At 61.1% G+C, this 56,306-nt stretch carries 50 protein-coding genes and 3 tRNA genes (1 of these 53 running past the window's edge); 27 read left to right on the top strand and 26 right to left on the bottom strand.

From position 1 onward, the window contains the following. Positions 1-166 precede the first annotated feature (166 nt). The gene (locus LG30_RS0113180; protein WP_033131164.1) at positions 167-538 is read left to right on the top strand and encodes a YfiM family lipoprotein; all 372 of its coding nucleotides are present in this window, start codon (positions 167-169) and stop codon (positions 536-538) included. Positions 539-613: 75 nt separating this feature from the next. Here the strand turns inward: LG30_RS0113180 and LG30_RS0113185 are convergent, their stop codons facing one another. The 4 genes from LG30_RS0113185 to LG30_RS0113195 all read right to left on the bottom strand — a co-directional run bounded on the left by LG30_RS0113185 (position 614) and on the right by LG30_RS0113195 (position 3,418). Continuing rightward, positions 614-1,357, bottom strand: coding sequence for an amino acid ABC transporter ATP-binding protein (locus LG30_RS0113185; RefSeq protein WP_033131165.1), 744 nt, complete (start codon positions 1,355-1,357; stop codon positions 614-616). Between the two features lie 89 nt (positions 1,358-1,446). Continuing rightward, a complete protein-coding gene (locus tag LG30_RS22405) occupies positions 1,447-1,608 on the bottom strand; it encodes a hypothetical protein (RefSeq protein ID WP_161785832.1) in 162 nt (53 codons plus the stop codon). Continuing rightward, the gene (locus tag LG30_RS0113190; protein WP_033131166.1) at positions 1,592-2,536 is read right to left on the bottom strand and encodes an amino acid ABC transporter permease; all 945 of its coding nucleotides are present in this window, start codon (positions 2,534-2,536) and stop codon (positions 1,592-1,594) included. The genes LG30_RS22405 and LG30_RS0113190 overlap by 17 nt, the downstream gene beginning before the upstream one ends. 93 nt (positions 2,537-2,629) lie before the next feature. Continuing rightward, complete coding sequence (locus tag LG30_RS0113195; protein WP_033131167.1) at positions 2,630-3,418, bottom strand: transporter substrate-binding domain-containing protein; 789 nt, start codon at positions 3,416-3,418, stop codon at positions 2,630-2,632. Between the two features lie 490 nt (positions 3,419-3,908). Here LG30_RS0113195 and LG30_RS0113200 point away from each other — a divergent pair, with 490 nt between their 5' ends. Continuing rightward, entirely contained in the window at positions 3,909-5,036 is a 1,128-nt protein-coding gene (locus LG30_RS0113200) for a GGDEF domain-containing protein (RefSeq protein WP_033131225.1), read from the top strand. 109 nt (positions 5,037-5,145) lie between these two features. Here LG30_RS0113200 and uhpC read toward each other — a convergent pair whose 3' ends face one another. The 8 genes from uhpC to LG30_RS0113240 all read right to left on the bottom strand — a co-directional run bounded on the left by uhpC (position 5,146) and on the right by LG30_RS0113240 (position 13,777). After that, a complete protein-coding gene (gene uhpC, locus LG30_RS0113205; RefSeq protein WP_033131168.1) occupies positions 5,146-6,480 on the bottom strand; it encodes an MFS transporter in 1,335 nt (444 codons plus the stop codon). A 27-nt stretch (positions 6,481-6,507) separates the two neighbouring features. Beyond that, complete coding sequence (gene uhpB / locus LG30_RS0113210) at positions 6,508-8,025, bottom strand: signal transduction histidine-protein kinase/phosphatase UhpB (protein ID WP_033131169.1); 1,518 nt, start codon at positions 8,023-8,025, stop codon at positions 6,508-6,510. Beyond that, complete coding sequence (uhpA, locus tag LG30_RS0113215; RefSeq protein WP_033131170.1) at positions 8,022-8,612, bottom strand: response regulator transcription factor UhpA; 591 nt, start codon at positions 8,610-8,612, stop codon at positions 8,022-8,024. Before uhpA ends, uhpB begins: the two co-directional genes overlap by 4 nt. A gap of 201 nt (positions 8,613-8,813) precedes the next feature. Then, a complete protein-coding gene (gene rnk, locus LG30_RS0113220) occupies positions 8,814-9,209 on the bottom strand; it encodes a nucleoside diphosphate kinase regulator (RefSeq protein WP_033131171.1) in 396 nt (131 codons plus the stop codon). A 230-nt stretch (positions 9,210-9,439) separates the two neighbouring features. After that, complete coding sequence (locus tag LG30_RS0113225; RefSeq protein WP_152599263.1) at positions 9,440-10,174, bottom strand: substrate-binding periplasmic protein; 735 nt, start codon at positions 10,172-10,174, stop codon at positions 9,440-9,442. Between the two features lie 80 nt (positions 10,175-10,254). After that, a complete protein-coding gene (locus tag LG30_RS0113230; RefSeq protein WP_033131226.1) occupies positions 10,255-10,938 on the bottom strand; it encodes a hypothetical protein in 684 nt (227 codons plus the stop codon). Between the two features lie 45 nt (positions 10,939-10,983). After that, positions 10,984-12,375, bottom strand: a complete 1,392-nt coding sequence (locus LG30_RS0113235; RefSeq protein ID WP_033131173.1) for an alkaline phosphatase — start codon at positions 12,373-12,375, stop codon at positions 10,984-10,986. 10 nt (positions 12,376-12,385) lie between these two features. Then, positions 12,386-13,777: an alkaline phosphatase gene (locus LG30_RS0113240; RefSeq protein ID WP_033131174.1), complete on the bottom strand. Its 1,392-nt coding sequence runs from the start codon at positions 13,775-13,777 to the stop codon at positions 12,386-12,388. Positions 13,778-14,086: 309 nt separating this feature from the next. Between LG30_RS0113240 and ylqF the strand changes: the two genes are divergently transcribed. Then, positions 14,087-15,037, top strand: a complete 951-nt coding sequence (gene ylqF / locus LG30_RS0113245; RefSeq protein WP_033131175.1) for a ribosome biogenesis GTPase YlqF — start codon at positions 14,087-14,089, stop codon at positions 15,035-15,037. A 169-nt stretch (positions 15,038-15,206) separates the two neighbouring features. Further along, positions 15,207-16,355 (top strand): MFS transporter, encoded by a 1,149-nt coding sequence (locus LG30_RS0113250; RefSeq protein WP_033131176.1) that lies wholly within the window; start codon positions 15,207-15,209, stop codon positions 16,353-16,355. A gap of 174 nt (positions 16,356-16,529) precedes the next feature. On the opposite strand, the gene LG30_RS0113255 is transcribed toward LG30_RS0113250, so the two are convergent. The 3 genes from LG30_RS0113255 to dinG form a co-directional block, all read right to left on the bottom strand. Then, positions 16,530-17,426, bottom strand: coding sequence for a histone deacetylase family protein (locus tag LG30_RS0113255; RefSeq protein ID WP_033131177.1), 897 nt, complete (start codon positions 17,424-17,426; stop codon positions 16,530-16,532). 69 nt (positions 17,427-17,495) lie between these two features. Beyond that, entirely contained in the window at positions 17,496-18,155 is a 660-nt protein-coding gene (locus LG30_RS0113260; RefSeq protein WP_033131178.1) for a YccT family protein, read from the bottom strand. A gap of 156 nt (positions 18,156-18,311) precedes the next feature. Beyond that, the gene (dinG, locus tag LG30_RS0113265) at positions 18,312-20,384 is read right to left on the bottom strand and encodes an ATP-dependent DNA helicase DinG (protein WP_033131179.1); all 2,073 of its coding nucleotides are present in this window, start codon (positions 20,382-20,384) and stop codon (positions 18,312-18,314) included. Between the two features lie 385 nt (positions 20,385-20,769). Between dinG and LG30_RS0113270 the strand changes: the two genes are divergently transcribed. The 3 genes from LG30_RS0113270 to LG30_RS0113280 all read left to right on the top strand — a co-directional run bounded on the left by LG30_RS0113270 (position 20,770) and on the right by LG30_RS0113280 (position 24,320). After that, positions 20,770-21,804 (top strand): porin, encoded by a 1,035-nt coding sequence (locus LG30_RS0113270; protein ID WP_033131180.1) that lies wholly within the window; start codon positions 20,770-20,772, stop codon positions 21,802-21,804. Between the two features lie 210 nt (positions 21,805-22,014). Continuing rightward, the gene (locus LG30_RS0113275; protein ID WP_033131181.1) at positions 22,015-22,956 is read left to right on the top strand and encodes a hypothetical protein; all 942 of its coding nucleotides are present in this window, start codon (positions 22,015-22,017) and stop codon (positions 22,954-22,956) included. 173 nt (positions 22,957-23,129) lie between these two features. Next, positions 23,130-24,320 (top strand): amino acid aminotransferase, encoded by a 1,191-nt coding sequence (locus tag LG30_RS0113280; RefSeq protein ID WP_033131182.1) that lies wholly within the window; start codon positions 23,130-23,132, stop codon positions 24,318-24,320. A gap of 168 nt (positions 24,321-24,488) precedes the next feature. On the opposite strand, the gene LG30_RS0113285 is transcribed toward LG30_RS0113280, so the two are convergent. The 3 genes from LG30_RS0113285 to LG30_RS0113295 all read right to left on the bottom strand — a co-directional run bounded on the left by LG30_RS0113285 (position 24,489) and on the right by LG30_RS0113295 (position 27,177). After that, positions 24,489-26,018, bottom strand: coding sequence for a helicase HerA-like domain-containing protein (locus tag LG30_RS0113285; RefSeq protein WP_033131183.1), 1,530 nt, complete (start codon positions 26,016-26,018; stop codon positions 24,489-24,491). A gap of 149 nt (positions 26,019-26,167) precedes the next feature. Beyond that, on the bottom strand, positions 26,168-26,665 hold the full coding sequence (locus LG30_RS0113290) for a DUF2062 domain-containing protein (RefSeq protein ID WP_033131184.1): 498 nt from the start codon (positions 26,663-26,665) through the stop codon (positions 26,168-26,170). Then, complete coding sequence (locus tag LG30_RS0113295) at positions 26,662-27,177, bottom strand: DUF2062 domain-containing protein (protein ID WP_033131185.1); 516 nt, start codon at positions 27,175-27,177, stop codon at positions 26,662-26,664. The genes LG30_RS0113290 and LG30_RS0113295 overlap by 4 nt, the downstream gene beginning before the upstream one ends. Before the next feature lie 28 nt (positions 27,178-27,205). Between LG30_RS0113295 and LG30_RS0113300 the strand changes: the two genes are divergently transcribed. The 5 genes from LG30_RS0113300 to kdsB all read left to right on the top strand — a co-directional run bounded on the left by LG30_RS0113300 (position 27,206) and on the right by kdsB (position 33,690). After that, positions 27,206-29,419, top strand: coding sequence for a DNA internalization-related competence protein ComEC/Rec2 (locus LG30_RS0113300; protein WP_081966179.1), 2,214 nt, complete (start codon positions 27,206-27,208; stop codon positions 29,417-29,419). Between the two features lie 285 nt (positions 29,420-29,704). Next, positions 29,705-31,480, top strand: a complete 1,776-nt coding sequence (gene msbA / locus LG30_RS0113305; protein WP_033131186.1) for a lipid A ABC transporter ATP-binding protein/permease MsbA — start codon at positions 29,705-29,707, stop codon at positions 31,478-31,480. Further along, positions 31,480-32,466: a tetraacyldisaccharide 4'-kinase gene (gene lpxK / locus LG30_RS0113310; protein WP_033131187.1), complete on the top strand. Its 987-nt coding sequence runs from the start codon at positions 31,480-31,482 to the stop codon at positions 32,464-32,466. Before msbA ends, lpxK begins: the two co-directional genes overlap by 1 nt. A 265-nt stretch (positions 32,467-32,731) precedes the next feature. Further along, a complete protein-coding gene (locus LG30_RS0113315; protein ID WP_033131188.1) occupies positions 32,732-32,932 on the top strand; it encodes a Trm112 family protein in 201 nt (66 codons plus the stop codon). Continuing rightward, entirely contained in the window at positions 32,929-33,690 is a 762-nt protein-coding gene (gene kdsB, locus LG30_RS0113320) for a 3-deoxy-manno-octulosonate cytidylyltransferase (protein ID WP_033131189.1), read from the top strand. The genes LG30_RS0113315 and kdsB overlap by 4 nt, the downstream gene beginning before the upstream one ends. A 58-nt stretch (positions 33,691-33,748) precedes the next feature. Here the strand turns inward: kdsB and LG30_RS0113325 are convergent, their stop codons facing one another. After that, positions 33,749-34,399 (bottom strand): response regulator transcription factor, encoded by a 651-nt coding sequence (locus LG30_RS0113325; protein WP_052101055.1) that lies wholly within the window; start codon positions 34,397-34,399, stop codon positions 33,749-33,751. Beyond that, positions 34,396-36,222: a sensor histidine kinase gene (locus LG30_RS0113330; RefSeq protein ID WP_052101063.1), complete on the bottom strand. Its 1,827-nt coding sequence runs from the start codon at positions 36,220-36,222 to the stop codon at positions 34,396-34,398. The genes LG30_RS0113325 and LG30_RS0113330 overlap by 4 nt, the downstream gene beginning before the upstream one ends. A 163-nt stretch (positions 36,223-36,385) precedes the next feature. Between LG30_RS0113330 and LG30_RS0113335 the strand changes: the two genes are divergently transcribed. The 12 genes from LG30_RS0113335 to LG30_RS0113390 all read left to right on the top strand — a co-directional run bounded on the left by LG30_RS0113335 (position 36,386) and on the right by LG30_RS0113390 (position 46,574). Further along, complete coding sequence (locus tag LG30_RS0113335) at positions 36,386-38,002, top strand: FAD-dependent oxidoreductase (RefSeq protein WP_161785833.1); 1,617 nt, start codon at positions 36,386-36,388, stop codon at positions 38,000-38,002. Between the two features lie 11 nt (positions 38,003-38,013). Then, entirely contained in the window at positions 38,014-38,430 is a 417-nt protein-coding gene (locus LG30_RS0113340; RefSeq protein ID WP_033131190.1) for a cytochrome c3 family protein, read from the top strand. Positions 38,431-38,441: 11 nt separating this feature from the next. Continuing rightward, a complete protein-coding gene (locus LG30_RS0113345) occupies positions 38,442-39,047 on the top strand; it encodes a cytochrome c3 family protein (RefSeq protein ID WP_081966183.1) in 606 nt (201 codons plus the stop codon). A gap of 248 nt (positions 39,048-39,295) precedes the next feature. Next, positions 39,296-39,940: a UvrY/SirA/GacA family response regulator transcription factor gene (gene uvrY / locus LG30_RS0113350; RefSeq protein WP_011706579.1), complete on the top strand. Its 645-nt coding sequence runs from the start codon at positions 39,296-39,298 to the stop codon at positions 39,938-39,940. Between the two features lie 337 nt (positions 39,941-40,277). Continuing rightward, positions 40,278-42,128 (top strand): excinuclease ABC subunit UvrC, encoded by a 1,851-nt coding sequence (uvrC, locus tag LG30_RS0113355; protein ID WP_033131192.1) that lies wholly within the window; start codon positions 40,278-40,280, stop codon positions 42,126-42,128. A 289-nt stretch (positions 42,129-42,417) separates the two neighbouring features. Further along, complete coding sequence (pgsA, locus tag LG30_RS0113360; RefSeq protein ID WP_033131193.1) at positions 42,418-42,972, top strand: CDP-diacylglycerol--glycerol-3-phosphate 3-phosphatidyltransferase; 555 nt, start codon at positions 42,418-42,420, stop codon at positions 42,970-42,972. A gap of 181 nt (positions 42,973-43,153) precedes the next feature. Further along, a tRNA-Gly gene (locus tag LG30_RS0113365) sits at positions 43,154-43,229 on the top strand. A gap of 35 nt (positions 43,230-43,264) precedes the next feature. Next, positions 43,265-43,338: transfer RNA gene (locus LG30_RS0113370), tRNA-Cys, on the top strand. A 41-nt stretch (positions 43,339-43,379) separates the two neighbouring features. After that, positions 43,380-43,466 (top strand) — tRNA-Leu (locus LG30_RS0113375). Between the two features lie 163 nt (positions 43,467-43,629). Continuing rightward, positions 43,630-44,253 (top strand): glutathione S-transferase family protein, encoded by a 624-nt coding sequence (locus LG30_RS0113380; RefSeq protein ID WP_033131194.1) that lies wholly within the window; start codon positions 43,630-43,632, stop codon positions 44,251-44,253. A gap of 1,053 nt (positions 44,254-45,306) precedes the next feature. Then, entirely contained in the window at positions 45,307-46,014 is a 708-nt protein-coding gene (locus LG30_RS0113385; protein ID WP_033131195.1) for an Ig-like domain-containing protein, read from the top strand. A 272-nt stretch (positions 46,015-46,286) separates the two neighbouring features. Continuing rightward, on the top strand, positions 46,287-46,574 hold the full coding sequence (locus tag LG30_RS0113390; protein WP_033131196.1) for a putative quinol monooxygenase: 288 nt from the start codon (positions 46,287-46,289) through the stop codon (positions 46,572-46,574). 121 nt (positions 46,575-46,695) lie between these two features. Here LG30_RS0113390 and LG30_RS0113395 read toward each other — a convergent pair whose 3' ends face one another. The 4 genes from LG30_RS0113395 to LG30_RS0113410 form a co-directional block, all read right to left on the bottom strand. After that, positions 46,696-46,944, bottom strand: a complete 249-nt coding sequence (locus tag LG30_RS0113395) for a GlsB/YeaQ/YmgE family stress response membrane protein (protein ID WP_033131197.1) — start codon at positions 46,942-46,944, stop codon at positions 46,696-46,698. A gap of 124 nt (positions 46,945-47,068) precedes the next feature. Continuing rightward, entirely contained in the window at positions 47,069-47,794 is a 726-nt protein-coding gene (gene lpxH, locus LG30_RS0113400; RefSeq protein WP_033131198.1) for a UDP-2,3-diacylglucosamine diphosphatase, read from the bottom strand. Continuing rightward, entirely contained in the window at positions 47,791-48,489 is a 699-nt protein-coding gene (locus tag LG30_RS0113405; RefSeq protein ID WP_052101068.1) for a DUF4269 domain-containing protein, read from the bottom strand. The genes lpxH and LG30_RS0113405 overlap by 4 nt, the downstream gene beginning before the upstream one ends. Continuing rightward, positions 48,479-48,976, bottom strand: coding sequence for a peptidylprolyl isomerase (locus LG30_RS0113410; RefSeq protein ID WP_033131199.1), 498 nt, complete (start codon positions 48,974-48,976; stop codon positions 48,479-48,481). The genes LG30_RS0113405 and LG30_RS0113410 overlap by 11 nt, the downstream gene beginning before the upstream one ends. Before the next feature lie 213 nt (positions 48,977-49,189). On the opposite strand from LG30_RS0113410, the gene cysS reads away from it, so the two are divergent. Then, positions 49,190-50,566 carry a cysteine--tRNA ligase gene (gene cysS / locus LG30_RS0113415; RefSeq protein ID WP_033131200.1) on the top strand — a complete coding sequence of 459 codons (1,377 nt, stop codon included), beginning with the start codon at positions 49,190-49,192 and terminating at the stop codon, positions 50,564-50,566. A gap of 633 nt (positions 50,567-51,199) precedes the next feature. Here cysS and LG30_RS0113420 read toward each other — a convergent pair. Together LG30_RS0113420 and LG30_RS0113425 are read right to left on the bottom strand one after the other, a co-directional pair. Continuing rightward, on the bottom strand, positions 51,200-52,729 hold the full coding sequence (locus LG30_RS0113420) for an HD domain-containing protein (RefSeq protein WP_033131201.1): 1,530 nt from the start codon (positions 52,727-52,729) through the stop codon (positions 51,200-51,202). A gap of 191 nt (positions 52,730-52,920) precedes the next feature. After that, complete coding sequence (locus LG30_RS0113425) at positions 52,921-53,541, bottom strand: hypothetical protein (RefSeq protein WP_033131202.1); 621 nt, start codon at positions 53,539-53,541, stop codon at positions 52,921-52,923. Between the two features lie 1,363 nt (positions 53,542-54,904). On the opposite strand from LG30_RS0113425, the gene LG30_RS0113430 reads away from it, so the two are divergent. Together LG30_RS0113430 and LG30_RS0113435 are read left to right on the top strand one after the other, a co-directional pair. After that, positions 54,905-55,921, top strand: coding sequence for a sensor domain-containing diguanylate cyclase (locus tag LG30_RS0113430; RefSeq protein ID WP_033131232.1), 1,017 nt, complete (start codon positions 54,905-54,907; stop codon positions 55,919-55,921). A 121-nt stretch (positions 55,922-56,042) separates the two neighbouring features. Continuing rightward, positions 56,043-56,306 carry the 5' portion of a hypothetical protein gene (locus LG30_RS0113435; RefSeq protein ID WP_033131203.1) on the top strand. The gene runs 24 nt beyond the window's last position, so the window shows 264 of its 288 coding nt (coding positions 1-264); the start codon lies at positions 56,043-56,045; its stop codon lies beyond the right edge, outside the window.

The following is a 56,306-nucleotide window of genomic DNA, read 5'->3' on the forward strand; positions in this document are numbered from 1 at the left end:
TTGGCTCCCAGCATACCGAATGGATTTAAAAATTCATTAACATTCCATGACCAAGGTGGCGGCGAGCCCACTGTCCTCTCCCGACGGGATCCTCACATACACTGGAAGAGAAGGCGCGCGAGTGGGATGCGCCAAAAGCGGCATGATGTCAGCTGAGGAGGAGAGGATGAGAGCAAACCATGTTTGCGTCATGCTCAGCCTGTTGACCGCGAGTGCAGGGGCCAATGACAGTTTCAACAGCGAGTTGAGTCATTTTGCCGGCGGCGCGGCCATGGGGGCGGGCTTTACGGCCATCGCGGATCACTATGGCTATCGGGAGCACAGGGGTTGGATAGGGTTTGGCGTCTCCACCGGCATCGGCATCGCCGGAGAACTCATCGAGCGGGCAACGGGTCGCGGTGACTTCTCGGCCCTGGATGCGGGTGCCAATGCGCTGGGCGCGGCGGTGGGGGCCTACAGCACGGATCGCTGGCTATTGGCGCCGGTCGTGTTGCCAGAGGCCCACTATGTGGGGCTGATGAGCCGCTACCGCTTCTGATGGCAAGGTGGCCTGGAGCCGTCTGAATGAGAGGAGGGAGCCTGAGCTCCCTCTTTTGTTAGTTGATTCGCAGGATTACAGCACCTGACTCAGGAACTGGCGCAGCCGCGGGGAGGGGGGATTGTCGAAGAAGTCGCTGGGTTTCTCATCCACCAGCAGCTCGCCGCTCTCCATAAACAGCACTCTGTCCGCCACTTCCCGGGCGAAGCCCATCTCGTGGGTCACCACCACCATGGTCATGCCCTCGCGGGCCAGCCCCTTCATCACGTCCAGCACCTCGCCCACCATCTCGGGATCCAGCGCGCTGGTGGGCTCGTCAAACAGCATGATGCGCGGCTGCATGGCGAGCGCCCTGGCGATGGCCACCCGTTGCTGCTGGCCGCCGGAGAGCTGGGACGGGTAGCTCGCGGCCTTGTTTGACAGCCCGACCTTGAGCAGCAGCGCCTTGGATCTGTCCTCGGCCTCCTTGCGGGAGAGTCCCCGCACCTTCTGGGGGGCGAGGCTGATGTTCTCCAGCACGTTGAGGTGGGGGAAGAGGTTGAAGGACTGGAACACCATGCCCACCTCTTCACGCAGCTTGTTGACGTCGCCGGGCTCGGTCAGGCAGATGCCATCGACCCAGATGTCGCCGTCGTTGATGGTCTCGAGCTGATTGAGGGTGCGCAGGAAGGTGGACTTGCCAGAGCCGCTCGGCCCGACGATCACCACCACTTCCCCCTCCGCTACCTGGGTGCTGACGTTCTTGAGGGCGTGCACTTCGCTGCCGTAGAACTTCTCGACCGCCGTCGCCTTGATGATGGGATCAGTGGCTTTTCGCATGTTTCACCTCCAGCTGATGGACCAGGCAGGCGCGGGGCGTGCCGGTCACAGCAGAACTTCTCGACTCCTGTCGGGCTTTGATGATGGGGTTAGTTGCCTTTCGCATGTTTCACCTCCAGCTGATGGATCAGGAAGGCGCGGGGCGTGCCGGTCGCAGCAGGATGTCTCGACTCCTGCAGGGCGTGCCGGTCGTAGCAGAATGATTCGATTCCTGCCGAGCTCGGATAATGGGGGTTAGTTGCTTTTCGCATATTTCACCTCGAGACGGCGTACCAGGAAGGAGAGGGTGCCTGTGAGCACCAGGTAGAGCAGGGCCACGGTGAACCATACCTCGAACGGGCTGAAGGTGGAGCTGACCACCTCACGCCCGGCCTTGGTGAGATCCGTGATGGAGATGACCGAGACCAGTGAAGAGTCCTTGATCAGGTTGATGAACTGGCCCGCCAGGGGGGGCAAGACCCGCTTGAACGCCTGGGGCAGGATAACGTAGCGCATGGTCTGGGCCGAGGTCATGCCAAGGCTGCGGCCCGCCTCCATCTGCCCCTTGTGGATGGAGCTGATGCCGGCGCGCACGATTTCGGCCACGTAGGCGCCGGTGAAGACGGCCAGCGCCGCGACCCCGGCGGTGAAGCGGTCAAGATTGAGCACCGTGCCGATAAAGAAGTAGACGATGAAGATCTGCACCAGCAGCGGGGTGCCGCGGATGAGCTCCACATAGGTAACCGCCAGGTTGCGCAGGGCGGGATTGGGGGAGAGGCGGGCGAGGCCGGCCAGGGTGCCGAGCAGGATGGCGAAGACGCCGGCGACCAGGGAGAGCTTGACCGTGACCCAGACGCCCCAGGCGATGGGACCGGCGGTCCAGCTGAGTTGAGTGTCGAGGGTATCACCGAGGAAGACGGTATCCCCTTCGGCCACCTGGGCGCCCTTGGCGGCGATGGCCTGACGGTGCTTGGCATCGAGATCGTCTTGCAGGAACAGCTGTCCCTTCTCTGCGACCACGGTGCCGTCGAACTCGGCATAATTTTTCTGTTCGGCCTGGTAGGCGATGTACTGGGGGATACGCTCCCAGCGCCAGGTGTAATCCACGGCCTGCACGGCCTTGTAGATGCCGAAGACGGCGACCAGCAGCATCAGCAGGAAGACGCCGTGCCAGAGCAGCCGGTTGGGTTGTTTTTCCATCTGTCTTGTTGGGTTGTGCACTGTCGCAACCTCTTTGTAGTTATTGTGTGGGGATCATCTGCGTGAAGGGGCGGCAAGCCGCCCCTTGAGAGGTTATTTCAGCTGGTTGAGCCAGGTGTTGGACTCAAACCATTTCTTGTAGAGACGGTCGTAGCTGCCGTCGCCCTTGATTTGGCGCAGGTAGTTGTTCAGCCAGTTGAGGGTGTCCTGATCACCCTTGCGGATGGCCCAGGCCAGGGGTTCGAAGGTGAACGGCTTGTCCAGGTGCACCACGGCGCCCTTGTTCTGGGACGCGAAGATGGCGTTGTAGGGCAGGTCGTAGATGAAGGCATCCACCTTGCCGTTGATCACTTCCAGCTTGGCGTCGTCTTGGGTTTCAAACTGCAGCAGGGTGGCTTTCGGGATCATGCGCTTGACCGCTTGCTCGCCGGTGGTGCCGAGTTTGACCGCGATCTTGTACTTGGGATCGTTCAGATCGCTGAAGGACTTGATCTCGCCCGCCTTGTCCTTGCGCAGCACTATGGTCTGACCAACGACGATGTAGGGGTCGGCGAAGTTGACGCGCAGGTTGCGTTGGGGGGTGACCGTCATGCCACCCATGATGACGTCGAACTTGTCGGTCAAGAGGGCCGGGATGATGCCATCCCAGGCGGTGTTGACGAATTCCACCTTGACCCCCATCTCCTTGGCGACCATTTTGGCAAGATCCACGTCAAAGCCGATGTATTGGCCCTGCTTGTTGGTCATCTCGAAGGGTTGATAGCCGGCATCGAAGCCGACCCGCAGCACACCGCGCTCCAGCACGGCATCCAGGGTAGAGCTGGGAGCGGCGTTGGCCAGCCCGCACAGCAGCAGGGTAGAGAGAATGAGTTTTTTGATCATAAGTGACGTCTCTGTCGAAAAGTGTGTTCGGCCTTGAACCTGCTCCCGTGCGACTCCATGGCACAAGAGACTGCTGCATCCGGCAACAGGCAAGACAGGATTATTGTCTTGGGTCGGGCAAAAGCCCCATATGAGATTCTATGAATGGTCGGCTGAGTGAAAAATGTACCAAAAGTTGATTGTGCCAGAAGACTCAATAAGTTAGTGGGACTTTTTCCTCGCGGCTTGGCTCATAAAACCACATGAAAACAACATATCTATCTAATGGCGTGGGTTCAAGTGCAAAAGTTTGCGCGGGGCACTTTGCGCCCTTTTCCCCGACAAACGGGAATCAAATGGACTCGCTTATCGCCACCCGTCGTTGAATTTCTCTCCCTCTTTCCCCTGGCGGTGGAGACCCGGAAAATTATTTCATCGGGAAGGATGGCTCCCTCTGTGTCTTGTCATGGGCTTCCAATATACTCAGCCATCCTCATCGGAAGGCCTGGGTATGGACGCCTCAATACTGCTCAAACTGGATGTGTTCACCCTGATGCTGATGGCCCTCGGGGGCTACGCCCTGGGTTTCATCACCCTCTCCATCATCTGGCTGACCCACAGGGAGATCCCGGGCCTCGGGCTCTGGTGGTGGTCCAGCCTGTGCGCCCTGGCGGCCCAGTCCCTGTTCTTCCTGCAAGCCTTCATGCCCAACATGACGGGGATCTGGCTCGCCAATCTGCTGATCACCCTTTGCATCGCCCTGATGCCGCTGGCCTTGCAGCGCTTCTTTGACAAGGCGCCGAGCTGGCGGGCATTCGCGGCGTTCATGGTGGTCTATGTGCTGTTGTTGAGCTGGAGCGTGCTGTTCAACGACGAGATGGCGCCCAGGGTGCTGCTGGCCTGTTTGAGCTACATGGTGCTGGGGGCGGTGATCGTCCTGCTCATCTGGCGCCACGGCTATCCGGCCTACCTGCCCGCGGTGCTGGTGTTTACCGTGGTCAACATACTGCTATATGGCTTCAACCTGGTGCGCATGGGGGCCCTGCTCAGCGGCGAGGTGCGGGTGCTGATGGATCAGCATGCGGTCAACGTGCTGCCCTTCCTCTCCATGCTGATGGGCAACTATCTCTCCACCTTCGGGGTGTTGTTGCTCTGTACCCAGTACCGGGCCCTGGCACTGCGCCAGCAGGCCAGCCAGGATCCCCTGACCGGCCTGCTCAATCGGCGGGGCTTCATGGCGCGCTGCGCCAAGGCATCCAGACGCGGCGCACTGGTGGTGCTGGATCTGGACGACTTCAAGCAGATCAACGATCGCCACGGCCATGAGGCGGGAGACAGAGTGCTGGCGGCGGTGGGGACTTATCTGGCGGGCCAGCGGGATCTGGTGGCGAGCCGCTTCGGTGGCGAGGAGTTTGTGTTGCTGCTGCCACAGGTCGAGGCGACTGCCCAACAGGCCCGTTGCGAGCAGATCCGGCAGGGGGTGGCGACACTGGCGCTGGATGGCATAGGCGTGACCGCCAGCCTGGGGCTGGCGCCTTGCACCCAGGGCTGGCACTTCGACACCCTGTTCAGTCAGGCCGATCGGGCGCTCTATCAGGCCAAGCGCAGCGGCAAGAACCGGGTCTGCCAGAACGCCTGACTCGGGTCGTTATTCACATTCGCTCGGTAGCCAGGGCACGCTGGGCCTTGAGTTTGAAGAAGTGCAGCCGCCACGGGGTCGGGCTCCCGGCCGCCCCGTCCAGCTCAGCTCAGTCCGGCGCGGCGACGAGGGTGCGTGGCGCTTGGGCTTTGAGGAAGGGCAGCAGCAACAGGGCTGAGACCCCGGCCGCCACCGAGATCACCACGAAGAAGCCGTTCCAGTGCCAGATCTCCATCACCTTGGCCAGGGGATAGCCCGCCAGCGCCGCCCCCATGTAGGCGAACAGGCCGACGAAGCCGGTGGCGGCCCCGGCGCAATCCTTGTGGGAGCACTCGGCGGCGGCCATGCCGATCAGCATCTGCGGGCCGAACACGAAGAAGCCGATGGTGAAGAAGCAGGCCGCCTGCATCACGTAGCTGAAGAAGGGCATCAGCCAGAGCGATCCCACCGCCAGCAGTATCCCCACCGCGAAGATGAGGTTCATCGGTCCCCGGTTGCCGTTGAACAGCTTGTCCGATCCCCAGCCCGCCACCAGGGCGCCGATAAAGCCCCCCACCTCGAACATGGAGATGGCGGAGTTGGCGCTCATCAGGTTGAAGCCGCGCTGCTCCGTCATGTAGAGGTTGCCCCAGTCGTTGATGGCGGTGCGCACCACGTAGACCAGCACGTAGCAGCAGGCCAGCAGCCAGATGTAGGGGTTGCCGAGCACGTATTTGCGCAGGATCTGGCGCGGCGTCAGATCGGCATCCTGGGTCTGCTGGGCTATCTCCAGCGCATCGCTTCGCCACTCGCCGACCGTGGGCAGCCCCAGGGTGCTCGGGGTATCCCGCAGTCGCCAGCACAGGATCAGCCCGACCAGTATGGCGATGAGCCCCGGCACTATCATGCCGTAGCGCCAGCCATGCTGCAGGGCTATGGTGCTGACGATGAGCGGGATCAGGGCGCCGCCCACGTTGTGGGCCGTGTTCCAGGCCGACCACCAGAAGCCGCGCTCGGTGCGCGAATACCAGCTGGTCAGCAGCTTGGAGCAGGGGGGCCAGCCCCAGCCCTGGAAGAAGGCGTTGGCGACCCAGAGTGCCGCGAACAGCCAGAGCGACGAGGAGAGGCCGAACAGTATGTTGATGACCCCGGTCGCCATCAGCCCCAGCCCCATAAAGTAACGGGGGTTGGCCCTGTCGCTGATGATGCCGGAGAAGAACTTGGAGCAGCCGTAGGTGAGGTAGAACAGGGTCCACAGCATGCCGATGTCGGCCTTGTCCAGGATGCCGCTCGCCAGCATGTCCGGCATGGCGAAGTTGAAGCTCTTGCGGGTGAAGTAGAACACCGCGTAGCCCAGATACATGGTCAGCAAGATGTGCAGGCGCCAGTGGCGATAACTGGCATCGATCTCGCGCTGATCCCGCACCAGGGGGGCGGCCGGGCGGCTCTTCATAAAGTTCAGCATGGTACTGGGCTCGTCCGGAGTGGGTCGTTACGCATGGGGCTCGTCTCGCTTGCGGCTGGGCAGGCTCAGGGTCAGCTGGGTGCCGTGCAGGCAGGAGAGCTGCAGGTTGCCCCCCAGCGCCTGCACCCGCTCGCGGATGCCGAGCAGGCCGTAGCCCTGGGCCGTCTGCTCGGGCAGGCCGCAGCCATCGTCTTCCAGCAGCAGCTGCAACCGCTCCCCCTGCTGCTGGGCCCTAATACGGACAGAGCTGGCGTTGGCGTGCTTCACCACGTTGTTGAGCCCCTCCTGGCAGACCCGGAACAGGGTGGCCCGCTGGGCATCGGAGAGATCCTCGTCCGCCAGCCGCCATTCGAGCCGGGTGACTATGCCGTGGCGTTCCAGCTCCAGCTCCCGCAGCAGGCTCTGCACCGCCTGCTCCAGGCTCATGTCGTCGAGCTGGCGTGGACGCAGCCGGCCGAGCAGGCCGCGCACGGCGTCATAGATGCCGAGCGACAACGTATCGATGAGGGCGCTGCTCTGGCCGACCCCAGGGTTGTCCGGCGCCAGCCGGCGCACTATCCCCGCCTGGGTGCGGATGGCGGTGATGGTCTGGCCTATGTCGTCGTGCAGCTCGCGGGCCACCTCCTTGCGGATGCTCTCCTCTGTCTCCAGCAGCCGCTCGGTGAGCTGGCGGTTGTGGGCGAGCTGGCGGGTCAGCGCCTGGTTCAGCTCGCGCTGGCGCTGGATGCCGGCGCCGAGCAGCAGGCCGGTCAGGCTCTGGGCCAGCAGGGAGAGCAGCAGGTCCAGCGGGTGATCGTGCCAGGCCTGGCCCGCCATCAGCGCCACCGTGTTCATCAGGGTGGCGAGCAGGGCCCCCTGCCAGCCGTAGCGCCAGGCCATGGCCATGATGGGGATGGCGAGGCAGAAGGGGGTGAAGCGCACCAGGGAGTCCGGCAGGCCGAGCTGCAGCCAGAGGCTGAGCACGAACAGCAGCAGGTACCAGATCAGGTGGCGAAAGCGCCAGTCCACCGGTTGATCGATCAGCGCCGGACCGAGTGGCACCCAGGTGGCACGGGTGAGGTAGTGCCAGATCAGCATGCAGGTGGAGGTGAGGGTCAGGCCGCCGGTCAGGGTCAGCAGCAGGGCGGTGAGGCCATCCTCCCCGGCCAGGTGCCAGAGCAGGGACTGCAGCAGCGCCGCCGCGGTGACGGTGGCCAGCAGCACCAGCAGCTGCTGCCAGTCGTTGCGCACCCGCTGGCGGCGGGCGATGAGCAGCGGCAGCAGGGTGAGCAGGGTGCCGGCCTGGATCAGCGGCCAGGCTGGCAGGCCTATCTCGCCGTCGAGCCAATAGAGCAGCAGGGTTTCACACAGCAGCAAGGGCGGCCAGTAGGCGAGGGGGCTCTGCAGCAGCAAGCCGAGCCGCAGCCCGAACGGGAACAGCAGCACCGCCAGCACCGGGCCGCCCGCCAGGTGCAGGCCGATGCTCCACAGGCAGAACCAGCCGGCGGCGAAGATGAAGCAGGCCGCCAGCGAGATGGCGACATAGCTGGCAAGGCGGTGGATCACCAGCTGTCCAGCATGCGGTGGGCCAGCTCCACGTTGTTGCTGACCTGGAGTTTGTCCATCAGGTTGGCGCGGTGGACGTGCACCGTCTTGGGGGAGAGGCCGAGCTGCTCGGCGATGGCCTTCACCTCCAGCCCGCGGGCCAGTAGCTGCGCTACTTCCCGCTCCCGGTTGGTGAGGGGATCCCGGCTGTGGCTGGCGAGCTTGTGGGCGATGTCCGGGGTCAGGTAGCAGCCGCCGTGGGCGGCGGTGCGCACCGCGGCGATCAGCTCCTCCGGGCTGCAGCGCTTGGAGAGAAAGCCCTTGGCCCCCGCCTGCAGCGCCTGCTCGATCAGCGCCGGGCTGTCGTGCACCGACAGCATCACCACGGCGAGGCCGGCGGGCAGGCGCTTGAGCAGCTCCAGCCCGGACTGATCCGGCATGGAGATGTCGCACACGCACAGCTGGACGCCGCTGCCGGGCAGGCCCGCCAGCGCCTCGGCGGCGCTGCCGAATTCGGCAACGACCCGCAGATCGGGTTCGAGATTGAGCAGTTGGGCGAAGCCGGAGCGGACGATCTGGTGATCGTCGATGAGGGCAATTTTTATCATGATGTCAGCCTGAAATCTGCGGCCAGGGTGCTGGCGCGGCCAACAAGATACCCGTGGCCGAGGTCAGGCTCAAGGGGGAGGGCAAAGAGTGACCAAGATAAGTGGCGGCGTGCACCCAAAGCTTGATCGGGATCAGGAGGACAGGCGCCTGGCCGCTCAGCAAGGGACGCGCCGCCCGAGGCTGACGCGCGTCCGCGGCGACTAGCGGTGCAGCTCGCCCGCCCGCTCCGGCTGGTAGACCACTTCCAGGATCTCGACCTGGATGGTGCGACCGGCGGGACCTGGCCAGGCGATGCTGTCACCCACCTTCAGGCCCAGCAGGGCGCTGCCGACCGGTGCCAGCACCGAGATCTTGGATTCGTCCCCTTGGGCATCCTTCGGATAGACCAGGGTCAGGCAGAACTCGGAGCCGCTGTTTTGCATCTTGAAGCGCACCGTGCTGTTCATGGTCACCACGTCCGGCGGCATGTCGGCGGGCTCGCGGATCTCGGCGCGATCCAGCTCCTCTTGCAGGGCCAGGTGCTGGGGATGGTTGCCGAGCAACTGTTCGATGCGATCCAGATCCAGGCTGGAGATCACGAGATGAGGTTGTTTCATAGGGCATTCCTTATCAATGGCGGACAGGACCAGGATGGCGGGCAGGCTGGTCGGTCGAAAAAGTCAGAAGTTGTAAAGAGATCGCACAGGCGGTGCCCCCGAACGACTCGCGGTCAGGGGCGAGGGCGGGGGCTCAATGGGGTGTGAGCAGACTTGAAAAAATCATGAGCGCTTTCATGTGGATACCATAACCATTCTGGACGGCTTTGGCAATTGCCCCGGCCGAGGGCTCAGGGCGCCTGATAATCGTACTGCTTGATGATGTTGGCCAGGCTGCCGTCCCGGCGCATGGCCTGGATCGCCTTGCGCCAGCGCGCTGCCTCCTTGGGCGGGAAGTCGGGGTGGGCGGCAAGGTAGATGGCCGTGCGCTGCAGGGTCTCGCCGCGCACCAGGCTGGTCAGCGGCAAGCCGGCCTGCTGCTGGGTATAGCGGGCGGTGTTCCAGGCCACGGCCCAGCCCTGGATGCGGCCCAGCGCCAGCTTGTTGGCGTTGTTGGCCTCCGCCGCCACCGGCTCCACCCTGGTCTCGGCGATGGACTGGATCAGGCTCTGGCCATAGGAGCCGCGCATCACCCCTATGGTCTGCGCGGGCAGATCCTCGATGGTGAGCGGGGCGGGATGATGCTGGCGGTGGCTGACCAGCACGAAGGCCTCGTCCAGCAGGGGGGTTATCCAGAGAAATTGAGACTCGCGCTGGGGGCTGCGCACCGGCGGCAACAGCAGCACGTCAGGCCGGTGGCGGGTCTGGATGAGGGCGCGGGCCATCGGCATCAACTCGAAGGTCAGGGGTTCATCCAGGCGGCGGGCCGCCTCCTCCAGCACCTCGATGGCCATGCCGCTCGGGGCGCCCTGGTAGGAGCGAATGACGAAGGGGGGCACCTCGGCCGCGATGATCACCACGGCGTGGGCTGACTCCGTGGTCAGCCAGAGGGCACAGAAGGCAAGCAGCAAGACGGAAATGCGCATAACGGACCGGGACAAGGATGAGTACGCGAAGTGTACCATCTCTGCCCGTAAAGTGAGCGCCTCCCGTGGCGGGGGCGCCCTCAGTCGAAGAAGTCGCGCAGGTCCAGGGTCTGGTAGCCGTCCAACTGCTGCCAGGGCAACTGCTTGGGCAGCGGCTTGAGGGTCAGCGTCATGCGGTAGCTGCGATAGCCGTCCAGGCTCGCGGACTCCACCACCAGGGGGATCTGCCATTGGTTTGACCAGAGGATGCGGGTGCGTTGCTTGCCCTCTCGCTTCTCGTACCAGCGCGCCTGATCGGGCGCCGCCTCATCGAGGGGGGTCATCCCCGCCAGCAGGGCCGGATCCACGAGATGGCGAATGCGCGTCCAGTCGGGCTTGAAGGCGACCTGGCCATACTCCTCGGCGGGCACCTCGACCAGCTGATTGTGCCAGGCATCCGCGTAGCGCAGCTGCAGCTCGCCATCCTTGGCGCGGCTGACCCAGCGGGCCGCCATCTGGTGGGTGAAGTGCTTGTGGCCGGGGTTGGCGTCGTGGCTGGCGTGGTAGGCGCGGGCCAGGGGCAGCGGGATCAGCCGCTGGCTCCACACCTGGTTGCCGACCCGCATCCACTTTTCCTGCCACTGGTTCGCTCGGGCTATGCCGTCGCTGCCGGTGACGCTGTCCTGATAACTGATGCGGGCGGCGAGATCCGGCGCCTCGTCGGCCCACGCCTGCGTAAAGAGGGTGCTGCCGAGTAGCAGCAAGGGGAGCAAGAGTCTTCTCATCATCTGTCGCTCGAAAGAGCAGGGGCCCGTGCGGGCCCCTGCCACTTACAGGCCGAGCGCCTCCCGCAGTTTGCCGAACACCTTGGTGTTGTCCAAGGTGCCCTTGAAGCGGTCGCTGCCCGCGCCATCGGCAAACAGCATCACATCGCCGCCGCCATGGGTCTCGGCGCCGAGCTTGACGCCGGTCTCCTGCAGGTAGTCGTCCGCCATCACCTGATCGCTGGTGAGGGTGGGGCGCACGTCGGCGCGGTTGGGACCGTTGCCGAATACCAGGGTGGTGAAGGGCTTGCCATCCACGTCGTTCTGGGTCGTGCCGTCGCCGTTCTTGACCAGATCCAGCACCTTGTTGCCCTTGGCGGAGTAGCCGTTGATGGTCATGGTGTGGTCGTGATCGGCGGTGACCACGATCAGGGTATCGCTCAGGTCCACCTTGCCTAGCGCCGTCTTGACCGCCTCGTCCAGCGCCACCGCATCGGTGAGGGAGCGCTTGGCGTTGGTGGCGTGCAGGGCGTGGTCGATGCGACCCCCCTCCACCATCAGGAAGTAGCCCTGGCTGTTCTGGCTCAACAGATCGATCGCCTTGGCGGTCATCTCGGACAGGGACGGCTGGGTATTGGCGGCGCCCTTGGCGACGCGGTCCAACTCGTAGTCGAGGTGGGACTTGGCGCTGAACAGGCCGAGCACCTTGCCGCTGCTGACCTTGGCCAGATCGCCCTGGGTGGTGACGTATTGATAGCCCTGGGCGCTCAGCTCGGCGGTCAGATCCCGGCCATCGGCCCGGCCGCCCTTGTTGCTGGCGCTGTAGGGCGTCCAGTGATTGGCACCGCCCCCCATCAGCACGTCGACCCCGTCCCCGAGCGCGGTGTTGAAGCCGGCACCGCCCGGTACCGCCTGCTCGGCGATGGCGTAGGCCGCGTCCCGGTGGCAGATGTGGGAGTAGGTGGCGGCCGGGGTGGCATGGGTCAGCTCTGTGGTGGTGACGGCACCGACCGATTTACCCGCCGCCTTGGCCAGCTCCAGTATGGTCGGCACCGGGGTGCCGTTGTCGCCGGTGCAGTTGTTGATGCCCTTGTTGCCGTTGATGTCCTTAGCCGGGGCAACGGCCTGGGTGTCGCTGCTCATGGCGATCACCTCGTTGTTCATCTTGACGCCGGTGGTGTAGGCCGCCATTGAGGGGGCCGAGTCCGTGGTCTGGGCGTCGTTGGAGAAGGTCTTGATGCGGGCGCTGCGGGGCAGCTTCATGATCTCCAGGTTGCCCTCTTCCCCCACCTTGAACAGCCGGGTGGCGGTGAGCACTGTGGGGCCCATGCCGTCACCGATAAACAGGATCACATTCTTGGCGTCGCTGGCCTGGGCCTGGGACAGGCCACCCAGGGCACCGAACAGGGCGGTGCACACCAGGGTCTTTTTCATGGTTGTTGTCATGCTTGTTCTCATGGAATGCTCCTTACAGCTTGGCCGCAGCTTTGACCTTGCCGAACACGGCGGTGTTATCGAGAGAGCCGTGGAAGCTGTCCGCTCCCTGGCCGATGGCGCCGAGGAAGACGTCGGTGCCGCCATGGGTTTCGTTGCCTATGTCACCCACCTTGACCACCACCTCCTGGTGATAGTCGTCGGCCGAGACGGTGGCATCGTCCAGCGCGGCCACGCTGCTGCGCGAGCCATCCACCCGGTTGTAGCCGTTGCCGAAGCCGATGATGGTGTAGGGCATGCCGTCGGCATCCTTGCTCGGTTCGCCGGTTTCGTAGTTCTTCACCAGCCCGAGCACGCCCGGGTTGTCGGCGGTGGTCTTGCCGGTGCGCTTGGCATAACCGTTGAGCACCAGCGTATGGTCATGGTCGGCGGTGACCACGATCAGGGTGTTCTTCAGCTCGGGGTCGGTCTTCTTCACCTCGTCGATGGCGGCCTTGATGGCGTCGTCGAAGGCAAGGGTATCCTGCAGGGCGCGCTTGGCGTTGGTGTCGTGCAGGGCGTGATCGATGCGGCCCCCTTCCACCATCAGGAAGTAACCCTTCTCCTTGTCCTTGAGCTGCTTGATGGCGGCCAGGGTCATCTGGGCAAGGGACGGCTCGCTGGCCGGTCTGTCCAGGTCGTATTTCATGTGGCTAGAGCCAAACAGTCCCAGTAGCGGCTTGCCGGCATCGGCCTGGTTCAGCTGATCCAGGGTGCTGGCAAACTGGTAGCCCTTGGCCTGCATCTCGTCGATGAGGTTGCGGCCATCCTCCCGCTTGCCCTTATCGGCCGCTGGCAGGAAGAAGCTGCTGCCACCCCCCAGCACCACGTCCAGCCCCTCTTTCAGGGCGCCGTTGTAGCCGGCACCGCCCGGCACCAGCTGGGCGGCGATGTCCGCCTCCAGATCCCGGTTGCAGATGTGGGCATAGGTGGCGGCCGGGGTGGCGTGAGTGACCCGGGTGCTGGTGACCACGCCGGTGCCGCGGCCGTCGGCCTTGGCCAGCTCCAGCAAGGTGGTGACCGGCTTGCCGGCGCTCTGGCTGCAGTCGCTCTCCTGGGTGGCATCACTGTCCATGCTGATGACGCCGTTGTTGCTCTTGACCCCGGTCATGTAGGCGGCCATGGAAGGGGCCGAGTCGGTGACCTGGGAGTCGTGGGAGAAGGTCTTGATGAAGGCCGTCTGGGGCAGGGTATCTATGGTGAGACTGCCCTCTTCACCGACGCCGTAGATGCGGGCCGCGGTCAACGTGTTGAGGCCCATGCCATCGCCGAGGAAGAAGATCACGTTCTTGGCGCTGGGCTCGGGGGTGGTGCTGTCATTTGTGGAGTTGCAGCCGGCGGCCAGGGCGGCGCCGATCATCAATGCAAGTCCTGCCATTTTTCTCATTGGGGTTCGCTCCTTGTAAAACCTGAGCGAAGCCTAGAGGGATCAGATGACACTTTTAGTGAATGTGGATGACAATACGGTGAAGGCGGGATTTAAATGTGATGTTGTATCAATCACTTAATTATGTGGGCACCCTGGCGGTCGACACCCCGGACCCGACCCGACCGCCGGCTTGGTGGTTCCCGTGCCACGGGCTAGAATGGCCTGTCAAATTGGGGCTCCAGCAGGTAAAATGCGCCCCCTTGCGACGCCCGACGTCCGCTCCAGCCGCCACAGCGCGCCCGCAGCCCCTTTTAGAGAGTAACGGATATGTCCATCAACTGGTTCCCCGGCCACATGCACAAGGCCCGCAAAGAGATTGCCGAGGTCATGCCCCAGGTCGATGTCATCATCGAGATGCTCGATGCCCGCATCCCTTTCTCCAGCGAAAACCCACTGGTGCCCGAGCTGCGTGGCGATACCCCGGTGATCAAGGTGCTGAACAAGGCGGATCTCGCCGATCCGGCGATCACCGAGCTGTGGGTGGCGCACATGGAGAAAGAGAAGGGGATCAAGGCGTTGCCCCTGACCCAGCAGGAGCCTGAGAAGATCAAGAACCTGCTGGCCCTGTGCCACGAGATGCTGCCGGAGCGTAACTTCGACCTGCGCGGCGTGCGGGCCATGATCATGGGCATCCCCAACGTGGGCAAGTCCACCCTGATCAACACCCTGGCCGGGCGCACCATAGCCCGCACCGGCAACGAGGCGGGGGTGACCAAGTCCCAGCAGCGGATCAAGCTCGACAACAACGTCATCCTGACCGATACCCCGGGCTTCCTGTGGCCCAAGCTGAACCCGCCCTCCTGCGGTTACCGGTTGGCGATCACCGCCGCCATCAAAGACACTGTGTTCGATTACGCCGACATCGCCATGTTCGCCGCCGATTACTTCATCAAGGCCTATCCGGAGCGCATCAAGGAGCGCTACCAGATTGCGGATCTGCCGGAGACCGAGATCGAGCTGCTGGAGATGATCGCCCGTCAGCGCGCCTTCGTGCGCAAAGGGGGCCTGGCCGATCTGCACAAGGCGTCCGAGATCCTGGTCAACGAGTTCCGCTCCGGCCTGCTCGGTCGCATCTCCCTGGAGACCCCGGAGATGGTGAGCGCCGAGATAGTTGCGGCAGCAGAAGAGGCTGAGGAGAAGGCCAAGGAGAAGGCCGAGCGGGAAGAGGAGCGCCAGGCGCGCGCCCGCCGCAAGTACGCCAAGAAGCGTCAGAAATAGCCGATATTGTGTCAGGTATGAAGAGGCGGCCCCAGGGTCGCCTCTTCTGTTATGACGCTAATGGCCGGGCCGGGGCAAAACCTGGCTGCCGCTCGTTCAGTGCCGATTGACAATGGATTTGGCAGTGGCATGATGCGCTCGCATTTTGACTCTCCTCAGGGTTTCACCCATGACCACATACTCCCGGCCAGTGCTGTTATTGCTCTGTGGCCTGCTGCTGTTGACCCTGGCCATCGCGGTGTTGAATACCCTGGTACCGCTCTGGCTTGCCCATGACAATCTGCCGACCTGGCAGGTGGGCATGGTCGGATCCTCCTATTTCAGCGGCAACCTGCTGGGGACCCTGCTGGCGGGGGCGCTGATCAAACGCGTCGGGTTTAATCGCAGCTACTACCTGGCGTCCCTGATATTTGCCGTCGGTTGTGTCGGGTTAGGCGTCACCTTTGGGTTCTGGAGCTGGCTTATCTGGCGATTCATCGCAGGCGTCGGCTGCGCCATGATCTGGGTGGTGGTTGAGAGTGCGCTGATGTGCAGCGGCAACGCGCGCAATCGGGGGCGCCTGCTCGCCGCCTACATGATGGTCTATTACGTGGGCACTGTGCTGGGGCAACTCTTGGTCAGCAAGCTGCCGACCGGTCTGATGGATGTGCTGCCCTGGGTGACTGGCCTGGTATTGGCCGCGATCCTGCCGCTGCTGTTCACTCACATCGTTCACGAACGTGGCGAACATCAGGCAACAACCTTGGTGTGGCCTATGCTGCGCCTGCGTCAGGCCCGTCTCGGTGTCAACGGCTGCATCATCTCCGGTATCGTACTGGGATCGCTGTATGGGTTGATGCCACTCTATCTGAACCATCAGGGAGTGAGTGATGCCGGCATTGGCTTCTGGATGGCGGTGATGGTGAGCGCTGGCATCCTGGGACAGTGGCCCATCGGTCGCCTGGCAGATCGCTTCGGGCGATTGCAGGTGCTGCGGGTACAGGTATCTGTCGTGATCCTGGGCTCTCTGGCGATGCTCGGCAACGCGGCCATGGGCCCGGCGCTCTTCATCCTTGGCGCCGCCGGCTTCACGCTCTATCCGGTTGCCATGGCCTGGGCCTGCGAGAAGGTCGAGCAGCATCAACTGGTGGCGATGAATCAGGCGCTGCTGCTGAGCTACACCATTGGCAGCTTGCTTGGCCCGACCTATACTGCACTGCTGATGCAGCATTACTCGGATAATCTGCTGTTTGTCATGATCGCCTGTGTGTCGTTTATCTATCTGCTGATGCTGCTGCGTAAAATGGGCGAGCATCCGACGCCGGTGGCCCATGCCTGACGGCCACCAATGAACAACGAATAAAGCCACTCACTGGTCACCCTTGTCCATGTTGATAGGCTCAGGACATCACTACTGTGTTTTATATAAAGAAGAGGCGACCCTGGGTCGCCTCTTCTTTTTGGAAATTGAAAATTGGGAAATCATATTCTCTCAACGGCGCGGCGTAAGGGGCTAGCAAAAGCGGCGCCGGGCTTCCTCAAACAGTGACAGGTGCAGCGGGATCAGCTGCGGCCAGTCGCGCCGGTAACCGCCCCCCGGCACGGCGGCGATGGGTAGGCCCTGCTGCCACGCGCAGTCGAATACCATGGCGTCCCGCTGGCGCACCCCGGCATCGCTCAGGGCGAGATAGCCGAGATCATCGGCCTGATGCACATCGACCCCGGCCTGATAGAGGATGAGATCCGGGCCGTACAGGCGCAGCGCCAGTGACAGCGCCTGGGCCAGGGTGTCGAGGTAGGCATCGTCCTGCATGCCGCTTGGCAGGGCTAAGTCCAGGTGGGAGGCCGGTTTGTCGCGGGGGAAATTGTGCTCGCCGTGCAGGGAGAGGGTGATGATGTCACGGCTGCCGGCGCACAGTGCGGCGCTGCCATCCCCCTGATGGACGTCGAGATCCACGATCAGCACCCGCTCGCAGCGTCCCTCGTCCAGGCAGGCCCGGGCCGCGATCACCAGATCGTTGAACAGGCAAAAGCCGCTGCCATGCGCCCTGTGGGCATGGTGATAGCCGCCGGAGATCTGCAGGCCGCAGCCTTGCTCGAGGGCGTGACGACTGGCGGCGATAGTGGCTCCGACCGAGTGCAGGGTGCGCTCGACCAGCCGCGGCGACCAGGGAAAACCGAGCCGGCGGATGGCCTGCTCGTCGAGCCGACCGGCCAGGGCCGCCTGCACATAGTCGGCATCGTGGACCCGCACCAGCTGTTCATGGCTGGCGGGGCGGGCCTCCTCCAGCGGATACCCTAGCGCCAGGAGTCTCTGGTAGAGCGCCTGATACTTGGCCAGCGGAAAGCGGTGGCGCTCGGGCAGCGTCAGGGCGGAGTAAGTGGCGTGGTGAAAGATGCGAAGGGACATAGGGTCAGGCGGGGGCGGATATGAAGAAGGGGAGCCTGGCTCCCCTTGTTTGCTGGCATGAAGACGCCATTACTGCTGCTGGATCACCCAGATCTGGAAGGCTTTGCGGGTTTCCGCATCGGCCTTGTTGTACCAGTTTTGCAGCTGGGTCAGGGCTTCCGGATTGCTCTGGGCCTTGCTTGGGGCTGCTGCGACCGGGGCGCTGGTGGCGGCCATCACGGCGGCGCTGGAGACGGCAACGGCGGCAGGCTGATTGAAGGCCTTGCCTATTTTCAGCAGCTCCTGCTGGTAGTCGCGGGTCAGCTGGAAGCCTTCCACTTTCGGCAGCACGAATTGCTCGCTCTCCAGCACCTTGCCGCTGGCCTTGTCTTTGAGGACCACTTTCTGATCCTGGACGAACAGCTTGGCTTCGCTCTCGTTGCGTGGCTTCTTGTAGTCCAGCACCAGGGTCTGGTTGTCGGCGGCGGTGAAGTTGATCACCAGCGGCTCGGCGGTCACCAGCTTGATGTCGTTGCGGTTGGAGTAGTTACCTTCGAAGGCCACCACCAGCTGGTGCTTGCCGGCACTGATGGGGAAGCTGCTGGTCTTGTCGAGCAGCTTGGGATTGATGGACTCACCATCGATCAGCTGAGTGACGTAGGGATTGCTTATTTCCAGTTGGCTAACAGCCAGGGCGCTACCTGCCCACAACAGACCAGCCAGGGCCGGCACCAGAACAGTCAGTTTCATTTCATCTCCTTGAACAGTCAGGCAAGTGCCCACTGAAAAATAGGGGCTCATTTTTACAGGTTTGCCACAGGGCGGCAATAGCCGTTTATGGCGTTCCCGCCGGGGATTTTCGCGTTTTTTATCTTCAAGTTGCCCGTCGCCAGTCGATCGTACGGCTTATTCGATCCGTCGGGTGAAGGGAGGCAGGGCGTCGAGCAGCCCCTTGCCATAGCGTTTGGTGAGCAGGCGCCGGTCGAGTATGGTGACCCTGCCCCGATCGGCTTCCTTGCGGATGAGGCGGCCGCAGGCCTGGATGAGCTTGCGGGACGCTTCCGGCACCGTCAGTTGCAGGAAGGGGTTGCCGCCGCGCTGCTCGATCCACTCGGCGGTGGCTTCCTCCACCGGGGAGTTCGGCACCGCGAACGGCAGCTTGGTGATCACCAGGTTGGTGAGGTAGTGGCCGGGCAGGTCCAGCCCCTCGGAGAAGCTGCCGGTGCCAAAGAGGATGCTGGCCTGGCCGCCGTCGCACTTCTGCTTGTGCAGTGTCAGCAGGGCGCTGCGGGATGCTTCCCCCTGTACCAGCAGGGAGAGCCCCTTGGCCCGCAGCCCTTGCGCCACCTCGTTCATCTGCCGGTAGGAGGAGAACAGCACCAGGCTTGCCTCCTTGCCCGCCAGCAGACGGGGCAGGGTATCGACCAGTTCCTGGGTAAAGGCGGGGGCGCTCGGCTCGTGGGTCATCTTGGGCAGATAGAGCTCCGCCTTGTGGTACTCGAAGGGGGAGCGCAGGCGCAGATAGCGGGTACCGTCGTGTTCTTTCAGCCCCACCTGATGGCGGAAATAGCTGAAGGAGGAGAGGGCGGTGAGGGTGGCCGACACCAGCACGGCACCGAGGCACCTCGACCAGAGCCACTCCTCCAGCAGATAACCCACCTCGATGGGGGAGGCGTGCAGCCAGATGTCCCCATCCTCCCCCTTGACCATCCAGCGCGCCATCGGCGTCTTGCCGGTCGGCACGTGGCGGCTCAGCATCTCCCACAGGGCACAGAAGCTCTCCAGCCGCTGCAGGTGAAAACCGCTCTCCGCCAGCAGGGGTTCGGCCTCCTTGCGACGGATTTCGCCGTCTTTGAGGGCCTCGCCGATGGCACCCTGCATCCTGTCCAGTGCGCGCAGCGCCTTCTTGCTCGCCTCTTTCAGATTTTCCGCCAGCATGGGCAGCGGGTCGGGCAGCACGCCGTCGGCAAATCTGTGGTGCTGCTCGCGGCCAAACAGCTGCTCATTGCCAGCGAGCCACTGCTCCAGCGCCTTGAGGTCCGGTTGCAGAGAGGCCAGGGCATCCTGCAGTTTGAGCTGGGGATCGAGCAGGCTCTCCTTGTTGAGGGCCCGGGCCAGCTTGCCGGCACTCTGCACCAGCTTCTCCAGCCAGCGACGGGAACCCTTCACACTGGCCGAGGCCGCGCCGTGATCCCGCGCTATGGTGGGCAGGTGATGGGCTTCATCCAGCACGTAAATGCACTCGTCCGGGGGCGGCAGTATGATGCCACCCCCCATGGTGAGATCCGACAGCAACAGGGCGTGGTTGACCACCAGCACATCGGCGGCGTCCATGTCGTTGCGGGCGCGGTGGAAGGGGCAGTGCTGGTGGTGGCTCAGCGCCTTGTTGCAGCTGTGGCGATCGGCGGCAATCCGCTCCCAGCACAGGTCCGGGATGGGCTTGGGCCAGTTGTCCCGATCCCCGTCCCACTTCCCGTCCGTGTAGGCCTGCCACAGCGCTTGATAGCGCTCCTTGTCGGCATCCGAGGGCTTGTGCTTGCTCAAAGAGCCGAAATCCAGCTCGAAGTTGGCCATCTCAACGCCGCTCGCGGCCTGCTCCAGCAGATGCTCGCAACAGTAGCGCTGGCGCCCCTTGACCAGCATAAAACGAAACGGCAGCTCGCTGTGGCGGTGATAGAACGGCAGGTCCTTGTGGATCAACTGCTCCTGCAGGGCGACGGTGGCGGTGGAGATCACCAGTTTTTTCTGGGTGAGGCGCGCCACCGGGATGGCGCCCTGGGCATAGGAGAGGGATTTACCGATGCCGGTGCCCGCCTCGGCCACCAGAATGCGGCGGGCCCGGTCGTATTCACCGGTCAGGGTCTTGGCGATTTCGGCCACCAGAAAATTCTGCTCCTTGCGCGGCACAAAACCGGGTAAGCCATCGGCAATCTGGCGATAGGTATTGCGAATGGTGGTTTTGAGGCGAGTAGATAGCATGAATGAGGTGTGACCCTATCGGAGGTGAATGAACACAGGATACCCGCAACCGACGGGTGGGGTCGAGGCAAGCGGAGGCAGGCTCCGATGCCCGGACATTGCACTTATAGTATGCGGACTCATTGCGGTGCAATAAACCACCATAAAGTAGCGATTAAAGCAGAGACTATCGCTGTAAACGTTTTCCCTGAGGGGGCAAATATTGTGAGAGTCAGCTCACAAAATTTTCGCTATGACTATGCTTTTCGCAAAAAGTTCAAAGTTTTTTCATTGCGGATTGGAAAACCCGGTGATAGTCTCGGCGCCATAGTGATGCAAAGAACATCGCTAACACAGGGAATAACAAGGACTTAGTGTTTAATTACAGTAGGCATTGGAAACAACTATGAAAAAGACAATTCTGGCAATCGCAATCCCGGCTCTGTTCGCTTCTGCTGCTAACGCTGCGGTCGTTTATGACAAAGACGGCACCTCTTTTGATATCTACGGCCGTGTTCAGGCTAACTACTACACCGACCACAATGATGCTGATGCAGAGCTGATCGGTACCTCCCGTCTGGGTTGGTCCGGTAAAGTTGCCCTGAACAACACCTGGTCTGGTATCGCCAAGACCGAGTGGCAAGTTGCCTCCGAGAACTCCAACAACAACGATTCTGACAGCGACACCTTCAAGGCTCGTCACATCTATGTTGGTTTCGACGGTACCCAGTACGGCAAGATCATCTTCGGCCAGACCGACACCGCGTTCTACGACGTGCTGGAGCCGACCGATATCTTCAACGAATGGGGTGACGCTGGTAACTACTACGACGGTCGTCAAGAAGGCCAGATCATCTACTCCAACAGCTACCAGGGCTTCAAGGGCAAGCTGTCCTATCAGACCAACGACGACACCGCTGTCATCGTTTCTGACGTCGGTGGCGACAGCGTCAGCACCGTGTTCCCCAACCTGAAGCGTAACTACGGCTATGCAGTTGCTGCCGGTTATGACTTCGACTTCGGTCTGGGCCTGAACGCCGGTTATGCTTACTCCGACCTGGAGAACAAGCTGAACGGTGATTCCGGTGACAAGAACGAGTGGGCTCTGGGCGCACACTACGCCATCAACGGCTTCTACTTCGCCGGTGTGTACACCGAAGGCGAGATCAGCAATGACGCCAACGGTAACGGCGGCAAGGGCCACGGTTACGAGCTGGCTGCCTCCTACAACGTAGACGCCTGGACCTTCCTGGCTGGCTACAACTTCAAGGAAGGCAAGGACAAGCTGGCCGGTTCTTCCTACGAAGACCAAGTTGACGAAACTCTGCTGGGTGTTCAGTACAACTTCACTTCCAAGCTGAAGGCGTACACCGAGTACAAAATCCAGGGTATCGACGACCTGGACGACGAGTTCACTGTTGCTCTGCAATACAACTTCTAATCCAGTCCTGGCACTGAGTTAGTGGATAAACGGCCAAGCTTGCTTGGCCGTTTTGTTTTATCTGTTGTCCGCGGTCCTGTGGCCTCGTTTATCCCGCTATTCCCCCTGCGCCAGTTCACGTTGTCTCTTTTTTATCCTTGGCTCGCTTCCCACAAATCGCTAGATTATTCAATTCGTTGAAAGATGGTCGACCCACAGGGAAGGATGCGTTTGATCGATTTCAGTCACCCCGAATGGCAGGCTCTGGCCCGGCAACTGCTGACCGAGGCCCCGCTGGCTCTTCGTGGCCGCCAGTGGCAGCCGCTGATCGGCATGCTCAGGGACAACCAGCTGCTGATCACCCTTGGTAATCATCGCTATGAACTGACCCCGGCCGGCCGTCGCTACCTCACCCGCGAGCTGATGCTGGCGGAGATGAGCTGCACGCCCCCTGAGCCGGAGGAGTGGTTGCAGGCTCAGGGTTGGCAGCTGGGAGAGCGGGTCAACGAGCGGGTGTTGGCGGCGCTCTATCGCAAAGGCGAGGGGGCGTTCAGCCCCGTTGAGCAAATCAACTTTGAAGACAAGGGCATCAGGTTGTGCGGCGATCAGTCGCTCAGGCTGCGTGCAGCTCGCCCTTTCAGCCTGTTCTTCAGCGGCGGCACCCTGCTCGATGCGACGCCCTGGCTGCAGACCCTGGGGGAGGTGGCGTTGCCTGCGCACACCCTGGCGGGGCTTGGCAAGATCCTGTGGGGAGAGGGGGGCATCCAGCGGGTGATCAGCACAGATTCCGTCGGTACCTTCACCGAGCTGGCACTGCCTGAAGATGCCCTGCTGGTCTGGGCCCCGGCGCTGGAGCCCGGTGCCCTGCAATCCTTGATCGCCGCGCTGCCGCCCCACACCCTCTGGAGCCATCTCACCGCCCTGGATCCCGCCGGCGTGGACAGGGTGCAGGTGCTGGCCCAGCGACTGGGCCGCCCGCCCAGCTGGTGGCTGCCGCGGGTGCTTGCCCCCATCAAGGCGGCCTATGCCACTCCCTTGCTAGGCTCTCGCCCCTGGGAGCCTAGCCGGATCCCGCGGCCATTGTTGGCACTTTGCAGCGATCTGGTTGAATCAAACCGTGGTTTGTCGGCCGAGGCGTGCGCCCTGGCACCCGACTGGCACGCCGTTGGCTGACATGGCCACAGACCCTCTCGAAAAAGCGGTTTTCCCCTATTGAAGGCGATGGTATAAAGAGTTGACGGAGCGCTTGCCAATCTGGCGTTTTTGTCCGCCGCTTTTCGTTTGCTGCTTTTTGTTTCAAAAAAGCGCCTGACACCCCACACATTCAATGGAATACAGGGACTACCATGTTTGAAAAGGTTGTTGCCGCCCCAGCGGATCCTATCCTGGGCCTGACCGAAGCTTTCCGTGCCGATACTCGTAGCCACAAGATCAATCTGGGGGTCGGGATCTACAAGGATGAGACCGGCGCCACCCCCATCCTTCACTGCGTCAAGAAAGCAGAGCAGAAGCTGCTCAACGACGAGAAGACCAAGAACTACCTCGGCATCGAGGGCAACATCGAATACGGTCGTATCGTGCAGCAACTCTTGTTCGGGCAAGACTCTGCGCTGGTCGCCAGCGGCCGCGCCAAGACGGCGCAAGCGCCGGGTGGCACAGGTGCCCTGCGCATCGCCGCCGAGTTCGTGGTGCGCAATGGCCTGGCCAACACCATCTGGATCTCCGATCCCACCTGGGCCAACCACGTCAGCGTGTTCCAGTCCGCCGGCCTCACCGTGAAGTGGTACAAGTATTACGATGCCGCCACCAAGGGGCTGGACTTTGCCGCCATGCAGGCGTCCCTCTCCGAGGTGCAACCCGGGGATCTGGTGCTGCTGCACGGCTGCTGCCACAACCCGACCGGTATCGATCCCACCACCGAGCAGTGGCAGGCCCTGGCCAAACAGAGCGCGGCCGCAGGCTGGTTGCCGCTGTTTGACTTCGCCTATCAGGGCTTTGCCCGTGGCATCGAGGAAGATGCCGAGGGTCTGCGCATCTTCGCCGCCTGCCACGACGAGCTGCTGGTGGCGAGCTCCTTCTCCAAGAACTTCGGCCTCTATAACGAGCGGGTTGGGGCCTTCACCCTGGTCAGCGCGAGCAAGGCCGTGGCCGATGTCGCCTTCACCCAGGTGAAGACCGTCATTCGCGCCAACTACTCCAACCCGCCGTCACACGGCGCCGCCGTGGTGACCGCCATCGTCAGCGATCCGGCCCTCTATGCCGAGTGGGTGGAAGAAGTGACCGCCATGCGGGTACGGATCCGCGAGATGCGCGAGCTGCTGGTGGAGAAGCTGGCGGCCCTCGGGGTGAACCAGGACTTCGGCTTCATCCGCGAGCAGAACGGTATGTTCTCCTTCTCCGGTCTCTCCAAGGATCAGGTGGAACGCCTCAAGAGCGAGTTCGCCATCTACATCGTCGGCTCCGGCCGGATCAGCGTGGCCGGGATCACCCGCGCCAACATAGATCCGCTGTGTGACGCCATCGCCAAGGTGCTGTAAGCACCGTAGGAAGGGCATCCCCGTTCGATATGGCTCCCCTCGGCGAGGTCACCGCAAGGTGCCGTGAGATCGGCTTGAGGTGATCCCCACTTGGATGATCACAGACTCGACAGCGTAAAAAGCCCGCCAGATTTGGCGGGCTTTTTTATGTTCGTCTGTCTGCGCGGCTCAGCGCCGACTCTTGCCTCCCAGCAGGGAGCCAAGCACCCCGCGGATCAGCTGGCGCCCCACCTCGTTGCCCAGGGTGCGGGCCACGCTCTTGGCGGCGGTCTGCACCACGCCGTCATGCTGGCCACCACGGGGACCGGTGCGGCCAAACAGCATGTCGTTGAGGGCATCGAGCAGTCCCCCCTCGGCGGGGGCGTCGGCCTGGGCGGGGGCCATGGTCGGCTTCTCCTGCGCCACGCCCTGGTCTTTGGTTTCTGCCTGACCGTTGAGGCGCTCGAAGGCGGAGTCGCGATCCTCCCTGACCTCATAGCTGCCGTAGAGCAGGGAGCCCCGGATCAGGGCCTGACGCTCAATGTCATTCAGCGGCCCGATCCGGCTGGCTGGCGGCGCGATAAAGGCGCGCTCCACCACGCTGGGGCGACCCTTCTCATCAAGCAGGGAGACGAGGGCCTCGCCTACTCCGAGTTCGGTGATGACGCCGGCCGCGTCGAATGCCGGGTTGGCCCTCAGGGTGTTGGCGGCGATCCGCACCGCCTTCTGATCGCTCGGGGTGAAGGCGCGCAGGGCATGCTGCACCCGGTTGCCGAGCTGCCCCAGCACGCTGTCCGGGATATCGGCCGGGCTCTGGGTCACGAAGTAGATGCCGACCCCCTTGGAGCGGATGAGGCGCACCACCAGCTCGATCTTCTCCAGCAGCGCCTTGGGGGCGTCGTTGAACAGCAGGTGGGCCTCGTCGAAGAAGAACACCAGTACGGGCTTCTCCGGATCGCCCACCTCGGGCAACTGCTCGAACAACTCGGACAACAGCCAGAGCAGGAAGCAGGCATAGAGCCGGCTGGATTGGGTCAGCCTGGCCGCCGCCAGCACATTGACATGGCCGTGGCCGACCTGATCGGTCTGCAACAAGTCCTGGATATCCAGCATGGGCTCGCCGAAGAAGTGATCGCCCCCCGCGCTCTCCAGGGTGAGCAGATTGCGCAGTATGGCGCCGACGGAGGCGGTGGACACGTTGCCGTAGCGGGTGGTGAGGAACTTGGCGTTCTCTCCCACGAATTGCACCATGGCGCGCAAGTCTTTCAGATCGAGCAGCAGCAGACCCTCGTCGTCCGCCACCTTGAACACCAGCTCCAGCACCCCGCTCTGGGTATCGTTCAGGCCGAGCAGCCGGGCCAGCAGCAGGGGGCCCATGTCGGAGACGGTGGCCCGCACCGGGTGGCCCTGTTCGGCAAACAGATCCCAGCACAGGGTGGGGCAGGGGGCAAAGGCGGGCGCCGCAATGCCGAGCTGGGCGAGGCGGGCATCCAGCTTGGAGGAAGGGGTGCCTGCGGCCCCCAGACCCGCGAGATCCCCTTTCACATCGGCCAGAAAGACCGGTACCCCCAGGCGGGAGAAGCCCTCCGCCATCACCTGCAGCGTGACTGTCTTGCCCGTGCCCGTGGCGCCCGTGATGAGACCGTGGCGATTGGCGAGGGCGGGTAGCAGGGAGATGGGACGGCCATTGGCATAGGCGAGGATCAGCGGTTCGGCCATGGTGGGCTCCTTGTCTCGAATGGATGATGCTGATGGTGCTAAGGGCACAGAGGGCTACAAGGAGTGTGGTGGTTGAGTCAAACGATGGCAAGCCGGGCACGCAGCCAGCGCAGGCTCAGAGCTTACCATCCCCGTGATGAGTCAATGACTTAGGGAGTGTGGGAGCGACGCTTGACCAGCCTGGCCAGTTGCAACAGCAGCAGGGTGAGCAGGGCGCCGGTGGCGGCGGTCAGCATCGCCAGCAGCAGGCTGCCGAGCAGGAAGGGAGGGACCAGGGTGGCCGCTTCGTGCTCCAGCCAATGCAGAGACCAGGTGAGGTGGAAGGGCTCCGGGGTCTGGTGCAGCACCAGGCAGCCGGTGCGATAGGCCCACAGATACATGAAGGGCAGGGTCAGCGGGTTGTTGAACCAGACCGCCAGCAGGGCCAGCGGCAGGTTGAACCCGAAGGCGAGTGCCAGCACGACCGCGACGAGGGAGTGCATGGGCATCGGAACCCAGCTGGCGAACAGCCCGGCCGCGACGGCGCCGCAGAGCGCCCGGCGGCCGCCCTGCCACAGCGCCGGGGCAAACAGCCGCTCGCCGAACAGGGCGAACCATTTTTGCTTGCGCAGGGAGTCAGGATCCAGCTTGAAGCGGGAGAGGTTCATGCCAGGGCTCTCCAGCGCTGACGCCACCGGCGCACCACGCTCAGCCGCCACAGCAGACGGGTCGCGAGGTAGCCGCACAGCGCACTGACGCACGCCAGCACAAGAGCGCCAAGCAGCAGCGGCGGCGCCACCGTCTCGAAGACGGAGCTCAGCCAGTGCCAGCTGAATTCGATGTCGATATCCTGGGAGGGGCTCCCCAGCAGCAGGCAACCGAGCTTGTAGGCGCCATAGAACATGGGGGGCATGGTGACGGGATTGGCGACCCAGCACAGCGCCACCGCCAGCGGCAGATTGGCCCGGCAGGCGATGGCGCCACCTGCGGCCAGCAACATCTGAAAAGGCACCGGGATCCAGGCCATGAACAGGCCGACCCCGACCGCCGCCGAGGCACTGCGGCGGTTGAGATGCCAGAGATTGTTATCCAGCAGCAGGCTGCCGAACATCTTCAGGTGTTTGTGAGTCTTGAGCGCCTCTTGATCGGGTAGCCAGCGCTGGATGAGATGTTTGGGCATGATTGAAACCTTGCTAAATACTTGCTCCATGGATCTGCGTCTGTTGTCGTTTGCCCTGGGGGCAAGCTCCTCGCTACTCTGGCCATGGTTACCTTCAGTCGCATGGGGGGGCGTCTTGCTGTCCCTCGCCATTCCCCTCGCATATTACCGCCATTGGCGGCTCTTGTTTCTGGTGTTCGGCATGCTCTGGATGCAGGCCAGCTTGCCGTATCGGCTTGGCTGGCTGGAGCGGCTGGCGGAGCAGACGAACCACATCATAACCGCACGGGTACAAAGTACGGAGCCATCAGGTGATAAACCGGGTGATAAATTTGTCCGCCTGCTGTTGCGAGTCTCGACCCTGGACGACAGGCCCCTCAGCCCGGAACCCCTCGTTCGCCTCAACGCCTATCAGGCGCTGCCGCCGATCCCCGCCGGCAGTCGCATCACCCTGGTGAGCAGCCTCAAACCCGCCCACGGCCTCGCCAACGAGGCCGGAATGGACGGGCGACGGCTGTTGCTTGGCAAGGGCATCACCGCCACCGGCAACCTGCGCCGGATCGTCGAGACTGAGGCGGCGGCCCCGGGCTGGCGCGATCGCTGGCTGGCGCAGGCGAATGCCGGTTGGCAGGGGCTGACCCATGCCCCCTTGCTTGCGGCACTCAGCTTCGGCGAGCAGAGCGGCATCACGGATGCGCAGTGGGAGTTGTTTCGCGGCAGCGGCCTGACCCACATCATCGCCATCTCCGGCCAGCACATCGCCCTGGTGGCGGTGCTCGGCTGGTGGCTCGGGCGGCTGTTCGGGTTGCGTGGCGCCATCCTGGTCTCCTTGCTGTTCGCCGCGACCTACAGCGCCCTGGCAGGCTTTGCGGTGGCGACCGAGCGGGCGCTCATCATGGTCGCGGTCTGGAGCCTGCTGCGCTGGTTGAAACGAGACTGGCCCAGCCATCGGATCTGGCTGTGGGCCTTCGTGGTGCTTTGCCTCTGGGATCCCTTTGCCCTCTATTCGGCCGGTTTCTGGCTCTCTTTCATGGCGGTGGCGCTGTTGCTGCTGGCGGGCTATCTGGAGGCCAAGCCCGGTCTGGTGCGGCTGCAGATCCTGCTGCTACTGGGGCTGCTCCCGCTGCAACTGCTGCTGTTCGAGGGCATGGCGCCGCTGGCCCTGTTGCTCAATCTGCTGGCGCTGCCGCTGTTTTGTCTCGGGATCATCCCCCTCGCCCTCATCGGCGTGCTGCTGGCGCCGCTCTCCACCCCGCTCGCCCACGGCCTGTTCTGGTTGGCGGATCTCGGGTTGGAGTGGGTGCTGTGGGGACTGAGCCTGCTGGCGGCGCATCTGCAGCTCTGGTGGCCGGTGCCCGGCTGGCTGATGCCCGCCAGCGCCCTGCTCATCCTGCTGTGGGCCGGCTGGCAACTGCCGGTGGCGCGCAGCCTGCTGATCCCGGTGGTTGCCGCGCTGGGGCTGGCCTGCTGGCCGGCACCTGTGCCCTGGCAACTGCGAGTGCTGGACGTGGGGCAGGGACTCTCTGTGCTCATCACCCGTGGGGAGCGGGGCGTCTTGTATGATACCGGTGATCGCTATCCCGGCGGCTACAACATGGCCGATGCCGCCATCTTGCCCCAGCTCAACCGGCTCGGGGTGCGGGTGCTGGACGTGCTCATCATCAGCCACAAGGACAGGGATCATGCCGGCAATCGGCAAGCCATCTTGCAGGCGGTACCGGTGCGGCGCGAGCTCTCCTCGTTCAAATTCGCTCAAGGCACCGAGTTGTGTCGGCGCGGCCAACAGTGGCGCTGGCAGGGGCTCGACTTTGCCGTGCTCTGGCCCGAGCGGCCCGGGGGCGGCCACAACAACGATGGCTGCGTGGTGCAAATACGCGATGGCCGGCAGCGCATCCTGCTCAGCGGTGACATAGAGCGGGAGGCGGAGCGCCGGCTGCTTGAACTGGAGGGTAACGGGCTCGCCAGTACTCTGCTGGTGAGCCCCCACCACGGTAGCCGCACTTCTTCGACGCCGGGGTTCGTGGCGGCGGTCAATCCGGCATTGGTGGTGCACAGCGCGGGCTTCATGAACCAGTGGCAGTTTCCCCGTCCCGAGGTGGTGGCGAGATATGCGGCCGCGCGGCAGTGGGTGACCGGCCTGGATGGAGCCGTGCTGGTCGAGCCCAGAGATGCCGGGCTAAAGATCCGGGCCGAGCGTGAGCAGGGACCCTGGTATAGACGCGGCGGCGCCTGGTGGCAGCCCCGGCTGTGGCGAGAGGAATAAGCCGTCATTTCCCATCTGTTTGCCCGAGGTGGCTGGACATGACGGAAATTTAGTCTGATGGGCACGTCGGGTTCATGGTATCCGCATGATGGCTGCCTGGTGGCAGCCCCGGCTGTGGCGAGAGGAATAAGCCGTCATTTCCCATCTGTTTGCCAGAGGTGGCTGGAAATGGCGGAAATTTAGTCTGATGGGCACGCCGGGTTCATGGTATCCGTGTGGCGGCGCTTGGTGGTTGCCCCGGCTTTGGCTAGAATACCCCGTCATTTCCCTTATTAACGGCTTTTCATGCAACAAGAAACCTCACAAGAGAGCTGGCCTGTCTTCAAGCGCCTGCTCGGGTATGTCCGGGATCGCAAGCTGGGACTGGTTGGCGGCATCATCGGCATGCTGGGCTATGCGGCCGTGGATACCACCTTCGTCTATTCCATCAAGCCGCTGATCGATCAGGGCCTGAACGGCAACGACAGCACTGTGCTGAAATGGATGCCCTTCTTCGTGCTCGGCATCGTCGCCCTGCGCGGCTGCGCCGCCTTCCTCTCCAACTACTGCATGGCCTGGGTCGGCAACCACGTGGTGATGCGGCTGCAGCAGCAGGTGTTCAGCCACCTGATGGCCATGCCCATGAGTTTCTTCGATCGCCAAAACACCGGCAACTTGCTTTCCAAGGTGACCTATGACGCCGGTCAGGTCTCCTCCGCCGCGAGCTCGACCCTGGTCTCCCTGGTGCGGGAAGGGGCGACCGTGGTCGGTCTGCTCGGCCTGATGTTCTGGCACTCCTGGCAGCTGTCGGTGATCTTCCTGGTGGTGGGCCCCGTGGTGGGCATTCTGATTGGCCTCATCAGCCGCCGTTTTCGCAAGATCAGCCGCCACATCCAGCAGGCGGTGGGTGACATCACCACCTCCACCGAGCAGATGCTCAAGGGGCATAAAGAGGTGCTGATGTTCGGTGGCCAGCAGGTGGAGGACAAGCGCTTCTTCACCGTCAGCAACCGGATGCGCCAGCAGACCATGAAGATGGTGGCGGCCGACGCCATCGGCAGCCCTATCGTCCAGATGGTGGCCTCGGTCGCCCTGGCGGTCTTCCTCTACGTGGCGACCATAGACTCGGTCAAGGCGACCCTGACCGCGGGTACCTTCACCGTCATGGTCACTTCCATGATGATGCTGCTCAAGCCGCTGAAAAGCCTGACCGACGTGAACAACCAGTTCCAGCGCGGCATCACCGCCTGCCAGAGCCTGTTCGGTCTGCTCGACTCCACCCCGGAAGAAGACACCGGTACCCGCACCCTGGAGCGGGCCCGTGGCGAGATCGAGTTCCGCAACGTCACCTTCACCTACCCGACCAAAGACACCCCGGCGCTGCACAACATCAGCTTCAAGGTGGAGGCGGGCAAGTCCGTGGCCTTGGTGGGTCGCTCCGGCTCCGGCAAGAGCACCATCGCCAGCCTGCTGACCCGCTTCTACGACATCGAGCAGGGCGAGATCCTGCTGGACGGCGTCAACATCCGCGAATATCGCTTGAGCGAGCTGCGCAAGCAGTACGCCCTGGTCTCCCAGCATGTGCACCTGTTCAACGATTCGGTGGCCAACAACATCGCCTATGCGGCGGAGGATCGCTACAGCCGGGAAGAGATCCAGCAGGCGGCCCGCATCGCCCATGCGGATGAGTTCGTCAGCAAGATGCCCCAAGGCTATGACACCGTGGTCGGTGAGAACGGGGCCTCCCTCTCCGGCGGTCAGCGTCAGCGCATCGCCATCGCCCGTGCCCTGTTGCGCGATGCCCCCGTGCTGCTGCTCGACGAGGCGACCTCGGCCCTGGATACCGAGTCCGAGCGTCACATCCAGGCGGCCATCGATGAGCTGTGCAAGGCGCGCACCTCCCTGGTCATCGCCCACCGCCTCTCCACCATCGAGAAGGCGGATGAGATCCTGGTGATCGACGAGGGGCACATCGTCGAGCGTGGCAACCATGCCGCCCTGATGGCCCAGCAGGGCACCTATGCCCAGCTGCGCGCCATCCAGTTTGGTGCGAGCCAACCCGCTGTGAGTCAGCAAGGCTGATGCTGGAACGGCTCTGGTACGGGCGAAGCGGCTGGCGCTGGTGGCTGGCCCCCTTCGCCCTGTTGTTTGCCCTCATCAGCGGCGCGCGTCGGGTCGCCTATCGGCGCGGTTGGCTCAAAAGCTATCGGGCCAGCCTGCCAGTGATCGTGGTGGGCAATCTCTCGGTGGGGGGCAACGGCAAGACTCCTGTGGTGGTCTGGCTGGTGGAGCAGTTGCAGGCCCGTGGCCTGCGCCCCGGGGTGGTCAGCCGCGGTTACGGCGGCAAGGCCCCCCATTACCCTTACCGGCTGGGCGCCACCAGCACCACCGCCGAGGCGGGGGACGAGCCCGTGCTCATCGCCAGACGCTGTGGCTGCCCGGTGGTGGTGGCCCCCAAGCGCGCCGATGCGGTGCGGCTGCTGGAGCAGAGCGGTGAGGTGGACATCATCATCACCGACGACGGCCTGCAGCACTATGCGCTGGCCCGGGACCTAGAGCTGGTGGTGGTGGACGGCATACGCCGCTTCGGCAACGGCTGCCTGCTACCCATGGGGCCGCTGCGCGAACCCATGACCCGCCTCAAGCGGGTCGATGCCATCATCTGCAACGGCGGTACCCCGGTCCAGGGGGAATACCCCATGGCGCTGGTGGCGGCTGCGCCGCGCCGGGTGCGGGATGATGCGCTGGCCGGCGAGCCTTTGCCCCGCGCCGTGGATGCCCTGGCCGGCATAGGCCATCCCCCCCGTTTCTTCGCCACCCTGACCAGCCTCGGCTATGAGTTGCAACAGAGCGTCGGCTACGCGGATCATCAGGCGTTCGACAGCACCGAGCTGCTGGCCCGCTTCGGTGAACGCCCCTTGCTGATGACGGAGAAGGATGCGGTCAAGTGCCGGGCCTTTGCGCCGGATAGCTGGTGGTATCTGCCGGTCAGCGCCGAGCTGCCGACCTCCTTGCTCGACACTCTGCTGGCCTCTCTGGCAGTGTCTCGTGCTGTGAATGACAAATAGATAAGTTGTTTATGCTTATGGTGTGATATTTACCTTGTGTAATGACTGCCATATTGGCCTGTTAAGATAAAAATACCGAGTTGTCCGGCGCGAATGCCAGGCCGGTGCCGCGAAAGGCGCCTCGTTTTGGGTTCCGGACATGGATATTACATTGCTCGACATCGTTGCCGTCGGGCGCAGCCGAAGGAGTCTCGTTATGGCTCCGGACATGCCTATTACATTGCTCGACATCATCGTCGTCGGGCGTCGCTGAAGGAGTCTCGTTTTGGCACTGGATATTAAACTGCTCGACATCATCGCCTGCCCGGTTTGCAAGGGGAAGCTGCACTATCAACCGCAATCTGACAAGGCGCCACAGGAGCTGATCTGCCGCTTCGACAGACTGGCCTATCCGCTGGAGGAGGGGATCCCCGTCCTGCTGGAGAACCGGGCTCGCCATCTGCCCCTGGAAGAGCTGAAGCCATGAGTTTCGTCGTCGTCATTCCGGCCCGCTACGCCTCTACCCGGTTGCCGGGCAAGCCGCTGGCGGACATCCATGGCAAGCCCATGGTGCAGCACGTGGTGGAAAAGGCCCTGCAGTCCGGTGCCGAGCGGGTGATAGTCGCGATCGATGACGAGCGGGTGCGCAGCGCGCTGGCGCCGTTTGCAGCGCAGGCCGGCGTCGAGCTCTGCATGACCTCGGCCGATCATCAGTCCGGCACCGAGCGCCTCGCCGAGGTGTGCCGTCACTACGGCTTCACCGCCGAGACCATCGTTGTCAACGTGCAGGGGGATGAGCCGCTCATTCCGCCCGCCATCATCCGCCAGGTGGCCGACAATCTGGCCGGCGCGAGTGCGCCCATGGCCACCCTGTCCGTGCCCATCGTGGATGCCGAAGAGGCGTTCAACCCCAACGCGGTCAAGGTGGTGACGGACAAGGATGGCTACGCCCTCTACTTCAGCCGCGCCAGCATTCCCTGGGACAGGGATCGCTTCGCCCAGAGCCAGGAGCAGATCGGGGCACATTACCAGCGCCACATCGGCATCTACGCCTATCGCGCTGGTTTCATCCAGCGCTATGTGGACTGGGCGCCGAGCCAGCTCGAGCAGATCGAGGCCCTGGAGCAGCTGCGGGTGCTCTGGTACGGGGAGAAGATCCACGTGGCCCAGGCGCTGGAAGCTCCCCCGGTCGGGGTGGATACCCAGCGCGATCTGGACAAGGTGCGTGCGTTGCTGGCCCTTTGAGGTCGGAGTGCCCATCCGAGAAAAACGGCGCCAAGAGGCGCCGTTTTTCTATTGTCGCTCAGACAGGGGTTGTGATGTCCAGAGCCATCGCTGTCCGAGCCGGATAACCAGACTGAGCCTCCGTCAGCAGCTGTACCAACTGCAGCGGGGTCGTACAACCCATCTTCTTCATCATGTTGTGGCGGTGGATCTCTGCGGTGCGCAGGGCGATGCAGAGTCGATCCGCTATCTGCTTGTTCTGCATGCCCTCCTGTACCAGTCCCATGATCTCCCGCTCCCGTGGCGACAGCAGCTCGAGCCGCGCCTGCAGCATCTGCCGGGCAAGCTGGCGCCCATGTGCCGCGCGGCTGTGGGCGCAGGCGCGGTTGATCGCCGCCAGCAGCACAGTTGAGTCTACCGGCTTCTCCAGCAAGTCGAAGGCGCCCTGCTTGAAGAGGCTGACTGTCGTGGCGACATCTGCCTCACCGGTGAGGAAGACGATGGCAAGGGTATTCGGGAGCCGGTTCAGCGCCTCCTGCAGCTCACCGCCGCTCATCCCCGGCATGCAGAGATCGAGGATCAGGCAGCCAGGCTGGCTCAGATCGGCCTCGGCCAGGAAGCTGCGGGCCCCGTCGTAGCTCTGCAGCCTGATCTGCACCGCCTCCAGCAGCCAGCCCAACGACGCCCGCACGGCGGGGTCATCGTCGACCAGATAGACGTTATCCTTCATTCCTGTTCTCCTTCTTCCAGTGGCTGGAGCGGTAGCGAGAAGGCGATCACCGCCCCCTGCGGCACCGCTTCCGCCCAAATGGTGCCCCGATAGGATTCGATGATCCGCTTGCAGATGACAAGGCCGAGGCCCAGCCCCTCTTTCTTGCTGGTGTGAAACGGCACGAAGAGATGGGCCCGCTGCGCCTCTGTCATGCCTGTGCCGTTGTCATGAATGCTGATGATCACCCGATTGGCCTCGATCCTCTGGCGGATGGCGATGCATGGCGGCCGCGTGTCGGGGTTGAGCGCCACCGCCTCGCTGGCGTTGCAGAGCAGATTGACCAGCACCTGCTGCATCAGGGTAGGGTCTATCCACAGATGGACGGGTTCCCCCTGTGGCAGGTGCAGGCTGATGCGCTGACGCACGAACTGGTCGTGGAAGAGTGGCAGGGTACCTCGCAGCAACTCGTCGAGGGAGATCAGGCGATCCTGCACCTCACCCTTGCGCATGAAGTCGCGCAGCCGGGCGATGATCCCCTTGGCCTGGCTCACCTGGGCGAGGGCCAGGTCTAGCCCTTGCTCGACGTCGGCCAGCGCCGGCGGTACCGCCGCCAGACGCAGCCGACAGCCCGCCAGATAGTTGTTGAGGGCCATCAACGGCTGGTTCAGCTCGTGGGCCATCCCGGCCGCCAGTTCGCCGGACAGCAGCACCCGCTGTGCCGAGAAGAGCTGGCTCTGCTGCTGGTTCAGGCGCTCGGCCGCGAGGCGATTGTCGGTCAGTGCCCGGGTCAGCCGCGTGTTGCTCTCCTTGAGCTGGCGGGTGCGCAGCTGGATGAGGTACTTGACCCTCAGGTGATAACCCCCCAGCAGCAGCAGCCCCCCCAGGGCGATCAGCAGCCAGCCGCGATATTGATACCAGACCTGCACCACCAATGGTTGCGCGTTGGCGGCGTCCAGCTGCTGTTGCAGGGCAATGACGGCCGCATCCTTGACCGGTACCGTCCAGTGCCGATAGTGGCCTGCCCGGGCGGCGGCCGAGTCGGTGGGGATCTCCAGCAGCACCTTGGCCAGATCCCGGGCGAAGCCCTCGTTGACGTGGGCCATCTTGGCCAGGCTCAGGGTGGGATAGAGCGGGGTCGAACTCTGGCAGGGGAGCACGGATTGGGGTTGCGGCATGATGACGACGAATTGATCGGCGTCATAACGGCCCTGGGCGATGGCCTGCTCCAGGATGCAGGTCGGCAGTATCGCCACCTCGGCGCGCCCCTCCGCCAGGTGGCGCAGCAGATCCTCCTGTGGCAAGCCGGCGAAGACCAGGTTGGGGAAGGCCTCCTCGGGGTGAAGCCCGGCCCTGAGCCAGAGCCCCTGCATGATCTGAAAGCCGCCGAAGGCCTCCGGGCTGGTGGCGACGATGCGCTTGTGTAGCAGCGTCTGCCAGTCGCCGACGGGAGGCGCGTCGGCGCGGCCGATGAGGGTCGAGCCGACCGCTTGCTCGGCCGAGCCCCGCAGGGGGCTCAGGCTCAGGAGGCGTACCGCATCATGCTGACGCTGATAGTCGAGAAACTTGAGGCCATTGCTGATGACGAAGTCCAGGGTGGCGGAGGCGACGAGCTGGTTGAGGCTGCGCACGTCCCCGCTCACCAGCAGAAACTGATACTGCGGCAGGCGTCGATTGAGGTAATCCACCGTCGGTTGCCAGCGGGCCTTCTCGGAGCCGGGCTGATCGAAGGCGATGACACCGATGCGGATCACCGGCCTGAGGTTGGTCTGCCACTCCTTGGCGGGGGTCGGCCCGAGCCAGCTCAACCAGAGCAGGGAGGCACAGAGGATGAAGCGGCCCATGAATTCGTGGCTCCTGGAGGGGGACATGGGGAAGGAGACCCAATAGGCGTCACCGCGTCCTTGATGCAGATCAAGTTTGGCGCCGATCTGCGGTCAGCCACTATGGAGCGGCGACCGCGCATTATGGACCATGGCGCTCTTCTTCAGTAGCAGAGAGTGCATCATGCAAGAGAATTCCAATCGTTCCCGGCGCGATTTTTTGACCAAGGGCCTGCAGACAGCCGCCTTTGCGTCCATCGCCGCCGCCCTGCCCGCGGCTGCGGCCGCCAGTCAGACCCAGAGCTGCATCGACCCGACTCAACTGCCCTGGGACGAGGAGATGGACATTCTGGTCGTCGGCAGTGGCATCGCGGGCTCCGTTGCGGCCATCAAGGCAGCAGAGACCCGGGCCGGCATGAAGATCGTCATCGCCGACAAGATGTCCCGTCTCGGCGGCTCCTCCCTGATCTCCGGCCTCAACATGGCGGTGGTCGGTTCCCGGTGGCAAAAAGAGATGGGGGTGACGGATGACAGCTGGGAGCTGCTCTATGGGGACATGGAGAAGGAGTCCAAGGGCTTTAATCATCCCGAGATCAGCAAGGTCGTCGCGCAAAACAGCTTGCAGCTCTTCGATTTCATGGCCGAGCACGGCGTCGAATATGACAAGAGCATGGGCAACGGCACTGGGGTTAAAAACCTCGGCGGTCACTCCCGCGCCCGGGTCGTATGGCCAAAAGAGGGGGGGACCGGTGTCATCAAGAACCTGCATGGCTACATGGCCAAGCACCTGCCCAACATCGAGATCCGCAAGCGGGTCAAGCTGGAAGAGATCTATCGGGATGCGACCGGCCGCGTGGTAGGGGTGCGGGTGCGCGAGGAGTATTTCTTCGATCTGAATACCCCCGACTTCGGCCGCAACGACGATCCCGCCTTCAACGGTACGGGCGTCACCAAGCTCTACAAGGTGAAGCGGGCGCTGGTGATGGCCTCTGGTGGCTTCAATCAGGATCGCAAGTTCCGCGGCGATGAGATAGGCGTGCTGCACGATTGTGTCTCTACCGCCAGTCCAGGCGCCACCGGCGGCGCCCTCAAGTGCATGATGCAGGCGGGCTTCAAACCGGTGCACATGACGCTCTTCCGCTTCGCCTTCGCCATCCCCACCGAGGATATCAACTGGGGCATTCTGGTGAACCCGCAGACCTGCAAGCGTTTCATCAACGAGCACAACAACAACGACCGTCAGGGTCTGGGGCTGGCGATCCTGGCCGAGCGGCGCAAGCTCAAGCCCGGTCAGCAGGCGATCCTCATCTATGACCAGACCGGGGTGGACAGTTATCACGACAAGCAGCGGTTCCAACTCTCGCTGGAGGCGAAAAATGGCACCGAGGGCACCATCTGGAAGTTCGATACCCTGACCGAACTGGCGGCCCGCTTCGAGATGGATCTGGACAAGCTGGAGGCGACCATCGCCGAATACAACGCCAACATGGCCAAGGATCAGGATGCCTTTGGCAAGCCAAGAGCCGTGGTGGGCAGCGCCATCGCCATCGGCAAGGCGCCCTATTACGCCATGTATCTCAATCCCCGTTACAACTACAGCCAGGGTGGCGCCCTCATCACCCCCAGGGCCGAAGCGCTGGATGTGGTCAGTCAACAGCCCATTCCCGGCGTCTTCGTCTGCGGTGAAGCCGCCGCCGGTACCTTCGGTTATATCCGATTGACCGCCTGCAGCAGCCTGGATAGCGGTGTCTATGGCATGATCGCTGGCGAAAATGCCGCTAAAACAGAGCCTTGGGCTTAAGGAGCAGAGGAATGAGACCATTATTCCTGACCCTGATGGCGCTGGCGGGCCTCTGGTTTGGCGGTGGCGCCCTGGCCGAGGCGGGGGCTCCTGTCACGGCGATGACGCCCGTCTCCCCGGCGGCCAGCCATAGCCTCAAGCCGCATCATGGCAAGCTCGGCTTCACCTGTGAGAACTGCCACCAGGGGAAGGATCCCAAGCAGTACCAGCGGCTCAAGACCGAGGACTGTCTGGCGTGTCACGGCAGCGCGCAGAAGGTGGCGAATCGCACCCGTTTCATGGATGCGAACCACACCAATCCGCACAACTCGCTGCACGACAAGCTGGATCTCGATTGCTACGAGTGCCATGCCGAGCACAAGCCGTCCCAAAATCTCTGCCAGACCTGCCACGACAATACCCGTGACTGGTTTGGTCCCACCCCCTAGGAGCCTTGTTGATGAATCGAATGAAATTCGGTCTACTGTTGGCGTGCGTCCTGGGTCTGGTCTCCCTGGGGATCAGCCTGATCGGGGCCGAGGTGGTCAAGGCGACCGGTGACGAGCGCTTCTGTGGTTCCTGCCACGAGATGAAACCCATGGTGGAGGCCTATCGGCATGATATTCACGGGGGTAGCAACAGGGTGGGCTTCAAGGCGGAATGTGCCGATTGTCACCTGCCCCATGACAACACCTTCAACTATCTGCTGAAGAAAGCGACCAGTGGTCTCAACGACGTCTACAAGGTGACCCTGACCGATACCAGCAAGATCGACTGGCTCGGTAAGCGGGATAGGCGCGAGGAGTTTGTCTACGATTCGGGCTGCCTCTCCTGTCACCAGGGATTGCTGGAAAAAACGGTGGCCACCAACCCCAAGTCACTGCAGATGCACGCCCATTACCAGGAGATGCAACAAAAAGGGGAAAAACTCCAATGCGTCTCTTGCCACGTGACCATTGGCCACAACGGCGAGCTGCGCAGCCGCCTCAACGAGACCCAGCCGGAGTATCAATTCCAGCATGATCTGCGGGCCAGGGAGGCGGCCAAGGCGGGCACGGCCAAGTAATCGCCGTTTACCCTGCCTTAAAAAGCCCTGGATGGAAATTCGGGGCTTTTTTCATTGTGGTGGTGGTCTGCGGCGACGAACCGCTTCAAAGTTGAATCTGTGTATAATCATTTGATAATAAACAGTATTCATGAGCAGTTTCAAACTTTCACAGGGCATGGTTTGCCAAATCATCGAGTTTGGTTATGATGCAAGACGCCGTGTTAACCCTAACTGGCATATAACGAGATAAAAAACGGGGTGTATGGGTGATTAATGTATTCCTGGTCGATGATCATGAGTTGGTGCGTACAGGGATAAGACGCATTTTGGAGGATGTCCGCGGGATCAAGGTGGTGGGCGAGGCACAGAGCGGCGAGACAGCCGTGACCTTCTGCCGGCAACACCACCCCGACGTGATCCTGATGGACATGAACATGCCGGGCATCGGCGGCCTGGAGGCGACCCGCAAGATCCTGCGGATCCGGCCCGATGTGCGCATCATAGTGCTGACCATTCATTCAGAAAACCCGTTCCCCACCAAGGTGATGCAGGCGGGCGCCGCCGGTTATCTGACCAAGGGCGCGGCCCCGGACGAGATGATCCACGCCATCCGGCTGGTGCACTCCGGCCAGCGTTACATCTCCCCGGAGATCGCCCAGCAGATGGCCCTCAGCCAGTTTGCCTCGGCGGACGAGAACCCCTTCAAGTCCCTCTCCGAGCGCGAGCTGCAGATCATGATGATGATCACCAAGGGGCAGAAGGTGACCGACATCTCCGAGCAGCTCAACCTGAGCCCGAAGACGGTCAACAGCTACCGCTATCGGCTGTTCAGCAAGCTCAACATCAATGGCGATGTGGAGCTGACCCATCTGGCCATTCGCTATGGCATGCTGGATGCCGACACCCTGTAAGCGGGTGTGATGGACTCTTATGGATAAATAGAGGCGGCCCGAGCCGCCTTTTTGCTTTGTGCTCCCGTGGCCAGGAGGTTTTGCTTTCAGAGGCCCTTTGCTTTCAAACAAGGGGGCGCAGTATGATCTCTCCCGTGAATTTTCGTTTGCCCTGAGCCGAGTCGCCGATGTCCCTTCCCGAGCCCCTTTTCGATAGCCAGGCCTTGCCGAGTGCCCTGATCCACCATAGCTATGTCTGTTGCGGAGATCATCATGACGGCGTCTGAACTTCTCTTCGACAGCAAGGCGTTTCTGAGTGCGGTCATGAACCATATCGATATCTATCGCGGAGATCATCATGACGACGTCTGAACCTCTCTTCGACAGCAAAGCCTTCCTCAGTGCCGTGACGAACCAGAGCGGCGTCTACCGCATGTACGACACCGGCGGCACCGTCATCTATGTGGGCAAGGCCAAGGATCTGAAGAAGCGGCTCGCCTCCTACTTTCGCACCAACGTGGACAGCATCAAGACCCGCACCCTGGTGCGCCAGATAGCCGACATCCAGGTGACGGTGACCCACACCGAGACCGAGGCGCTGATCCTCGAGCACAACCTCATCAAGCAGTACCAGCCGCGCTACAACGTGCTGCTGCGAGACGACAAGTCCTATCCCTGGATCATCATCACAGACCATCGCCATCCCCGCATCGGCGTCCACCGTGGTGCCCGAAAAATCAAAGGCGATTATTTCGGTCCTTACCCCTCCGGTGGTGCGGTGCGCGAGAGTCTGCACCTGATGCAGAAGATCTTCCCGGTGCGCCAGTGCGAGGACGCCGTTTATGCTAACCGCAGCCGCCCCTGCCTGCTCTATCAGCTCAAGCGCTGCGCCGGCCCCTGCGTGGCCGGGCTGGTGAGCGAGGCGGAGTATGCCCAGCAGGTGGAGCTGGCCAAGCTGTTCCTGGCGGGCAAGAACCAGCAGGTGATCAGTGAGCTGGTCGGCAAGATGGAGTCCGCCAGCGGCGATCTGCGCTTCGAGGAGGCGGCCCTCTACCGGGATCAGATCCAGGCCCTGCGCCGGGTCACAGAGCAGCAGTCGGTGAGCGGCAACGTGCTGGACGAGCTGGACGTGGTGGGGGTGGCCTTCGATCAGGGGACGGCGTGCATCCACGTGCTGTTTATCCGTCAGGGCAAGGTGCTGGGTTCGCGCAGCTACTTCCCCAAGGTGCCGGCGGATACGCCCCTCGATGAGGTGGTGCAATCCTTCCTGCTGCAGTTCTATCTGTCGGGGCAGGGGGGACGGCAGATCCCGAGCGAGGTGCTGCTGGACGTGGCGCTGGAGGATGAAGAGGTCATCGCCCAGACCCTGAGCCAGACCGCCGGTTACAAGGTGCGGGTACAGAGCCGCACCCGCAGTGAACGAGCGCGTTTTATCAAGCTCGCGACCATCAATGCCGAGACGGCGCTGCGCTCTCGCCTCGCGCACAAGAGCACCACCACAGCCCGTTTCACTCAGCTGGAAGAGCTGCTGGAGCTCGAAGCCCCCATCGCCCGCATGGAGTGTTTCGACATCTCCCACACCATGGGGGAGCGCACCGTCGCCTCCTGCGTGGTGTTCAACCGGGAGGGGCCGCTCTCGTCGGAATACCGCCGCTTCAACATCGACGGCATCACCGGCGGCGATGACTACGCCGCCATGGAGCAGGCGCTGGAGCGCCGCTTCGGCAAGCTGCAGGAGCCGGACAAGGTGCCGGACGTGCTGTTTATCGACGGCGGCCTCGGTCAGCTGCGCCGCGCCGAGGAGATCCTGGCCCGTCAGCTGGAGTTTCTTGGCGGCAAATACCCGCTGCTGGTGGGCATCGCCAAGGGGGTGACCCGCAAGGCGGGGCTGGAGACCCTGATCCTGGGGGACAGCCACGAAGAGCTGCACTTGCCGGCAGATATGCCCGCTTTACACCTTATTCAGCACATTCGTGACGAATCTCACCGTTTTGCCATCACAGGCCACCGGGCCCGTCGCGCCAAGGCCCGTACCACCAGTACCCTGGAAGATATCCCCGGGGTGGGCCCCAAGCGTCGTCAGGCCCTGCTCAAATATCTGGGCGGCCTGCAGGAGGTGAAGAAGGCCGGGGTGGACGAGCTTGCCAAGGTGCCCGGCATCAGCCAGGAGCTGGCCCAGTCCATTCACGACGCCCTGCACTCACTCTGAGCCCGGATAAGGGCCCGCTGTTCAGGAAAAGTGATATCCGGCATCAGCCAGGAGCTGGCGTGGCCCACGCCATCCACGATGCCCTGCACGCGCGATAGCGGTGTCAATTGAGGGGAAACTGACCCCACCGGCGTACAAGGGCCGTGACGCAGGGGGCCCGCCAATGCCATAATGACCGGCATCCTGAGGTTGTTGATGGATCCATAGACCAAGGCGGGCACCTGTCCGGTTGCATCGGTGATCGGCTTGGGGCTACCATGTAGCGGCATACAAGAAGTGGCTGAAAATAATGACAAATATTCCTAACCTGCTGACGTTTTTTCGGATTTTGCTCATCCCCGTCTTCGTCATCCTGTTCTATCTTCCCTATCAGTGGTCCTATGTGGCGGCTGCCATCGTCTTCATCCTGGCGGCAGCGACCGACTGGTTTGATGGCTATCTCGCCCGCAAGCTGAATCAGTCCACCGCCTTCGGTGCCTTCCTCGATCCGGTCGCCGACAAGATCATGGTGGCCGCAGCCCTGGTGGTCATCGTCGAGCACTACAACACCGTCTGGGTCACCATCCCTGCTATGACCATGATTGGCCGTGAGATCATCATCTCCGCCCTGCGCGAATGGATGGCCGAGCTTGGCAAGCGCTCCTCGGTGGCGGTCAGCTGGATCGGCAAGTGGAAGACCATGATCCAGATGGTGTCGCTCACCGGCCTCATCTGGCAATACGATATCTGGATGGTGTGGCTCGCCTACGTGCTGCTCTACGTGGCGACCGTGCTCACCTTCTGGTCCATGTTCCAGTACATGAAGGCCGCCTGGGGCGATCTGACCTATCACTCTCGCTTCTAGTTTGCATGAGTGCAAACCGCTGTTTCCCTGTCGTTGGGGCAGGGAAGCAGTCATGAGCGGCAAAAGTGCAGGATAAGGGTAAAAAACACCCGAACGATCAGCGTATTAAATGTTTTTGGTTGACTGAGCGAGGAACATCGCTAGAATGCGTCCTCGTAGTCAGGCAATCAGCCAGACCGATGCGGGAATAGCTCAGTTGGTAGAGCACGACCTTGCCAAGGTCGGGGTCGCGAGTTCGAGTCTCGTTTCCCGCTCCAAATTCAGACAATCGAGAGCCAACTCTCTTTTGCATGGCGCGTTAGCAAAGCGGTTATGCAGCGGATTGCAAATCCGTTTAGTCCGGTTCGACTCCGGAACGTGCCTCCATATTGACAAGCCCGCCCTGCGGACTTGATACCGATTGCGGTGCCCGAGTGGTGAAATCGGTAGACACAAGGGATTTAAAATCCCTCGCTTTTCGAGGCGTGCCGGTTCGATTCCGGCCTCGGGCACCATTAAAATCAAAGACTTATGAAGGCCACTAGCGATAGTGGCCTTTTTTGTTTTTGGCCAATGGCGACAGCTGTGACATCAGCCAGGAATGGCCTTCAAGATCTCCCTTGACCGGCGCATTGCCCTTCATGGAAGCTCAGCTCTTTCCCATGCAAGGACGAAGACATGTTACGGATATTGGGCAAGGCGTCGTCAATCAATGTGCGCAAGGTGTTGTGGGCCTGCGCCGAGATAGGTCTCCCGTTCGAACGGGAGGAGTGGGGGAGCGGTTTCCAATCCACCCAGAGCGCCGAATTTCTGGCGTTGAACCCGAACGCCATGGTGCCCGTGATCCAGGATGGCGACTTCACGCTGTGGGAGTCGAACACCATCATCCGTTATCTGGCGGCGCGCTATGGCGACGCTGCGCTTTATCCAACCGAAGCTCGAGCGAGGGCCATGGTCGATCAGTGGATCGATTGGCAAGCCTCGGACTTGAACAGTTCCTGGCGCTACGCCTTTATGTCCTTGGTCAGGCGTTCACCCTACCATCAGGACCCTGAGGCATTCGGCGCGGGCTGTGTGCAGTGGTCCAGACATATGCAGATCCTGGAGCAACGGCTCGCATCTACCGGCGCCTATGTGGCGGGGAGCGGCTTCTCGCTGGCAGACATTCCCATCGGTCTGTCGGTCAATCGCTGGTTCGAAACGCCATTTGATCGTCCGCCATTGCCGGCAGTGAGTGATTACTACCAGCGGTTGAGCCGTCGACCCGGTTTTCGCCTCTATGGGAACAATGGGACACCATAGGGTGAGTGGAGTGGAGTGGAGTGGAGTGGGATGGGATGGGAGTGACAAGGCTACTTGCCAAGCTTTCCGGCCTCGATGCCGCCCGGAATATGCGGGGCGGCGACTGGTTGGGCAGTGAGCGCCGGCTCACTGCCGGCGCTCGTCTTACTCAGGTCGAGGGCACCGCGAAGATGCACTAGGGGGCTTCAGACGGATTGGTAAAGTAACTACCGCCACCACCACCCATGCCCCCGCCACTGCTTTTACCGCCAGCATTGCTTCCGTCATCTCCGGTCGGGGGAGGCGTGGTCCCCCCATTGGAGGCGCAACCGGCCAGCAAGAGTTGTATTCCTATCAGGCAAATTTTCCAGCTTTTCATGACCATGTCCTCTACTGCTTGCTTGTCCAGCGGCCGGGCCGGACAAATCGGTCGAACTGAACAAGGTAACGCTGAGTTTAGCCCAGCTACACCCCCCTCATGTATGAGGCGCTTCGGCCAAACACTGCCAATGAGTTCGGGTTGCCGATACCGAGCCGGAGGGGCGACCGAGCAAGACTGATCCCAATGCACCTCGGCTCCGCAAGCAGCTCGCCACCAAGGGCGAGGTACCATTTTCCCGCAGGCAATCCATCTGAGGCTACCCAGTCCAATATGGGCGGAAGATGCGGCTTGATAGAACAAAAAATACTCAATTTTTTGTTGCAGATCTGGCATGGCAAAGGGGGTCTCAATCGCTGCGATACATGCCTGCCCTTTCCCACACCATTCGCCGCCGCCTCAAGCAACCCAGATCCCATCGAATCAATCTCATAGCGTGCAACCCCGGTGGCGGGGTCAGGATCGCGCACGAGAAAGGGGGGATCAGGCTGGCAAGGCGACTATCGGAAGGTAGTAGCCGAGCGGGGCTATGGCCCTTGGATGGCCTCGTTTTTGGCGCCGTCTCTTGCGCGCAGAGCGGCAGAAGCTGACGTACGCTTGACGCTTTATCACAAAAGGAACCGCCCGCTTGAACATCAACGACGTCAGATCAGACAGGGAAAAATTGAACGAACACCAACTTCAAGGAATCCATCATGAGTGTGCTCAATATGAGATATGTGCTCCTCAGCACAATGGCGCTGCTGCTAGGCAGTTGTGACACCGAAACCATGGTGCCCGTGCCCAGTGGGAGCGGGGGAGGTAATGGCCCGGGCGCAAGGCAGATCACCAATCTGCAAGTCACCCCCTCAGAGAGCCGTATCCCGGCAGGATTGCAACAGCAGTTTATTGCAAAGGTCACTCTGGATGATGGCTCCATAACAGATGCCACCCATGACGTGATCCTTCAGTGGAGCAGCAGTGATGCCAGCATCGTCACCGTCGATGCCACTGGTCGTGCGACCGCTGTCGGGGCCGGGATAGCCAGCGTCAACGCCACTGGGACCGAGAACGGCAAGGTATTTGAGGCAAGCGCCCGGTTGGAGGTGACGGATGCCGTTGTCACCGATCTGGCCCTCACCCCAACGACCGCCTCCAGCATGCCGCCCTCGGCGTCGCAACCTATCGTCATCACCGTTTTTGTCGCCAACGCGACACTCTCTGATGGCAGCATTCTCGACCTGACCAACAACCCGGCCCTGAACTGGAGCAGCAGTGATGTGGCGGTCGCCACCGTCAGCAACTCTGCCAGCAGTAAAGGAGCGGCGACCGCCGCCGGGGCGGGTACCACCACTATCACCGCGACCGGGATACTCAATGGGCAGAACTTCAGTGCAACCGCAGACTTGACCGTGACCCCGTGACTGGCGTCGTGGTAACGGGTAGTACCTTACCAGTGTGACCATGACGGCAGAGCACCGGCTCTGCCACCTCTTTCCCCCCAATTCTCTTCGTTTCACTTCACATTGCGAGCCCAACCGGGTCAGGTCGTGCGCCTTTGGGGGGCGCGCCATTGATCGCCTGTCTGATCATGATGAATCGGCCCGGCTGCCAGCACACCAGCGCTCGCTTCGTGCGGCGGGCTGGGCTAGAGTCGGCCTCCTGGATTGTCGTCAGGCTGAACAAGAGGTCATTCATGCTGAAAGTCATCGCGCAGGATTTCATCAAGCGGGATCGCATCGAGGAGGTCATGCCCCTGTATCGGGAGCTGGTGGAGAAGACCAGGGCAGAGCCGCTGTGCCTCTCTTATGAACTGTGCATCGATCAGAAAGATCCCGGGCACTTCGTGTTTGTGGAGGAGTGGCCCGACAGGGCGGCCCTGGATGCGCACTGCGCCACCGAGCATTTCCAGCGGCTGGTGCCATTGATCGATCTGCATCAACGGCAGCCCGGCACTTATCTGCTGATGGATGCGTTCGCCTGATGCGGCACTGACAGTGTCATCAGGCTGGAAGCGCGCCCATAAAAAATCCGAAACCCAAGGTTTCGGATCCTGGCCCACCGGGGGACACACAGTTTGTACTAGCAGGGAGGCAGTCGGTCGTTTAAGTGCGCACCTTGTTGTAGATAAACAGTACGATCAAGGCGCCGACGGTAGCGATAAGAATACTCGGCAGATTGAAGCCGGTGATGGTGCCCATGCCTAGCAGGGTGCTGACATAGCCACCCACCATGGCGCCGATCACACCCAGGATCACCGTCATGAAGAAACCACCACCATCCTTGCCCGGCATGATCCATTTGGCCAAGATGCCGACGATCAATCCCAATACAACCCAAGTAATAAATCCCATAACATCATCCTCGCTGTGTGAAGAGATTTAGAGTATACGCAGCGGATTGGATTGCATCCCGTCCAGGGACAGGGTTGGTCATAAATCGTCATATGAGAACCTAAGCCCCCTATGATACCCCTGCTCAGGGGAGCGTGCGGGTCTCCAGCCGTTGTCCTGCCGGCGAGCAGATCAAGACGGAGCCCTGCTCGAACCAATCTCCCAGTACGATGCGCCGCGCCGGTTTGCCGTCCAGCTTGAAATCGTGGATGGCGGGTCTGTGGGTATGGCCGTGGATGATGGTCCGGCAGCCGTGTTGGTGCAGCATCTCGTCCACCGCCGCCGGGGTGACATCCATGATGAACTGCTGCTTGCTGGCATTCTCCATCTGGCTTTTGCCGCGCATCTTGCCGGCGATGCGCTGGCGGCGACCGAGGGGCAGGCGCAGGAACAGCCAGCGCAGCCATGTCAGCTGGGTGATGCGGCGAAACTTCTGATAGTCGACATCCTGGGTGCAGAGCAGATCGCCGTGGCTGAGCAACACCCGCTCGCCGTAGAGCTCGATGATGCAGGGATCGCCGAGCAGGGTCATGCCCGCGCGCCTGGCAAACTGCCGGCCCAGCAGGAAGTCGCGGTTGCCGTGGATGAAGTAGATGGGCACCCCTTGCTGGCTCAGCGCGAGGAAGGCGTCCGCCACCTCCTGGTGGAGCGGGTTGGGATCGTCATCGCCAATCCAGAATTCGAACAAATCCCCCAGCACATAGAGCGCATCGGCGCCCGGGGCGTCCTGTTCCAGAAAGTGCACCAGGGCGGCCGTCATATCGGGCCTCGCCTGGCTTAGGTGAATGTCACTGATAAAGAGGGTGCTCATGAGATCCTGGGCATCGGGAGGTTGTCCTCGAAACGGGGGACATGGGTAAGGGGAGAAGATTGCCAGATGAGCCGCTCCAGATCGACCCTTTCCAGGGCCAACAGCGCCTGATAAGGGTCGCCGGGCAGCCCCAGCAGCTGGCAGATGGCCGCCTCTCCCTTGAGCCCTTGCTCGAGGCGAAGGTGCAGCACAGCCCGATAAAACGCCCAGCCGAAGTGTTCCAGCAAGGCCGCCATCAGGCTGAGGTGGCGCCAGCCGTTGCGCGTATGGATGGGGAAGGGAGTGACATAGAGCTCGACGGGCCAGACTCGGTCATCGGGGCCGGTCAGCTCGTGCTCCAGCAACCATACCCGCTCCCCCTTGTCGCTTGCCTGCCAGCCCTGGCGGGCAAGCAGGGCGGCCAGGGCGGCGGGATCCCTGTGCTGGCAGAGGATATCGAGATCGCTGCCCGGTCTGTCGAGCCCGATGGCAACCGTGCTCACCAGTGCCAGATCCTGGCAGAGGAGCAGCAGCTCATCCCACAGACCGGCGCCGAGGAGGGCATGGGCCGAACGCTGGCGCTCGTTGCCGAGCGCCAGATAGTCGAGACGGCGCCAGTTCTGGGCCAAGGGCGAAGGAGCGCCCCGCGCAGATGGAAAAACTGCGGCCGGGGCCGCAGTTTCATCGCTACGCAGCAGACAACAATCAGTCGGCAAGGGTGACCTTGGTGATGACGACGTTCTCAACCGGTACATCCTGGTGCATACGGCCGGAGTTACCGGTCTTGACGCCCTTGATCTTGTTGACCACGTCCATGCCGGCGGTCACTTCGCCGAACACGCAGTAGCCGAAGCCCTGGGTGGTCGGGGACTTGAAGTCGAGGAAATCGTTGTTGTTCACGTTGATGAAGAACTGGGCGCTGGCAGAGTGCGGCTCGGAGGTGCGGGCCATGGCGATGGTGCCAATCTTGTTGGACAGGCCGTTGGCCGCCTCGTTCTTGATGGGAGCGCGAGTCTCTTTCTCTTCGAAGCCGGGAGCATAACCGCCGCCCTGGATCATGAAGCCGTCGATGACGCGGTGGAAGATGGTGTTGTCATAGTGACCGTCACGGCAGTATTGCAGGAAGTTGGCCACGGTTTCCGGGGCTTTTTCCGCATTCAGGGTCAGGGTGATGTCGCCGTGGTTGGTGTGCAGAGTAACCATGATATGTCCTTTCAAATGTTGCGCGAGCACGAAGCCGGCTCGCGGCTGTTGCATGGGTTGTGGCATAAAGTGGTGGCAATTCTAGCCCAACAAGGCCGCCCGGCATAGGGCTGACATGGCGTGAACGCCAGATCCGGCGCGTTTGCGCCTCGTTTTCTCCACCGGATGCGGTTAGAATGTCAGACCATTTTACTCACAGGCAGTGGTCATAAGATGCTGAAGATCTACAACACACTCACTCGTCAAAAAGAAGAATTCAAACCTATCCACCCGGGCAAGGTGGGCATGTATGTGTGTGGGGTCACCATCTACGATCACTGTCATATCGGGCACGGTCGCACCTTCGTCGCCTTCGACGTGGTGGCCCGTTACCTGCGCTACAGCGGCTATGAGCTGAACTACGTGCGCAACGTCACCGACGTGGACGACAAGATCATCAAGCGCGCCGCCGAAACCCGGGTCACCTGTGACGAGCTGACCGAACGGCTGATCGGCGACATGCACGCCGACTTCGATGCCCTCGGCATGGTGCGTCCGGACGTCGAGCCCCGCGCCACCCAGCACATCCATGAGATCATCGATCTGGTCGAGACCCTGATCGCCAAGGATCACGCCTACGTGGCCGACAACGGCGACGTCATGTTCATCGTCGAATCCTTCGCCGACTACGGCAAGCTCTCCGGTCAGGATCTGGAACAGCTGCAGGCCGGTGCCCGGGTCGACGTGGTGGATGCCAAGCGCAATCCGCTCGACTTCGTGCTGTGGAAGATGTCCAAGCCCGGCGAGCCGACCTGGGACAGCCCCTGGGGCCCGGGTCGTCCCGGCTGGCACATCGAGTGCTCCGCCATGAACTCCAAGCACCTTGGCAACCACTTCGACATCCACGGTGGCGGCTCGGATCTGCAGTTCCCGCACCACGAGAACGAGATCGCCCAGTCCTGCTGCGCCCACGGTGGCGACTACGTCAACACCTGGATGCACAGCGGCATGGTGATGGTGGACAAAGAGAAGATGTCCAAGTCCCTCGGCAACTTCTTCACCATCCGCGACGTCTTGGCTCATTACGATGCCGAGAGCGTGCGCTACTTCCTGATGTCCGGCCACTACCGCAGCCAGCTCAACTACTCGGAAGACAACCTGAAACAGGCCCGCGCCGCCCTGGAGCGGATGTATACCGCCCTGCGCGACCTGCCTGCGGCCCCCGCCGCCGGTGGCGAAGAGCAGGTGGCCCGCTTCAAGGAGGCGATGGACGACGACTTCAACACCCCGGAAGCCTACTCCGCCCTGTTCGATCTGGTGCGCGAGATCAACCGCCAGAAGGCCGAAGATCTGACCGTGGCCGCGGGCCTCGGTGCCCGCCTGCGCGAACTCGGCGCCGTGCTAGGCATTCTGCAGCAGGATCCGGACGCCTTCCTCAAGGGCAATGACGCCGATGAAGAAGTGGCCGAGATCGAGCAACTGATCGCCCAGCGCAACCAGGCCCGTGCAGACAAGAACTGGGCCGCCGCCGACGCCGCCCGCAACCGTCTCACCGAGATGGGAATCGTGCTGGAAGACAGCGCCGGCAAGACCAGCTGGCGCCGTGCCTAAGACCGGTTGCCCTGTTGGAGCCAACAGGTTGACCCAATAAAAAACCGCAGCCCTAGGGCTGCGGTTTTTGTTTGTGGTCTGCCGGAGGGCTGACACGTTCCCTCTCTCCTGATTGGCATGGCTTCGCCATGCAGGACGCGAGGGCCTTGCCCTCGAAGGGGTTTCGCCCGCCCTTCGGGCTGGGGCGAGTGACTTTGGAAAGACCCGCTCTCTTTGGCAAATAACACCAAAAGTCTTTTCCCCCGGCAAACCGCCCGCTTCGCGGGTTCCCTCGCCTCGTCCAACGGGTCGGACGGAGCGCCGCACACGGCACTTTGGCCTACGCCATAACCTCCCTGTTCTCGCGCCAAATCGGGGTCGAGCAGTGCTCGCCCTGATCCGCTTTGGCCCCTGCCGGCTGCGGCTGCGCCATCATCCCTGATGGCGCTCCTGACCCGTTGAACTCGACTCGGCGGTTTGCAGGGGGAACCAATACCGTGGCCGCCCGTGATACCAGTTTTAATATTGACAGCCTATCCCACCGCAAGGAAATTGAAGTGCATGGTACTGGCTAAATAACGTTCTGGTTTGGGTGCGGACTGTTTGGCAGATAGAAATTAATAACCGCATCCCTTGGGCTGCGGTCTTTATATGCTATAAATCGAAATATTCATGTGCAATATTATTCTTCAGCATTTCAATCTCTGATATTAAATCATTCGATATATAACTTTCGTATTCTTTACATATAAATATTCTAATTAAATATTTAATTGACTGATATTTGTCGAGTTTGTCACCACTTTCGGATAGCTTTTTAATATCATAGCTTCCATGTAAATTTTTCCTTAGAAGTTTTATTTCTGTCTTATCTATATCTTTAAATGCATTGTCAGTCATTATGTCTATAGCGAACTTATATTTAGGGACAGTCTTGGAAATTAATTCAAGTAAATCACATTTGAGTTTTGATACGAATTCTTTCTTTGTGAGGTCTGTTATTTTTAAGTTTTTTGGGTATATTTTAGATTCGTATTTTTTTGACCAAGGGTTTCTGTTTATGATGTCGTTGAGTATTTTTTTGCCAAGATCATGGTATTTACTTTCCTCAACGAAGCTTGGCAGTTGTTCATTTAAAAAAAAGTCATCTGAATTATCTAGATAAAAGGCCTCTAGTTGTTCCAACTTACTCTCTGGGTTAGCCGCATCTGGTTCCTCAAGTTTAAATAGGCTCAAAGTCTCTCCAGATGTACTTTCTTTTGATATTTCACAAACATTTCCTAACATTGCTGAAAATGCTCTATTTGTTTTGTGGTAATAAACTTGCCCAAATAGACTTGATCTGGCATTTATAAACTCAACAATAGAGTCAATCCCACTTTCTTTATATGCCAAAAACACTTGATTATTATCGATAACAGGCACAATAGACATAAAGAGCCTGTTGTAATCATAGATACCACATTTCACACCGGAAAAATAACTGTCCCTTAGAAGATAATCCATTCGGTCAGCATCAATAGGGCAGGATGATATTATAGATGTAAATAGGGGAAGGATGTCTAAGCTTTTATCACCAAAATTTACTGTCATTCTATTATTTTTATATTTGCTCTCGATAATACTTATGACATTGTCAATGTCTATTGAATTGCGTAATTCATCATTCAAGCTATTATAAATAATTTTTATGAAGATCGCAGACATATGCTCATGGTCAATGGTGGCACCATTGGAAATCATCTTGAAAATATCACTAAAGTCCTGTCCAAGATGTTCTGATAAATCCTCTTTTTTGCACATAAATGAATCAAATTGATGAGACATAGGACCATGGCCAAGATCATGTAATAGAGCTGCCAATCTCAGTTCCCGAATATTACTTAAAGGAAGGTGCTCAATATTATTAAAAATTCTACCATCACTATATTTATTTTGATATCTATATGAATTTAAATTTAAATTCTTTAATATTTCATATGATAGATGCATAACGCCGAGAGAGTGTTCAAACCTACTATGCATTGCTGAGGGAAAAACTTTATATAAAAAAGTATTCTGCTTTATATTTCTTAGCCTCTGAAATAGGGGGTGATTAATGAATTTTATTTCCAATTCACTTAAGCGGATTATACCATGAATTGGGTCTAATATCTTACCAAGTAATTCTTTATCAAATTGCATTTATAAGTCCCTTTATTTTCATCGTGGGTTGGAAATGTGAGTAATGTTAATGTTGTTGGTTAATGAAAATGTTTTCTGTTAAGATCAACGTTTATATGAAGTTACATGCAAAAAATTAATAATTGGTGTGGGTTTATTAAACGTTATGTCTATCAAGCTAGATGTTGATTGTTTTTTTAAGAGAAGTGGCATTAATCCATGGCATTTATTTTTTGTATTAGTTTTTTCACTCGATTGGCAGACATTATTGGAAATGTTTGAGTGAGCATGAATAATGCTGTGGTGATAAAAATAAACCCTAGTCCTATTTGTGAAAATAGCTCTATCCATGTAATAGATCTATCTGTTGGCAATACCATGAAAAATAACCCTGCAAATATCAGAGCAATTCCAAACAGTAGATTGAAGACGAATAATGCATATTCAATAAAACTAATTTCTATGACGACCCTTTTGTTTTTATAAAAAATATGAGGCAGCCCTCTTTTAAAGTGAGCAAACGATATCTCTCCATGGCTTTTCTTATGTAGATTAATTAATGATTCTCGCATTTCTTTTTCTAATCGCATTCCGGTAGTTATTTTGAAATGCTCTGCAGCAAGTTCATTTTCTAAATGAGACTTAGTCGAACCTACGATTTGAGGACATTGTATAGCGGCTTCTAGCTTTATTATTCTAGCTTTCTGTCTCTCCTCAAAGAAACTAAATAGAGTTCGCAAATTAAAAATAATCGCAACGGCTACGACTGTTAAAGCTACCCATACATTACCTTTTTCTACAGCCTCAATAAGTTTGTTAACAATATCGCTCATGTAGTTGAATCCATTATAAAGCTAAAGTGATTAAAATTTTATTCACATATAAGGTTGAGTTAGGAGGAATATTCACTATTTTTCCCTTGGTATATGTGAGAGCAGCATTCTGCTGTGCTCACACGTTACTTTTTAACCTATGCAATCAAGTTGATGTGACTTGCTGTATAGATATGACAAAATTGCTTTGCTATGAGGTGGACTAAGGGAAAATTCAGAGATAATTATTCTCCCATTCATTGCCCTAAATATACAACAGACGGTTGTTAACTAACCTCGGGGTTACGGGTTGGTTCTGGCCCCCTGTTGTTCGCCGAGGTGAGCCCGTTTGTCCAGGCCGCGAGGCAGGATGCCGAGCGAGCGCCGCTGGGCCAGGGGCCAAACCGGAATTGGACGAGCAACGCTCGGCCCGGTTTGGCGCAAGGACAAGGATGTCCGCAGCGGACTTTGACCGACGCCAAGGATGGTGGAGGTCAAAGCCCATCGGCGCGTGCCGTGGGACAAACGGGTGAACCGAGGGAACCCGACGAAGGAGGGCGAACAAGTGGGGGAGAAGACTTTTGGTGACTTTGGGTCTTTCCAAAGTCACTCGCCAAGCCGCGTAGCGGCGGCGAAACCCCGTCGAGGGCAGCGCCCTCGTGTCCTGCATGGCGAAGCCGTGCCATTGAGACGTGGGGCGGCATTCGTCAGGCAATGCCGCTACCCACCCCTCACCCCACCCCTCACCCTAACCCTCTCCCGCAAGGGGAGAGGGGATGGTTACCGTGGTGCAATGCGCTGTGCTTATTGCACCCTACGCCTCTCCCGTTGGGAGGAGGGGACTGTTACCGCGGACGATTACGCTTCGCTAATCGACCCTACTCGACCCTACTGGCGAAGCCATGCCAAATAAGGTTGGTAACCCCTCACCCTAACCCTCTCCCCCAAGGGACGAAGGGATCAAACCGAAAGCCCGAGACGCTAACGGATTGCACTGGTCGAGGACAAGGTCCTCGCATCTTGCCGAGGCGCGGGATGCCGGGCTGGCATCCGCCAAGGACGCTACCGCCTGACTGTGGCTGCCAGAGTGCGTCGTGGACGATCGTCAGGGAAGGGGGCCAACGGGCACCCGTTACCATCCTACGGAGCCAGCTTGACCCGATCCATGAAATTAGTGATGCAAGCATCAGAAATGAATGAATATTTGCGCTGGCTCAACATTGTGGCCGCGAGCGAGTCAGATTGCCGGGAAAAGTCATGGCGGCGGGGCGGCCAAAGCGTGAAAAGGCCCGGATTTCTCCGGCCCGGACCCTCGCCCTGCTTGTGGGGGAGTGCCCCCCTTGGTTATGGTGTGCGGGTTTTACATGCAAGCTGGGAGATGTGCATGGACAAGATATTGCAGGCCCTGTCGGAGCGGGTCACACAGGCGCGGGATCTGGAGAGCCTGACGCGGCCGCTGCTGGAGATGCTGGAGGCGGTGACCGGGCTGGAGTCGACCTATCTCACCGAGATAGACCTCGGGGAGGGCAAACAGAGCGTCCGCTATGCCCGCAACGCGGCAGAGCTGCAGATCCCGGAGGGGATCACGGTGGACTGGAGCGATACCCTGTGTCGGCGGGCGATCGATGAGGGGCGCATCTATACCGACAACGTCGCCGACTGCTGGAGTGATTCGGATGCGGCCAGGGACCTGGGCATTCGCACCTATCTGAGCAGCCCGGTGCGCACCCCTTCTGGCTCGCTCTATGGCACCCTGTGTGGCGCCAGCGCGGGACAGAAGCCTCTGGTGGCGGGCTCCGAGCACCTGATCGCCTTCTTTGCCCGGCTGATCGCCGAGCATGTGGAGCGGGAGCAGTTGCTGCAGCAGTTGCAGCAGGCCAATCACGAGCTGTCGCGCCAGGCGCTGTGCGATCCCCTGACCGGGTTGCCCAATCGGCGGGCCCTGATGCACGAACTCACTCGGTTGTTCTCCCTGTCGGAGCGTGCCGGGCACCCTGTGCTCATCGCCTTCATCGATCTCGATGGCTTCAAGGCCATCAACGATACCCACGGCCATGACGCCGGCGATCTGCTGCTGCAAGCCGTGGCGCGGCAACTGGTGGCGGCCCTGCGTAGCGGCGATCTGCTGGCGCGGGTCGGCGGGGATGAGTTCGTCGCCGTGGGCATGGGGCCTTTCCACGGCGATGACACTGTCGATGCCGCCGTGCACTGTTTCCAGCGCCGGCTGTTCGAGCACAGCGTGGTCCAGCTGCCGTTGACGCCCGAGGGCTTCTATTACCCCGGCGCCAGCGTGGGGGTGGTGGCGGTCGATCCTGTGCACACCAGCATCGATGACGCCCTGCGCCAGGCCGATGCGAGCATGTATGAGATCAAGCGCCAGCGCCGCGCACTGGCCTCCTGAGACGGCTCCGTTGATAGTTTGGCGGGGCGCGCACGGCACGGCGGCGTGAATGCCCGGATTGCCGCTTTTTCGCCATCGATGTTAGGATGCTTGCCCCCACATCAACCCGGATCACTTCGCCATGGCAAACCGGTTTATCAGCAGTTATCGCGCGCTGGCGTCAAAAGCGGCCGCGCTCTTTGCCGAGCTCTCGGAGTTTCAGCAGCGCATCTGGGTGGTCAGCATCGTCAATGAGGCCTACACCGACACCTTCATCGTCAACGAGGGCAGCTTCGAGGAGCCCATGCAGTGGATGATCCGCAAGGGATACGATGCGGGCATGGTGCAGCAGGTGGACCAGATGCGGCGCTCGCAGGCTATTCAGCTCGAGCTGGGCAGCGCCAGC

The sequence above is a fragment of the Aeromonas aquatica genome (genome assembly GCF_000764655.1).
In the GTDB taxonomy this organism is placed as follows: Bacteria; Pseudomonadota; Gammaproteobacteria; order Enterobacterales; family Aeromonadaceae; genus Aeromonas; species Aeromonas aquatica.

Excerpts from the sequence above, each read along its gene's own strand:
- LG30_RS0113180 (WP_033131164.1), top strand. The coding sequence starts at position 167 with ATGAGAGCAAACCATGTTTGCGTCATGCTCAGCCTGTTGACCGCGAGT.
- LG30_RS0113185 (WP_033131165.1), bottom strand. The coding sequence starts at position 1,357 with ATGCGAAAAGCCACTGATCCCATCATCAAGGCGACGGCGGTCGAGAAG.
- LG30_RS22405 (WP_161785832.1), bottom strand. The coding sequence starts at position 1,608 with ATGCGAAAAGCAACTAACCCCCATTATCCGAGCTCGGCAGGAATCGAA.
- LG30_RS0113190 (WP_033131166.1), bottom strand. The coding sequence starts at position 2,536 with ATGGAAAAACAACCCAACCGGCTGCTCTGGCACGGCGTCTTCCTGCTG.
- LG30_RS0113195 (WP_033131167.1), bottom strand. The coding sequence starts at position 3,418 with ATGATCAAAAAACTCATTCTCTCTACCCTGCTGCTGTGCGGGCTGGCC.
- LG30_RS0113200 (WP_033131225.1), top strand. The coding sequence starts at position 3,909 with ATGGACGCCTCAATACTGCTCAAACTGGATGTGTTCACCCTGATGCTG.
- uhpC (WP_033131168.1), bottom strand. The coding sequence starts at position 6,480 with ATGCTGAACTTTATGAAGAGCCGCCCGGCCGCCCCCCTGGTGCGGGAT.
- uhpA (WP_033131170.1), bottom strand. The coding sequence starts at position 8,612 with ATGATAAAAATTGCCCTCATCGACGATCACCAGATCGTCCGCTCCGGC.
- rnk (WP_033131171.1), bottom strand. The coding sequence starts at position 9,209 with ATGAAACAACCTCATCTCGTGATCTCCAGCCTGGATCTGGATCGCATC.
- LG30_RS0113225 (WP_152599263.1), bottom strand. The coding sequence starts at position 10,174 with ATGCGCATTTCCGTCTTGCTGCTTGCCTTCTGTGCCCTCTGGCTGACC.
- LG30_RS0113230 (WP_033131226.1), bottom strand. The coding sequence starts at position 10,938 with ATGAGAAGACTCTTGCTCCCCTTGCTGCTACTCGGCAGCACCCTCTTT.
- LG30_RS0113235 (WP_033131173.1), bottom strand. The coding sequence starts at position 12,375 with ATGAGAACAAGCATGACAACAACCATGAAAAAGACCCTGGTGTGCACC.
- LG30_RS0113240 (WP_033131174.1), bottom strand. The coding sequence starts at position 13,777 with ATGAGAAAAATGGCAGGACTTGCATTGATGATCGGCGCCGCCCTGGCC.
- ylqF (WP_033131175.1), top strand. The coding sequence starts at position 14,087 with ATGTCCATCAACTGGTTCCCCGGCCACATGCACAAGGCCCGCAAAGAG.
- LG30_RS0113250 (WP_033131176.1), top strand. The coding sequence starts at position 15,207 with ATGACCACATACTCCCGGCCAGTGCTGTTATTGCTCTGTGGCCTGCTG.
- LG30_RS0113255 (WP_033131177.1), bottom strand. The coding sequence starts at position 17,426 with ATGTCCCTTCGCATCTTTCACCACGCCACTTACTCCGCCCTGACGCTG.
- LG30_RS0113260 (WP_033131178.1), bottom strand. The coding sequence starts at position 18,155 with ATGAAACTGACTGTTCTGGTGCCGGCCCTGGCTGGTCTGTTGTGGGCA.
- dinG (WP_033131179.1), bottom strand. The coding sequence starts at position 20,384 with ATGCTATCTACTCGCCTCAAAACCACCATTCGCAATACCTATCGCCAG.
- LG30_RS0113270 (WP_033131180.1), top strand. The coding sequence starts at position 20,770 with ATGAAAAAGACAATTCTGGCAATCGCAATCCCGGCTCTGTTCGCTTCT.
- LG30_RS0113280 (WP_033131182.1), top strand. The coding sequence starts at position 23,130 with ATGTTTGAAAAGGTTGTTGCCGCCCCAGCGGATCCTATCCTGGGCCTG.
- LG30_RS0113285 (WP_033131183.1), bottom strand. The coding sequence starts at position 26,018 with ATGGCCGAACCGCTGATCCTCGCCTATGCCAATGGCCGTCCCATCTCC.
- LG30_RS0113290 (WP_033131184.1), bottom strand. The coding sequence starts at position 26,665 with ATGAACCTCTCCCGCTTCAAGCTGGATCCTGACTCCCTGCGCAAGCAA.
- LG30_RS0113295 (WP_033131185.1), bottom strand. The coding sequence starts at position 27,177 with ATGCCCAAACATCTCATCCAGCGCTGGCTACCCGATCAAGAGGCGCTC.
- LG30_RS0113300 (WP_081966179.1), top strand. The coding sequence starts at position 27,206 with ATGGATCTGCGTCTGTTGTCGTTTGCCCTGGGGGCAAGCTCCTCGCTA.
- msbA (WP_033131186.1), top strand. The coding sequence starts at position 29,705 with ATGCAACAAGAAACCTCACAAGAGAGCTGGCCTGTCTTCAAGCGCCTG.
- lpxK (WP_033131187.1), top strand. The coding sequence starts at position 31,480 with ATGCTGGAACGGCTCTGGTACGGGCGAAGCGGCTGGCGCTGGTGGCTG.
- kdsB (WP_033131189.1), top strand. The coding sequence starts at position 32,929 with ATGAGTTTCGTCGTCGTCATTCCGGCCCGCTACGCCTCTACCCGGTTG.
- LG30_RS0113325 (WP_052101055.1), bottom strand. The coding sequence starts at position 34,399 with ATGAAGGATAACGTCTATCTGGTCGACGATGACCCCGCCGTGCGGGCG.
- LG30_RS0113330 (WP_052101063.1), bottom strand. The coding sequence starts at position 36,222 with ATGGGCCGCTTCATCCTCTGTGCCTCCCTGCTCTGGTTGAGCTGGCTC.
- LG30_RS0113335 (WP_161785833.1), top strand. The coding sequence starts at position 36,386 with ATGCAAGAGAATTCCAATCGTTCCCGGCGCGATTTTTTGACCAAGGGC.
- LG30_RS0113340 (WP_033131190.1), top strand. The coding sequence starts at position 38,014 with ATGAGACCATTATTCCTGACCCTGATGGCGCTGGCGGGCCTCTGGTTT.
- LG30_RS0113345 (WP_081966183.1), top strand. The coding sequence starts at position 38,442 with ATGAATCGAATGAAATTCGGTCTACTGTTGGCGTGCGTCCTGGGTCTG.
- uvrC (WP_033131192.1), top strand. The coding sequence starts at position 40,278 with ATGACGACGTCTGAACCTCTCTTCGACAGCAAAGCCTTCCTCAGTGCC.
- pgsA (WP_033131193.1), top strand. The coding sequence starts at position 42,418 with ATGACAAATATTCCTAACCTGCTGACGTTTTTTCGGATTTTGCTCATC.
- LG30_RS0113380 (WP_033131194.1), top strand. The coding sequence starts at position 43,630 with ATGTTACGGATATTGGGCAAGGCGTCGTCAATCAATGTGCGCAAGGTG.
- LG30_RS0113385 (WP_033131195.1), top strand. The coding sequence starts at position 45,307 with ATGAGTGTGCTCAATATGAGATATGTGCTCCTCAGCACAATGGCGCTG.
- LG30_RS0113390 (WP_033131196.1), top strand. The coding sequence starts at position 46,287 with ATGCTGAAAGTCATCGCGCAGGATTTCATCAAGCGGGATCGCATCGAG.
- LG30_RS0113395 (WP_033131197.1), bottom strand. The coding sequence starts at position 46,944 with ATGGGATTTATTACTTGGGTTGTATTGGGATTGATCGTCGGCATCTTG.
- lpxH (WP_033131198.1), bottom strand. The coding sequence starts at position 47,794 with ATGAGCACCCTCTTTATCAGTGACATTCACCTAAGCCAGGCGAGGCCC.
- LG30_RS0113410 (WP_033131199.1), bottom strand. The coding sequence starts at position 48,976 with ATGGTTACTCTGCACACCAACCACGGCGACATCACCCTGACCCTGAAT.
- cysS (WP_033131200.1), top strand. The coding sequence starts at position 49,190 with ATGCTGAAGATCTACAACACACTCACTCGTCAAAAAGAAGAATTCAAA.
- LG30_RS0113420 (WP_033131201.1), bottom strand. The coding sequence starts at position 52,729 with ATGCAATTTGATAAAGAATTACTTGGTAAGATATTAGACCCAATTCAT.
- LG30_RS0113425 (WP_033131202.1), bottom strand. The coding sequence starts at position 53,541 with ATGAGCGATATTGTTAACAAACTTATTGAGGCTGTAGAAAAAGGTAAT.
- LG30_RS0113430 (WP_033131232.1), top strand. The coding sequence starts at position 54,905 with ATGGACAAGATATTGCAGGCCCTGTCGGAGCGGGTCACACAGGCGCGG.